The 55,572-nt window shown below is 67.9% G+C and carries 58 protein-coding genes and 1 pseudogene (2 of these 59 running past the window's edge); 21 read left to right on the top strand and 38 right to left on the bottom strand.

Annotated features, from left to right (window positions below):
• Together mscL and AC50YC_RS07745 are read left to right on the top strand one after the other, a co-directional pair.
• Window positions 1-152: the end of a large conductance mechanosensitive channel protein MscL gene (mscL, locus tag AC50YC_RS07750; RefSeq protein WP_494952966.1), read on the top strand. 346 nt of this gene lie to the left of the window's left edge; only the last 152 of its 498 coding nucleotides appear in the window; its start codon lies beyond the left edge, outside the window; it ends in the stop codon at window positions 150-152.
• A gap of 63 nt (window positions 153-215) precedes the next feature.
• Window positions 216-1,106 (top strand): amino acid-binding protein, encoded by an 891-nt coding sequence (locus AC50YC_RS07745; protein ID WP_494952965.1) that lies wholly within the window; start codon window positions 216-218, stop codon window positions 1,104-1,106.
• On the opposite strand, the gene AC50YC_RS07740 is transcribed toward AC50YC_RS07745, so the two are convergent.
• From AC50YC_RS07740 to AC50YC_RS07685, 12 genes are all read right to left on the bottom strand, one after another.
• The gene (locus AC50YC_RS07740) at window positions 1,103-1,948 is read right to left on the bottom strand and encodes a YveK family protein (RefSeq protein WP_494952964.1); all 846 of its coding nucleotides are present in this window, start codon (window positions 1,946-1,948) and stop codon (window positions 1,103-1,105) included. The two genes, AC50YC_RS07745 and AC50YC_RS07740, sit on opposite strands and share 4 nt — an antisense overlap.
• A 9-nt stretch (window positions 1,949-1,957) precedes the next feature.
• Complete coding sequence (locus AC50YC_RS07735; RefSeq protein WP_494952963.1) at window positions 1,958-3,328, bottom strand: O-antigen ligase family protein; 1,371 nt, start codon at window positions 3,326-3,328, stop codon at window positions 1,958-1,960.
• A complete protein-coding gene (locus AC50YC_RS07730; protein WP_494952962.1) occupies window positions 3,322-5,943 on the bottom strand; it encodes a WecB/TagA/CpsF family glycosyltransferase in 2,622 nt (873 codons plus the stop codon). Before AC50YC_RS07730 ends, AC50YC_RS07735 begins: the two co-directional genes overlap by 7 nt.
• 8 nt (window positions 5,944-5,951) lie before the next feature.
• A complete protein-coding gene (locus AC50YC_RS07725) occupies window positions 5,952-6,548 on the bottom strand; it encodes an acyltransferase (protein WP_494952961.1) in 597 nt (198 codons plus the stop codon).
• On the bottom strand, window positions 6,545-7,759 hold the full coding sequence (locus AC50YC_RS07720; RefSeq protein ID WP_494952960.1) for a glycosyltransferase: 1,215 nt from the start codon (window positions 7,757-7,759) through the stop codon (window positions 6,545-6,547). Before AC50YC_RS07720 ends, AC50YC_RS07725 begins: the two co-directional genes overlap by 4 nt.
• A complete protein-coding gene (locus AC50YC_RS07715; protein WP_494952959.1) occupies window positions 7,756-8,904 on the bottom strand; it encodes a DegT/DnrJ/EryC1/StrS family aminotransferase in 1,149 nt (382 codons plus the stop codon). The genes AC50YC_RS07720 and AC50YC_RS07715 overlap by 4 nt, the downstream gene beginning before the upstream one ends.
• A gap of 20 nt (window positions 8,905-8,924) precedes the next feature.
• The gene (locus AC50YC_RS07710) at window positions 8,925-9,584 is read right to left on the bottom strand and encodes an acetyltransferase (protein ID WP_494952958.1); all 660 of its coding nucleotides are present in this window, start codon (window positions 9,582-9,584) and stop codon (window positions 8,925-8,927) included.
• Complete coding sequence (locus AC50YC_RS07705; protein WP_494952957.1) at window positions 9,577-10,749, bottom strand: DegT/DnrJ/EryC1/StrS family aminotransferase; 1,173 nt, start codon at window positions 10,747-10,749, stop codon at window positions 9,577-9,579. The genes AC50YC_RS07710 and AC50YC_RS07705 overlap by 8 nt, the downstream gene beginning before the upstream one ends.
• Window positions 10,746-11,741, bottom strand: coding sequence for an NAD-dependent epimerase/dehydratase family protein (locus tag AC50YC_RS07700; protein WP_494952956.1), 996 nt, complete (start codon window positions 11,739-11,741; stop codon window positions 10,746-10,748). Before AC50YC_RS07700 ends, AC50YC_RS07705 begins: the two co-directional genes overlap by 4 nt.
• Window positions 11,738-12,826 (bottom strand): Gfo/Idh/MocA family protein, encoded by a 1,089-nt coding sequence (locus AC50YC_RS07695; protein ID WP_494952955.1) that lies wholly within the window; start codon window positions 12,824-12,826, stop codon window positions 11,738-11,740. The genes AC50YC_RS07700 and AC50YC_RS07695 overlap by 4 nt, the downstream gene beginning before the upstream one ends.
• 17 nt (window positions 12,827-12,843) lie before the next feature.
• Window positions 12,844-14,511: a sugar transferase gene (locus AC50YC_RS07690; RefSeq protein WP_494952954.1), complete on the bottom strand. Its 1,668-nt coding sequence runs from the start codon at window positions 14,509-14,511 to the stop codon at window positions 12,844-12,846.
• Window positions 14,512-14,837: 326 nt separating this feature from the next.
• Window positions 14,838-15,773, bottom strand: a complete 936-nt coding sequence (locus tag AC50YC_RS07685; protein WP_494952953.1) for a diacylglycerol/lipid kinase family protein — start codon at window positions 15,771-15,773, stop codon at window positions 14,838-14,840.
• A gap of 229 nt (window positions 15,774-16,002) precedes the next feature.
• Here AC50YC_RS07685 and AC50YC_RS07680 point away from each other — a divergent pair, with 229 nt between their 5' ends.
• Window positions 16,003-16,242: a hypothetical protein gene (locus tag AC50YC_RS07680; RefSeq protein ID WP_494952952.1), complete on the top strand. Its 240-nt coding sequence runs from the start codon at window positions 16,003-16,005 to the stop codon at window positions 16,240-16,242.
• A gap of 7 nt (window positions 16,243-16,249) precedes the next feature.
• Here the strand turns inward: AC50YC_RS07680 and AC50YC_RS07675 are convergent, their stop codons facing one another.
• From AC50YC_RS07675 to AC50YC_RS07620, 12 genes are all read right to left on the bottom strand, one after another.
• A complete protein-coding gene (locus tag AC50YC_RS07675) occupies window positions 16,250-17,065 on the bottom strand; it encodes an IclR family transcriptional regulator domain-containing protein (RefSeq protein WP_494952951.1) in 816 nt (271 codons plus the stop codon).
• 47 nt (window positions 17,066-17,112) lie between these two features.
• Window positions 17,113-17,805: a 3-oxoacid CoA-transferase subunit B gene (locus AC50YC_RS07670; RefSeq protein ID WP_494952950.1), complete on the bottom strand. Its 693-nt coding sequence runs from the start codon at window positions 17,803-17,805 to the stop codon at window positions 17,113-17,115.
• Window position 17,806: 1 nt separating this feature from the next.
• On the bottom strand, window positions 17,807-18,466 hold the full coding sequence (locus tag AC50YC_RS07665; protein ID WP_494952949.1) for a 3-oxoacid CoA-transferase subunit A: 660 nt from the start codon (window positions 18,464-18,466) through the stop codon (window positions 17,807-17,809).
• A gap of 4 nt (window positions 18,467-18,470) precedes the next feature.
• Window positions 18,471-19,667, bottom strand: coding sequence for a thiolase family protein (locus tag AC50YC_RS07660; protein WP_494952948.1), 1,197 nt, complete (start codon window positions 19,665-19,667; stop codon window positions 18,471-18,473).
• Entirely contained in the window at window positions 19,664-20,065 is a 402-nt protein-coding gene (pcaC, locus tag AC50YC_RS07655) for a 4-carboxymuconolactone decarboxylase (protein WP_494953070.1), read from the bottom strand. Before pcaC ends, AC50YC_RS07660 begins: the two co-directional genes overlap by 4 nt.
• Before the next feature lie 110 nt (window positions 20,066-20,175).
• The gene (locus AC50YC_RS07650; protein WP_354171330.1) at window positions 20,176-20,994 is read right to left on the bottom strand and encodes an alpha/beta fold hydrolase; all 819 of its coding nucleotides are present in this window, start codon (window positions 20,992-20,994) and stop codon (window positions 20,176-20,178) included.
• Window positions 20,987-22,507, bottom strand: coding sequence for a lyase family protein (locus AC50YC_RS07645; protein ID WP_494952947.1), 1,521 nt, complete (start codon window positions 22,505-22,507; stop codon window positions 20,987-20,989). Before AC50YC_RS07645 ends, AC50YC_RS07650 begins: the two co-directional genes overlap by 8 nt.
• Window positions 22,504-23,070 carry a protocatechuate 3,4-dioxygenase subunit alpha gene (gene pcaG, locus AC50YC_RS07640; RefSeq protein WP_494953069.1) on the bottom strand — a complete coding sequence of 189 codons (567 nt, stop codon included), beginning with the start codon at window positions 23,068-23,070 and terminating at the stop codon, window positions 22,504-22,506. Before pcaG ends, AC50YC_RS07645 begins: the two co-directional genes overlap by 4 nt.
• A 7-nt stretch (window positions 23,071-23,077) precedes the next feature.
• Entirely contained in the window at window positions 23,078-23,974 is an 897-nt protein-coding gene (gene pcaH, locus AC50YC_RS07635; RefSeq protein WP_494952946.1) for a protocatechuate 3,4-dioxygenase subunit beta, read from the bottom strand.
• A 48-nt stretch (window positions 23,975-24,022) separates the two neighbouring features.
• The gene (locus AC50YC_RS07630; RefSeq protein WP_494952945.1) at window positions 24,023-25,981 is read right to left on the bottom strand and encodes a bifunctional sugar phosphate isomerase/epimerase/4-hydroxyphenylpyruvate dioxygenase family protein; all 1,959 of its coding nucleotides are present in this window, start codon (window positions 25,979-25,981) and stop codon (window positions 24,023-24,025) included.
• Window positions 25,981-26,862 carry a shikimate dehydrogenase gene (locus tag AC50YC_RS07625; RefSeq protein ID WP_494952944.1) on the bottom strand — a complete coding sequence of 294 codons (882 nt, stop codon included), beginning with the start codon at window positions 26,860-26,862 and terminating at the stop codon, window positions 25,981-25,983. The genes AC50YC_RS07630 and AC50YC_RS07625 overlap by 1 nt, the downstream gene beginning before the upstream one ends.
• Window positions 26,863-27,025: 163 nt before the next feature.
• A complete protein-coding gene (locus tag AC50YC_RS07620; RefSeq protein ID WP_494953068.1) occupies window positions 27,026-27,766 on the bottom strand; it encodes an IclR family transcriptional regulator in 741 nt (246 codons plus the stop codon).
• Between the two features lie 352 nt (window positions 27,767-28,118).
• Here AC50YC_RS07620 and AC50YC_RS07615 point away from each other — a divergent pair, with 352 nt between their 5' ends.
• Window positions 28,119-29,438: an MFS transporter gene (locus AC50YC_RS07615; protein ID WP_494952943.1), complete on the top strand. Its 1,320-nt coding sequence runs from the start codon at window positions 28,119-28,121 to the stop codon at window positions 29,436-29,438.
• 160 nt (window positions 29,439-29,598) lie between these two features.
• On the opposite strand, the gene AC50YC_RS07610 is transcribed toward AC50YC_RS07615, so the two are convergent.
• On the bottom strand, window positions 29,599-30,675 hold the full coding sequence (locus AC50YC_RS07610) for an ATP-dependent DNA ligase (RefSeq protein ID WP_494952942.1): 1,077 nt from the start codon (window positions 30,673-30,675) through the stop codon (window positions 29,599-29,601).
• Window positions 30,676-30,783: 108 nt separating this feature from the next.
• Between AC50YC_RS07610 and AC50YC_RS07605 the strand changes: the two genes are divergently transcribed.
• The 3 genes from AC50YC_RS07605 to AC50YC_RS07595 all read left to right on the top strand — a co-directional run bounded on the left by AC50YC_RS07605 (window position 30,784) and on the right by AC50YC_RS07595 (window position 33,861).
• On the top strand, window positions 30,784-31,779 hold the full coding sequence (locus tag AC50YC_RS07605; RefSeq protein WP_494952941.1) for a TIGR03885 family FMN-dependent LLM class oxidoreductase: 996 nt from the start codon (window positions 30,784-30,786) through the stop codon (window positions 31,777-31,779).
• Window positions 31,776-33,470, top strand: coding sequence for an alpha-amylase family protein (locus AC50YC_RS07600; protein ID WP_494952940.1), 1,695 nt, complete (start codon window positions 31,776-31,778; stop codon window positions 33,468-33,470). Before AC50YC_RS07605 ends, AC50YC_RS07600 begins: the two co-directional genes overlap by 4 nt.
• Window positions 33,471-33,624: 154 nt before the next feature.
• On the top strand, window positions 33,625-33,861 hold the full coding sequence (locus AC50YC_RS07595; RefSeq protein WP_354171346.1) for a hypothetical protein: 237 nt from the start codon (window positions 33,625-33,627) through the stop codon (window positions 33,859-33,861).
• Between the two features lie 5 nt (window positions 33,862-33,866).
• Here AC50YC_RS07595 and AC50YC_RS07590 read toward each other — a convergent pair whose 3' ends face one another.
• From AC50YC_RS07590 to AC50YC_RS07575, 4 genes are all read right to left on the bottom strand, one after another.
• Window positions 33,867-34,154 carry a MoaD/ThiS family protein gene (locus AC50YC_RS07590; protein WP_463900452.1) on the bottom strand — a complete coding sequence of 96 codons (288 nt, stop codon included), beginning with the start codon at window positions 34,152-34,154 and terminating at the stop codon, window positions 33,867-33,869.
• A 5-nt stretch (window positions 34,155-34,159) separates the two neighbouring features.
• Window positions 34,160-35,299, bottom strand: a complete 1,140-nt coding sequence (locus AC50YC_RS07585; protein ID WP_494952939.1) for a WD40/YVTN/BNR-like repeat-containing protein — start codon at window positions 35,297-35,299, stop codon at window positions 34,160-34,162.
• 116 nt (window positions 35,300-35,415) lie between these two features.
• Entirely contained in the window at window positions 35,416-35,616 is a 201-nt protein-coding gene (locus tag AC50YC_RS07580; protein ID WP_494952938.1) for a hypothetical protein, read from the bottom strand.
• Between the two features lie 77 nt (window positions 35,617-35,693).
• Complete coding sequence (locus AC50YC_RS07575; RefSeq protein WP_494952937.1) at window positions 35,694-36,044, bottom strand: ArsR/SmtB family transcription factor; 351 nt, start codon at window positions 36,042-36,044, stop codon at window positions 35,694-35,696.
• A gap of 92 nt (window positions 36,045-36,136) precedes the next feature.
• On the opposite strand from AC50YC_RS07575, the gene AC50YC_RS07570 reads away from it, so the two are divergent.
• From AC50YC_RS07570 to AC50YC_RS07535, 8 genes are all read left to right on the top strand, one after another.
• Window positions 36,137-37,522, top strand: a complete 1,386-nt coding sequence (locus AC50YC_RS07570; protein ID WP_494952936.1) for an NAD(P)-binding domain-containing protein — start codon at window positions 36,137-36,139, stop codon at window positions 37,520-37,522.
• 43 nt (window positions 37,523-37,565) lie between these two features.
• Window positions 37,566-38,276 (top strand): arsenate-mycothiol transferase ArsC, encoded by a 711-nt coding sequence (locus AC50YC_RS07565; protein WP_494952935.1) that lies wholly within the window; start codon window positions 37,566-37,568, stop codon window positions 38,274-38,276.
• Window positions 38,277-38,280: 4 nt separating this feature from the next.
• Entirely contained in the window at window positions 38,281-39,552 is a 1,272-nt protein-coding gene (locus AC50YC_RS07560; RefSeq protein WP_494952934.1) for an MFS transporter, read from the top strand.
• Window positions 39,553-39,591: 39 nt separating this feature from the next.
• Window positions 39,592-40,104, top strand: a complete 513-nt coding sequence (locus AC50YC_RS07555; protein WP_494952933.1) for a universal stress protein — start codon at window positions 39,592-39,594, stop codon at window positions 40,102-40,104.
• 24 nt (window positions 40,105-40,128) lie between these two features.
• Window positions 40,129-40,674 carry a DinB family protein gene (locus AC50YC_RS07550; protein ID WP_494952932.1) on the top strand — a complete coding sequence of 182 codons (546 nt, stop codon included), beginning with the start codon at window positions 40,129-40,131 and terminating at the stop codon, window positions 40,672-40,674.
• Window positions 40,675-40,913: 239 nt separating this feature from the next.
• On the top strand, window positions 40,914-41,261 hold the full coding sequence (locus tag AC50YC_RS07545) for a metal-sensitive transcriptional regulator (RefSeq protein ID WP_494952931.1): 348 nt from the start codon (window positions 40,914-40,916) through the stop codon (window positions 41,259-41,261).
• Between the two features lie 67 nt (window positions 41,262-41,328).
• Window positions 41,329-41,559 carry a heavy-metal-associated domain-containing protein gene (locus tag AC50YC_RS07540; protein ID WP_494952930.1) on the top strand — a complete coding sequence of 77 codons (231 nt, stop codon included), beginning with the start codon at window positions 41,329-41,331 and terminating at the stop codon, window positions 41,557-41,559.
• A 116-nt stretch (window positions 41,560-41,675) separates the two neighbouring features.
• Window positions 41,676-44,027 carry a heavy metal translocating P-type ATPase gene (locus AC50YC_RS07535; protein ID WP_494953067.1) on the top strand — a complete coding sequence of 784 codons (2,352 nt, stop codon included), beginning with the start codon at window positions 41,676-41,678 and terminating at the stop codon, window positions 44,025-44,027.
• A 37-nt stretch (window positions 44,028-44,064) separates the two neighbouring features.
• On the opposite strand, the gene AC50YC_RS07530 is transcribed toward AC50YC_RS07535, so the two are convergent.
• Window positions 44,065-44,337 carry a DUF2277 domain-containing protein gene (locus AC50YC_RS07530; protein WP_494952929.1) on the bottom strand — a complete coding sequence of 91 codons (273 nt, stop codon included), beginning with the start codon at window positions 44,335-44,337 and terminating at the stop codon, window positions 44,065-44,067.
• Window positions 44,338-44,513: 176 nt separating this feature from the next.
• On the opposite strand from AC50YC_RS07530, the gene AC50YC_RS07525 reads away from it, so the two are divergent.
• Complete coding sequence (locus tag AC50YC_RS07525) at window positions 44,514-44,777, top strand: hypothetical protein (protein WP_226775617.1); 264 nt, start codon at window positions 44,514-44,516, stop codon at window positions 44,775-44,777.
• A gap of 67 nt (window positions 44,778-44,844) precedes the next feature.
• Here AC50YC_RS07525 and AC50YC_RS07520 read toward each other — a convergent pair whose 3' ends face one another.
• Window positions 44,845-45,798: an EamA family transporter gene (locus AC50YC_RS07520; RefSeq protein WP_494953066.1), complete on the bottom strand. Its 954-nt coding sequence runs from the start codon at window positions 45,796-45,798 to the stop codon at window positions 44,845-44,847.
• 177 nt (window positions 45,799-45,975) lie between these two features.
• Between AC50YC_RS07520 and AC50YC_RS07515 the strand changes: the two genes are divergently transcribed.
• Window positions 45,976-46,518, top strand: a complete 543-nt coding sequence (locus AC50YC_RS07515) for a CGNR zinc finger domain-containing protein (protein WP_494952928.1) — start codon at window positions 45,976-45,978, stop codon at window positions 46,516-46,518.
• Window positions 46,519-46,540: 22 nt separating this feature from the next.
• On the opposite strand, the gene AC50YC_RS07510 is transcribed toward AC50YC_RS07515, so the two are convergent.
• The 3 genes from AC50YC_RS07510 to AC50YC_RS07500 all read right to left on the bottom strand — a co-directional run bounded on the left by AC50YC_RS07510 (window position 46,541) and on the right by AC50YC_RS07500 (window position 49,031).
• A complete protein-coding gene (locus AC50YC_RS07510) occupies window positions 46,541-46,906 on the bottom strand; it encodes a hypothetical protein (protein ID WP_494952927.1) in 366 nt (121 codons plus the stop codon).
• Between the two features lie 84 nt (window positions 46,907-46,990).
• Window positions 46,991-47,584 (bottom strand): hypothetical protein, encoded by a 594-nt coding sequence (locus tag AC50YC_RS07505; protein ID WP_494952926.1) that lies wholly within the window; start codon window positions 47,582-47,584, stop codon window positions 46,991-46,993.
• Window positions 47,585-47,675: 91 nt separating this feature from the next.
• Window positions 47,676-49,031, bottom strand: coding sequence for an MATE family efflux transporter (locus tag AC50YC_RS07500; protein WP_494952925.1), 1,356 nt, complete (start codon window positions 49,029-49,031; stop codon window positions 47,676-47,678).
• A 146-nt stretch (window positions 49,032-49,177) separates the two neighbouring features.
• Between AC50YC_RS07500 and AC50YC_RS07495 the strand changes: the two genes are divergently transcribed.
• Complete coding sequence (locus tag AC50YC_RS07495; protein ID WP_494952924.1) at window positions 49,178-49,612, top strand: DoxX family protein; 435 nt, start codon at window positions 49,178-49,180, stop codon at window positions 49,610-49,612.
• 142 nt (window positions 49,613-49,754) lie between these two features.
• Complete coding sequence (locus AC50YC_RS07490) at window positions 49,755-50,729, top strand: acyl-CoA thioesterase (protein ID WP_494952923.1); 975 nt, start codon at window positions 49,755-49,757, stop codon at window positions 50,727-50,729.
• A gap of 3 nt (window positions 50,730-50,732) precedes the next feature.
• On the opposite strand, the gene dnaB is transcribed toward AC50YC_RS07490, so the two are convergent.
• Entirely contained in the window at window positions 50,733-52,115 is a 1,383-nt protein-coding gene (dnaB, locus tag AC50YC_RS07485) for a replicative DNA helicase (RefSeq protein ID WP_024367946.1), read from the bottom strand.
• 626 nt (window positions 52,116-52,741) lie between these two features.
• Between dnaB and AC50YC_RS07480 the strand changes: the two genes are divergently transcribed.
• Window positions 52,742-53,209: a hypothetical protein gene (locus AC50YC_RS07480; protein ID WP_494952922.1), complete on the top strand. Its 468-nt coding sequence runs from the start codon at window positions 52,742-52,744 to the stop codon at window positions 53,207-53,209.
• A gap of 4 nt (window positions 53,210-53,213) precedes the next feature.
• Window positions 53,214-53,786 carry a hypothetical protein gene (locus AC50YC_RS07475; RefSeq protein WP_494952921.1) on the top strand — a complete coding sequence of 191 codons (573 nt, stop codon included), beginning with the start codon at window positions 53,214-53,216 and terminating at the stop codon, window positions 53,784-53,786.
• 17 nt (window positions 53,787-53,803) lie between these two features.
• On the opposite strand, the gene AC50YC_RS07470 is transcribed toward AC50YC_RS07475, so the two are convergent.
• The 3 genes and pseudogenes from AC50YC_RS07470 to AC50YC_RS07460 form a co-directional block, all read right to left on the bottom strand.
• The gene (locus AC50YC_RS07470) at window positions 53,804-54,163 is read right to left on the bottom strand and encodes a TFIIB-type zinc ribbon-containing protein (protein WP_494952920.1); all 360 of its coding nucleotides are present in this window, start codon (window positions 54,161-54,163) and stop codon (window positions 53,804-53,806) included.
• A gap of 65 nt (window positions 54,164-54,228) precedes the next feature.
• The gene (locus AC50YC_RS07465; RefSeq protein ID WP_494952919.1) at window positions 54,229-54,852 is read right to left on the bottom strand and encodes an FMN reductase; all 624 of its coding nucleotides are present in this window, start codon (window positions 54,850-54,852) and stop codon (window positions 54,229-54,231) included.
• A 200-nt stretch (window positions 54,853-55,052) separates the two neighbouring features.
• Window positions 55,053-55,572 (bottom strand): annotated as a pseudogene (locus AC50YC_RS07460) (PhzF family phenazine biosynthesis protein); it runs 339 nt beyond the window's last position.

The following is a 55,572-nucleotide window of genomic DNA, read 5'->3' as shown; positions in this document are numbered from 1 at the left end:
CGGCGGACACGGCGCTGCTGGCAGAAATCCGTGACCTGCTGGCCCAGCTCGCCGGTGCCGAAGACGGGCGGACGTCCGGCCTGACCCTGGCGCGGGACGGCGGGCCGGCCGGGGAGCGCATCGTCGAGGCGGCCGGCCGGCGCAGCCGCTAGTCTGAGCGGAATCGTCACCGGCTGGCAATAGGCCCGTAACAGCCGCCGGACATCATGGGACCCATGAAGCCCTCAGCCCGTGGCAGAAAACACGGCGGAACACAGGTCCCGGCCGCCTCCGAACTGAGCTGCGAAGTCTGCGGCCTGATGCCCGAACCGACCAAAACCCGGCTGACCCTGGCCAACGTCGCCGTGATGCTGCCGATCGAGCTGGTGGTCCATGCGGCGGTGGTGGGGACGCAACTGTCCTATCTGGCGAAGGTCCTGGTCCTCACGCTGACCGCCACCATCCTGGTCATCTGGGTGGCGGAACCGTCAGCGACGCGGATGCTGCGGCGCTGGCTGCACGCTCCTGCCCTGCGGCACCGCCGCCGGCTCGGCGCGGCACCGGCCCTGTGGCGCGCCCGCACGGTCGTGAAGGACCGGCCCGGTTCACTGCAGAAACTCACGCAGTCGCTGGCCAGGCTGGACACTAACATCCTGAGCATCCATGTCCATCCGGTCGACGGCGGTGTGCTCGATGAGTTTGTGCTGTCCGCGCCCGGCGAGCTGGCCGAAGCGGAGCTGCTGAAGGCCCTGCGCGACGGCGGCGGCCTTGACCCGCATGTCTGGCCCACCACGGCGCTGGCCATGGCCGACGGGCAGACCGGGGCGCTGAGCCTCGCGGCCAGGATCGCGGCCAACCCGGCGGAGCTGCCGCTGGCGGTGGCTGAACTGCTGCGCGCCCGGATCGAGGCCAGGCCGGACTCGGGCACCGTTATTCCGGCTGCCAAAGCGGGCACAGTCCCGGCCCCTGACGGAACCGTCCTGAGGATCCCGACCGCCTGGCACGGTCCCATCACCTTTGTCCGTCCCGGCGAGCCGTTCACCCCGGCGGAATCCGCCCGGGCGCACCGGCTGGCCGAGCTCGCCGAGATCCTCGCGCACAGCCCGGCCGCTGGCCCCCGGGCCTAGCTCCTGCGGGGTCGGCTGTCCCGATCAGGCACCGTCACCAGGGAAGTCTCCTGATCATCTTCGACGCCGGCCTGTTCCACGTTCTTTACGCTGCGGGCCTGTCGGACCGGACCCTGTCCCTGGCCGGCCCGGCTGGCGGCCGGCCCCGTGGTTCTGTCGGCCTCCCTGTCCACGTGTTTTGCCGGTTTTTCGACGACGGGCCGCCACGCCCTGGCCAACTCCACGGACCGCGCCACGGACACTGACACGAAGAGCAACAGAGCTCCGGCGACGGCCACGATGATGAGGGTGCGCAGCCGGCTGGAGAAAATCTCACTCGCTTGGCCGGGACCATCGATGGTCAGGGCGGAATAGAGATAGCTGTCGTCCGCACCGTTGATGGTCTGCACTTCGTGCAGGGTCGTATCCAGGCGCTTGCCGAGTGCCGTCGCGGTGTCCACCGCCTGGGCTGGCGAATTCCCCGAAGCCGAAATCTCCAGCAACATACCGGATCCAGAGCTCAGAGATTGCCCAACGGTGTACTCGGCCCCTAATCCCAGACTCCTCAACTGCTCCGCGGTCTCCTGAGCTCCGAGCTTGGTTATCAGCACCTGCGCCAACAGGGCGCGGTCGCCGCTGCGCAGGTACGGATTGTCGCCGTTAATCGCGGCCAGCTCCGGCTGAGCCCGCAATTCCGCCTCGGTGGGCGTCTTGGGGCTCAGCAGGGCATAGGTCATGGTTGCTTCGTAGCTGCGCTGGCCAATGAACATTACGTAGACACACGCAAAGATCGTCAGCAGGGCCACGGGCAGGGCCGCCCATTTGTGCCGCCACAGCGTTTTTAGTACCGAAATCGGATCCATAGTCTCTTCCTATCCCCCGGGTTGTCGGACTGGCGGCATCCTCAGGGGAGCCGCCAGGCCAAGTGCAGTTTGATTCTTGACCATCAGCCAGGACGCTCCTGACAGACCTATAAAAAACGGATACAGCAGGGCAAACACCGGGAACGACATCGAGTCGAAAGTGCCGGATGCCACGGTTGTGATGAGACCGGCAGCGGCGGCTGACGCTGCCAGCAGTTTCAGGTCTGCCCCCTCAGCAGTCCTGGCAGCCGCCAGTGCGGCGAGAGCGGGAACCACCAGATAGGCCATCAGCCCCACCAGCCCGACGACGCCCATGGTCACGGCCGTGAGCAGATACTCATTGTCGAAAATATCGAGCGCGTTCGTCGGGATCCACGTTCCCGGACCGGTGCCGAACCATGGCCGGTCGGCGACCAGCCGTAGCGCCAGAGGGTAGTCTTCCGTCCGGTACGTGATGGACGGATCCGAACTTCCGGCCGTGGCTGCGTTGAACAGGGTGGAAATCAGGCCCGGCACGGCGATGAAGAGCCCTGCGGCACCCAGCGGCACGATGACCGTGGCCCACTGCCTTGCGAGCCTGGGCAGGAAGGGAACGGTGACGGCCAGGGCGATGACCAAGGCAAGCAGAGCGGACCGCGAGACAGTCAGTGCGTTCGCGAGCACAAACAGCCCGACAAAGGCCCAGTGGACCAGCTTCCTGCCCTGTCTGTCATAGAGGGCGCGCCAGATGGCAATGGGCAGCAGCATCGCACTGACCACGCCAAGTTCGATGGGGTGCAGCGTTGTGCCCGCCACGCGCATAAGTGAACCGCGGGCCTGGAAGGCGTTGAAGTCTCCATTCTCCACGAATCCCACCATGAGGGCGCTGATCCATTCGACGGGATTCGTGTGGGTGGTGAACTGGAGGAGCGCCGCGATACTGCATACGACGCCGCCGGCGATAACCCACCTGACGACTGCCATGGCGTCTTTGACGGTCCGCACGCAATCGGTGGTGACAAAAGCTATTCCGGCCGCGGCAAACATCAGCAGCATCCAGCGGTCCGCGGCTGCCCGCCCGTCGATGGTGCTGGCCCCGCTCAGCCCGGCAAAGAGATTGCCGTAGCTGAGGCACGAAGCCAAGAGAAGGGCGAGGACGGCAGCCCGGCCCGGGTGCCGGAACGCAACCGGATCGTGCAGCCCCAACAATGAGGAGAGGGCCCAGAGGCCGAATAGGCCCAGGGCGAGCATTTGTGGCAGGCTGCTGCTGGCCCCGATCGGCTCCAGCACCATGTAGGGCGGAAATGCCAGGATTGAGAACAGTGTTGCCTTGAGCAGCCAAGGGGGACCTGCGGGCTTTCGAGGGGTGAGCAACACCCGTTCCGGTGACTTCTTCAGCACGGTTCGCCGCCGTCGATGGGCTGCCGGGTGCTGGCATCGCGCTCCCACGCGCCCGGCCGCGCGTTCCCACGGCGGCCGGCAAGGGCGAATCCCACGTAAACCAAGGCGTGGCCGGCGGACAACGGCCCGCGAACAGTTCGGACGACCTCGGACAGCGTGTGGCCGGCGCTGCCCTGCCCGCCGCGCTGTTCGGCGTTTCCGCGATAGACGCGATGCAGCACCGCCACTTGGTCCTTGGGCGTGCGCGGCGGGCAGACCACCGCCGGGGCTACGTCCAGGACGGCCTTTTCCCGCGGCTCGAAGAGACGGTCCACGAACAGATCATCGGCGATGAGATCGGGAAACTGCTGGAAACGCTGCCGCCCTTCTTGGGACAGGCCGTACACGCCACCGCCCCATAGGCCGCTGCTGGCCATTGGAAGCTGCAGACGGGTCCGGTAATACGAGTGGATCAGCGGGTGGGCGTCCTGAAGGTCAAAGCGCACCGCCGGACGGGCAGCCAATACTTGTCCGGAGACCAGTGCATTGAGGACGTCGGCCACCGTTCCTGGGCTGATCTGAACATCAGCGTCAAGGTACAACCGGGGCCAGGACGTGGCGACGGCGTCTCCCGCATTGAGAGCGGCAGTCTTGGACGGCTGCGGCATTTCCAGAACGGTCACGCCCTCGAACCGCCGCGCGATCGCGGCGGTGTCATCCGTACAGCCGTTGCAGGCCACAATGACCTCTAATTGCCCTGCCGCAGCCAGTGGGGCGAGCGGCGCCAGCGTCCGGGCAATCACGGAGGCCTCGTTGTGGGCCGGAATAATCACCGAGCCGTGGGGGATCCCGCCATCGTCCACGACGTTCGCCATCTCCGTACTCGGACCGGGCAGTGCAGCCCAGCGTCGCTCGTCGAGCACCGTCTGCAGCACACCTCTGCGGCCCGGTTTCCAGCACCGCAACACCTCAGAGAACGCCACGACCCCGTGGAACACTGCCGAGTAGGCCGCGGAATGGTACTTGCGAATGTAGCGGACCCGATTGACCGCCAAAAGGGCATTCAACTGGGGTGAACTGCCGGAGGCACCGCCGGCATGACTCATCACCGCCCCGGGTTCGTACCAGACGGTTTCCCCCATGGTGCGCAGGCTTCGGAAGAAGTCGGTCTCTTCGCCATAGAGGAAATAGGACTCGTCCCAGGTCAGTGAGTCGGCCACGGGACGCCGGACCATGAGCGCGGCACCCGTTGCCCAATCCACAGTGTGGGGATGGGCGTAGCTCTCGGGGCTGAGGTCGGTGCCGGAAAGCCAGTCGGGCCGGTTGGGCGCCCGCCGGCCCAGAAGCGCATCACCTACAGCGGTGGAGATCGTGGGTTCCCGATACAGTGACCGGCTTGTGTGACCGCTGGCATTGAGCAGGCGCGGAACCACCGCCCCCGCCTGTGATGCGAGCAGCCGTTGCATCATCGTCGTCAAAGAACCGGGTTCCACGGTGAGGTCGGGGTTCAGCACCACAACCGCCGCAGCATCGCCGGCCCTTCGCATGGCCGCATTGATGCCACCGGAGTAACCCAGGTTTCCCCCGGTGGCGAACGCGAGCACGTCGGGGTGCTCGCCGCGAATGAACTCCAGCGTCCCGTCGCTTGAGGAGTTGTCCGCCACCACCACCCGCAAAGTCAGGTCGATGGTTTCGGCCCTCAGGCTCTCGATCAAAGCCCCCACGCAGTCTGCGCTGTTGTACGTCACCACAATCGCAACGGCGTCCGCGGCGCCGTCGGGCCCTGTGAAGTGGCCGGGCGTCCGGGGGGCCGGGTCTGACTTCGTCAAGCTGTCCGGCCGGGCCGGCGGTACACAGCAGGACGTCGTTCGGAGTTTCAGGTAGGCCGGCGGCCCATCAACGAGATAGCGTCCAGCCAGCCGCCGGGGCTCCAACGCCAGCCTGTACCCCCACTCCAGGCCGTGCTCGCAAAACCACTGCGGTGCCCGCTGGACCCGGCCGGCCAGGAAGTCCACCGCCGCACCGAAGGCCAGCAGCACTGCCGCCCCCGTGAGCCCCGCGTACCGGTCAATCCAGAGTTCCTGGCGTGGTTTGCCGAGGCCCACGTAGAGGATCTGCACGCCCGCCTGCGAAATCTCCGCGGCTATCCGTTCGGATTCCGTGGTGGAGGCCAGCTCCTCGCGACCCGGAGACCACATTCCCACGAGCTGAAGACCGGGGTGCTCAGTCGCGATCTTCTGAGCGAGGAGCTGCTGGTTGGCAACAGATCCGCCCAGGAATCCCACCCGCAGCCCGAGTTTCTCGGCCTGCGCCAGGAGGGGCGAGGCAAGATCGCTGCCGGCCAGCCGCGGCCACCGGTGACCGGTGAGGCGCTGTGACTGGGCAACCAAGGGTGCGCCATCCAGCAGGTAGAGCCACTCCACGGTGCTGGCGGGGTCCGCGTGCAGTGTGCCTGCCCAGCGGCCGCCGGTGCCAAAATGGTGCAGGTGGTCGAGGTTGACGGAGGCCACTCCGAGCGGCCGCAGTCCCGGACCGCCGGCTGCCCTTGCGAGGATCCGCTCCAGCGCCGGCTCGGGATCCATCAGGTCTACGGGTGTGCCGCCCAGGATAACCTTGTTGCTGTCCAGCATGTCCATGCCGCCCCTCAGCCCATTTCCGCAGGCAGCAGTTGCCCGTCGATTTCCACGTAGCGCGAGCCCGTCTCCGGGCACAGCCAACTGCCGCCGGCGTCCTGCTTGAGCCGGTGCCCGGCCTTGCCAATCCAGCCCGTCTGCCTGGCCGGGACCCCGGCCACGACAGCGTAGGCGGTGACGTCGCGGGTGACGACGGCGCCGGCGGCAACCGTGGCCCATTCGCCAATCCGGACCGGGGCGACACAGACGGCGCCGGCCCCGATCGAGGCACCCGCTCCGACGGTGACGCCGACAGCTACCCAATCACTGGCGCTTTTGAGTGTCCCCTCCGGGGTGACGGCCCTCGGGTGAAGGTCATTGGTCAGCACGGCCGCCGGGCCGATGAAGACCCCGTCGCCCAGGCGGGCCGGTTCATAGACCAGGGCGTAGTTTTGCAGCTTGCAGTTATCGCCGAGCACGACTTCCGGGCCGATATAGGCGCCGCGGCCAATGGTGCAGTTGCTGCCCACCGTGGCTCCCTCCCTGATCTGCGCCAGGTGCCAAACCCGGGTCCCGTCGCCGATTCGTGCGGTGTCTGCCACGTCTGATGTTTCGGAGATGGTTATCATGACGATCCTCCCGGAAGCGGTCCTCGTGCCGGGGCCACCGGCGTTGTCATTCGTGGGCGGCCTGCCGCGGCAATGAGGTGCTGAAACTCCAAGCCACGTGCGTCCCAGGTGTGGCCCGCCGCAAACTCTTTCCTGAGGCGTTCCTGATCCCCGTCATTGCGCCCGGCCAGGGCTGCCTTCACCGCCAGCGCGAATTCGTGCGGCTCCGACCGAAGCGAGATCAGGCTGGTGTTCAGCCACCGCGCCGAAGGCATGTCCGTGGAGACCACCCCCAGCCCTGCCGCCAGGTACTCGAGGGTTTTCAGCGGAAAGCTTGCCCTGTTGAAGGCGGACTCCGCGTAAGGTGTTATTCCGACCCCGTGAACCCTGAGTTGCTGCTGCAGCTCGTCGGCGCCGAGCCGTCCGATCCAGCGGACGTTGTCTTTTTCAAGGAGCGCGTCCAGCCGGCGGCGGAATGCCGGGGTTCGATCGGTCCGCGGCCCGATGATGACCATTTCCACGCCGGATGCCTGCACGGCTTCCAGCAGATCGAGGTCCAGCCGCTCGTTGAGCTGCCCGACGAGGCACGCGGTGGACTCGCGGCCCATGGACGGCGCTGCCGGCGCGGGCTCGGGGCAGCCGTTCGGGACCACGGCGAAGACCTTTCCTGACACGGACCTGCTGAGGGGCCCGACCTGATTCAGCACGGCCTCCGATACCGCCGCCACGCAGTCGGCCTGGGCCACGTTGGAGTCCAGCACCCGCCGGATGACCGGGCGCGACAAGCCCATGAGGCGCGATCCTTCGAGCCAGTCGTCAGTCAGGTACAGGATTTTGCTTCCCGGCGTCCTTTTCGGGAAGCGGGCCAGCGGCATGGCGACGACGACCGCCTCGGGCTCCCAGCCGGTCCGGGAAAGGGCGGACGTGATTGCCCGGTCCAGCAACAGTGCCGTCAGCCTTCGAACCCCGGGCCGCGTCACTCCCGGCAGCACTGTCACTCGGAGGCGCAGAATCGAATCGGATACCCGTTCCAACCCCGCGCGATTGTCCGTGCTCCGGGGACCCGGGCGGGCCCACAGCTGTCCCGCCGTTTTCAGCGTTGCGCGCGCGGGCGGGTCGACCCACAGCACGGCGCGGACCCTGGCCAGCGATTCGACAATGCGCTTGTCGGTTCCAGCGACGCCGTCCCAGTTCGTGCCGGCAATCCAGACTATTGGGCCATGGTTGCTCATGCCTCGCCCCCCGCCCGAAGCGGATGAGGGGACGACGTGCCCGCGCCCAAGGCTGCCTGCAACTGGTCCGCCACATACTGCTGCTGCGCCTCGCTGATGTGCGGGAAGAGCGGCAGCGACAGCATCCCCTGGGCAGCCCGCTCCGTGACCGGGAAGGATCCGGGACCGAGGCCCAGGTCCCGGTAGGCGCGGCTGAGGTGCACCGGAACCGGGTAGTGGATGCCGGCGCCGATACCCGCATCGCTCAAGGCGGCAAGCACGCGGTCCCGTTCCGGCACCCGAATGACGTACAGATGCCAGACGTCGTGGTTGCCCGGGGCCGTGCGGGGAAGCTCGACTCCGGGCAGGTCCGCCAGCAGTTCCTGGTAGCGTGCCGCGGCCTGCCGCCGTCTTTCGTTCCACACCGCCAACCTGCGCAGCTTGGCGTTGAGCACCACTGCCTGGATGGTGTCGAGGCGCGAGTTCATGCCGACCGCTTCGTGCTGGTACTTCCGTTCGCTGCCGTGGGCGCCAAGCATGCGGACCCGGGCTGCGACGTCGTCGTCGTCCGTCACCACAGCTCCGGCATCCCCGGCGGCACCGAGGTTCTTGCCTGGGTAAAAGCTCGTGCCCGCGGCCAGTCCCAGCGTGCCGGCGAAGCGGCCATAGCGGGAAGCGCCCTGGGATTGCGCGGCGTCTTCGACAATCACCGCGCCGCAGGCGGCCGCAACCGGGGTCAGGCGCTCCACGAAGGCCGTTTGCCCGAACAAATGGACGGGCATTATGGCCCGGGTCCGGGGTGTCACGGCGTCCGCAACCCGCTCCGGATCGATCAGCAGGTAGTCGGGGTCGACGTCGACGAGCACCGGCACGGCACCGATCCGGCTTACCGCCTCGGCGGTCGCGATGAAGGTGTTCGCGGGGAGGATGACCTCCGCTCCGGCCATGACCCCGGAAGCGCGGAGTGCCAGTTCCAGGGCGTCCGTGCCGTTGGCCACCCCGACGCAATTCCGGGTACCGAGGAACCGGGCGTAGGCCTGCTCAAATTCGGCCACGGCCGGGCCTCCGATGAAGGAGGTCCGTTTGAATACGTCCTTCAGCCCGAGCTCGACTTCAGCGGCTATCTCGTCCTGCTGGGCGCCCAAGTCGACGAAGGGGACGGACATGCTGACGGTCCTGGCCCGGGTCATCGCGCACCACCCGCTGCCGCCGCTGAGGGTTCGAGCACCCGCGCCGGGACCCCGGCCCAGGTTTCTCCGTCGGGAACGTCGCCCAGCACGGCGGCACCCATGCCGACCCGGGTTCCTGCCCCCACCCTGGTGCGTTCCCGCACACAGGAGTTCATGCCCAGGTAGGCCGCGCGACCGATCCTGACACCGCCGCCCAGTGACACGCCGGCAGCCAGGGTGGCGAAGTCCTCCACAACATCGTCGTGGGTCAGCGTCACCCCGGGCATCATCACGACGTGGCTCCCGACCGTGATGCCGGCGGTCAGCGTGACGTTGCCCATCAGGATGCTCCCGGGACCGATCTCGCAGCAGTACGGAATCCGCACTGATGGGTCGACCACCGTCGCGAAGCGGTGGCTCGGGAAGCCCAGCCCGGCGAGTCTGGCGACAATCCGCTCGCGAGCCTTCCCTGCACCGATGCAGACGACCACCCGCGCCTCCGGGTAGCGGAGGGCGTGGCTGGCGGGTCCCATGACGGGTGCACCGTCCACGGCTGACCCGACCTTGGATTCGTCATCGTCGAGGATTCCGACCACGTCGAACTGGCCGTTCTCGCGGACGCAGGCCAGCACCTCGCGGGCAAGGCCGCTGGCGCCAATCAGCAGTAACTCAGTCATCAGAATTCCCCGCAGCCTTCAGGATCGAGTCGATGACCCGGGACTGCTCGTCCGGGGTCAGCTGGTGGTAGACGGGCAGAATCACGGTGTGGTCCGTGAGCCGTTCCGTCACGGACAGGTCCGCCCTCCCGGTGTTCAGACCGGCGTAGGCGGGCTGACGGTGCGCGGCCATGATGCCCCGCCGGGCGGATATGCCGTCGTTGGCCAGCCGCTCGAGCAGGTCCTCGCGCCCGAGGGCGAAATCCGGCAGGAGTTCGAACCAGAAGGACTGGAAATTGCTGGTGCCGTACGGGGGGTCCTGGCTGAATCGAAGCCCCGCTACCCCGGAGAGTGCCTCCCGGTAGGTGGCGACGATGGCCCGGCGCCGTGCCACCGCCTCGTCCAGCCGGCCCAACTGAACGAGCCCGACGGCGGCCTGCATGTCCGTCATCCGGTAGTTGAACCCGATTTCGCCGTACTCCTCCGCCGGCGCCAGGACCGCGGAGTGCCGGTCGTTCGCGGAGACGCTCATGGCGTGTTCGCGGAGCTTCCGGGCGCGGTCCGCCCAGGCCGCGTTCTGGGTGGTCAGCATCCCGCCTTCCCCGGTGGTGAGGATTTTGCGCGGGTGGAAAGACCAGGCGGCGAGCTCGGCACCTGCTCCCACCGGCCGGCCCCGGTAGGTGGAGCCCGCCGCGCAGGCCGCGTCCTCGACGACGGTGATGCCCAGGCCGTCGCAGAGGGCCCGGATCGGAAGCAGATCGACCGGCATGCCGCCCTGGTCGACCACGATCACCGCGCGGGTGGCCGGGGTCAGGGCCGCGGCGAGGGTCCGCGCTGACACGTTCCCGGTGTCCGGCTCGACGTCGGCAAAGACCGGCCTGGCGCCCACGTACGTGACCGCGTTGGCCGTGGCGATGAAGGACAGGGAAGGCACCACAACGTCGTCGCGCGGTCCGATGCCGGCCACTTTCAGGGCCAGGTGCAGGGCGGTGGTGCAGTTGGAGACGGCGACGGCGTAGCTGGCCTGCTGCGTGCCGGCGAACGCTTCCTCGAAGCGCGCCACGCGGGGCCCCTGTGCCACCCAGCCGGAGGCGATCACCTCGGCCACGGCGTCGGCTTCCTCGGTCCCGAGCCAGGGCTTCATCACGTTGATCCGGCTCAGGGCCCGGTCCTGGCTGACCGTCACCGCGCACCTCCGACCCTGGCGTCCGCAATCTCAACGCGGAGCGGCCGCCACCAGTCCACCAGTTCCCGCAGCCCGTCCTCGAGTCCGGTTTCGGCACTGAACCCAAGGTCGCGCCTAGCCGCCGCGGTGTCCGCCTGGCGCCGGACGACGCCGTTGACGGCCCGCTCGGGGCCGTGCTCCACGTGCAGTTCCGAATCCATGGCCCGCAACAGCGCCTCGGCAAGTTCCAGCAGGCTGGTCTCGGCACCGCTGGCGACGTTGTAGACCCCCTCATCCACCCCGCTGCCCGCGGCGAGGATGTTGGCCCGGGCCACGTCCCGGGTGTGCACGAAATCCATGGTCTGCTGTCCGTCGCCGAAGATCAGCGGCGGCAGCCCGTCCTCGATGCGCTCCATCCAGCGGACCAGCACCTCGGTGTAGAGGCCATGGACGTCCATCCGGGGCCCGTACACGTTGAAGTAGCGCAACAGCACGTAGTCCAGGCCGGACATCGCACGGAAGCTGCGGGCCATGGACTCGTTGAAGGACTTTGCTGCGCCGTAGAACGTGTCGTTGTTGTGGTGGTGATGGCGTTCCGATGTCGGGAAGGTTTCCGCCATGCCGTAGACCGAGGCGCTGGAGGCCGCTACGAGCTTGCCGACCCGCTGTGCGGATGCGGCTTCGAGCACGTTGAAGGTCCCGTCGACCAGCACCTCGAGGGCCAGCCGGGGTTCGTCCGCGCACTGGGTGATCCGGATGGCGGCCTGGTGGAAGACAATATCCTTGCCCCGGCTCAGGTCGTGGACCAGGTCGCGGTCGCGGAGGTCCCCCTCGATGAGGCGGACCCGGCCGCTGGCGGTCGCCGGATCGAGGTTGGCCCGGCGGCCACGGACCAGGTTGTCCAGCACGTCGATCCTGCCGGCCCCGGCGTCGAGCAAATGGTCCACCACGGTGGAACCGATGGTCCCCGCTCCGCCGGTGACCAGGACCTGGGCACCCTGCAGCGTGCTCATTTGCTGATCTCCAGCTTCGCTTCATTGCCGACGACGATGCTGGCTTTCCCGTCCGCGCTGAGGCTGTCGCTGACAGCCTCCAGTACGGACAGCACCCGCAGGCCGGAAGCACCGCTGGTCCGGGCCGGGCGCTGTTGCCGGATGCTGTTGGCGAATTCGGCCACCATCTGGCCCAGCGCCTCGTGTTCGGGCAGTGCCGGTGACCAGGTGTCACCCAGCCGGTAGGAGATGGCCGAGGCCTTCCGGTCGGCCGCGGACCGTGTCTGGCGGTCCAGGCTGACTCCGCGGTCGTAAACGCTGAGCCGCTGCTGGGGATTCAAGTCATCCCAGACGAGGGTGCGCCGGGAACCGCCGACCACCAGCTGGCGGATCTTGGTCGGGCTCAGCCAGTTGACATGAACGTGGGCCATGGCGTCGTTGGGCAACGCGAACGTCAGATGCCCGATGCAGGCATGGCCGGTACCCAGGGGATCCGCGCCGTGCGCCGCGACCTCCACCGGCCGCAGCCCCTCAGGCAGGATGAAGTCGAGGATGGACAGATCGTGCGGGGCCAGGTCCCAGAAAACGTCGACGTCCGGCTGCACCAGTCCCAGGTTGATCCGGACCGAATCTATGAACAGGATGTCGCCGAGCGACCCGTCAGCGATCAGTTCCCGGATTTTCAAGACGGCCGGGGTGTAGCAGTAGGTGTGGTCCGCCATCAGGACCAGCCCCCGTTCCTCCGCTTCCTCGACCATCTCCAGCCCCTTCATCCGGCTGTCGGCGAGGGGCTTCTCGACGAGCACATGCTTGCCCGCCTTCAGCGCTGTCAGGGCGATGCCGTGGTGGGTGTGGGCCGGCGTCGCAATCGCAACGGCGTCGACGTCGGCGGTGTCAAGCAACTCGTCAATGGACCGGAAGACGGGAACCCCGCCCTGGGCCGCGGCGAGCTTGGCGGCCCGGGCCTGGTCCAGGTCGACGATTCCGGCCAGCTCCCAGTCGGGACTGGCGCTGAAGTTCCGCGCCAGATTGGGCCCCCAATAGCCCGCACCGATGACCGCTGCCCGCATCAGGCCGCGGGAGTACCCCGAACGTGTTTCATCCATTGTGTTTCCTCACTCAGTCAGTACGCGCCAGCAGGCGCGCACATAGCCCTGAAGGTGCGCCATATGATGATGACGTCGCCCATGATCGACCAGTTTTCGACGTAGTAGAGATCCAGCCTCACGGCCTCATCCCACGGCAGGTCCGAACGGCCGTTGACCTGCCAAAGCCCGGTAATCCCCGGCTTGATCAGCAGCCGGCGGTGCGTGTGCCGCTCGTAGCCGCCCACCTCACGCTGCAAGGGCGGGCGGGGCCCGACCAGGCTCATTTCGCCGCGGAGGACGTTCCAGAACTGCGGCAGTTCGTCCAGCGAGTAACGGCGCATCCAGCGTCCGCAGCGGGTGACCCGGGGATCATGGCGCATTTTAAAGAGAACGCCGGCGCCGTCGTTCTGCGCCCCGAGACCAGCCAGCGCGGCTTCCGCGTCTGTGATCATGGACCGGAACTTGAGCATCCGGAAAGGTTGTCCGGCCTTGCCCACCCGCTCTTGCCGGAACAGGACCGGTCCCGGGCTGTCGCGCTTGACGATGATCGCCAGGACGAGGAAGACGGGCGACAGCAGGACCAGGGCGGCGGCGGCCACCGCAATGTCCAGCAGCCGCTTGAAAGCATGCTTGGCGCCGCTGTACCGGGGCACATCCACGTGCATCAACGGCAGCCCTTCCACCGGACGCCAGTGGATCCGGGGCCCGGCTACGTTGGTCAGGGACGAGGCCAGCACAAGTTCCGCCTGGTGTTCTTCCAAACCCCAGCCCAGTTCGCGGATGTACTGGTTGCCGCCGGGTACCGGGCCGGCCACGATGACCGCTTCCGCCCCGCAGAGGCCAACCGTCCGGACCACATCATCAGTGGAGGAGAGGACCGAAACCCGCCGGCCGTCGGCGTCGAACGAGGTCCCCCGCCGCCCGCCGGGCAACGATACGCCGAGGATCTCGTAGACGGCGCCGGACTTCCGGGCGATCCGCTTGAGTACATAGCGCACGTCCTCGGCCTGGCCGATGACAATCGCCCGGACAAGGTACTGTCCCTGGGACTGCCGCGAGTTGTACCAGCGCCGGGCCGCCCAGCGGCTGACCGGCAGGAGGGTGAGTCCCAGCGGGAGGGAGACCAGGTAGAACGCCGACGCCGGCTGGATGCGGAACGCCACCAGACCGACGGCAAGCAGCCCGAAGACCGCGCCGCTCGCGGCAGCGACTCGTTTGTACTCACTGGTTCCGGCTCCCAGAATCTTCGTGTCCCTGGTGCGGTAGAGTCCCAGGGCCGCAACCCACATCACGCCGAGGACCCCTCCGATGAGGGCCGCATTCAGGTCAGCGAGGCTTCCCGTAAAGGGCTGGCCGCCCTCGAACGGGACGAGGAATCCAGCGGCGACGCAAACGATGACCAGCACGGCGTCTGTGCCGCGCAGCAGCCGCCGCAGGAACCGCGCCCACTGCCGGCCGGAGAGCTTTGCCGGGGTCGTCGTGGGGGCGGTCGCACCGGCGTGTGGCCCCGCCGCGTACACGGCGGGGGGAACGGAGGGCCGGAGTGGTACGAAGCTTGCGGGAGCACCGAGGCTGCCATGGGACGTGTGCAGGGCGTGGGGCGCGTACGCGAGGTCGGCCACCGTCCCCCCGGGGCGATCAGCGGTGTATCCGGGAAGGTTGAGGGCCAGGCCGTGCGGCATGCCCTCGGACCGCGGTGTCACCGGCACCCGCCCCGGCCGGTGGTCGGCGGGCCGGGGGACGCCTCGTCCGCACAAATTAAGGATGTCCGGTCATTCGGCCGAACATCCTGGGCGACAACGAACCAGCGTGCCATTGCGGCTCCCTCCAAAGGCAATTGGCTGCATCGTTTGATGCCTGAGCCAATCAAAGTTGGTGGGAATACCCCGGTCACGAGTGGTTGCTACCTGCCTTTGCGAACCACGACGCGGCGGCCATGTCCGGGTAGTACTCACTACCCGGACATGACCGCCCGCGCTGGCACCGGAATCCGAGAGGCAAGTAGCGCCAAACGCCGGCGGAAGGTGTTTTAGGCGGTCATCAGGATCTTCAGGGCATCACGCTCAACGGCCACGGCGAGATGCGTTCCGGTGCCGAGGTGGTCACCGTCCAGCTGGAATTCCTGCTCGTGCTCCAGGGTGATCTCTGCGGATTTACCCTGGAAGTACTCCACGGATTCGGTCTCGCTCTTGTTCTTGCCAAAGATCCCGGCAACAACCCCCAGCCAGCCAAGCCGGCCCCGCGGGGCCAGGACCAGCAGGTCCAGCACGCCGTCGTCGACCTTGGCGTCCGGAAAGATCTCGACTCCGCCCATGATCCGGCCGCAGTTGCCGATCATGACGCTGCGGATCCTGCGCCGGACGGGTTCCCCGCCGTCGACGCTGATCCGCGCCTTGACCGGTTTGCCGGGGAGTTTGCGGATGCCGGCCTCCACGTACGCAAGCCAACCCATGCGGTCCTTCAGCACGTCGACGGTGTCGGCCATGATGGCGGCGTCGTAGCCGAGTCCGGCCATCACCAGGAACACCTGCTCCTCGTCCGAGTGGTTCAGCCGGGCCTTGACGACATCGATGGCCTGTTCGCTGCCGGTGAGCACGTCGTAGCAGGCGGAGACCGGGTCGGTGATGTCCACGCCGAGGTTGCGGGCCAGGAGGTTTCCGGTTCCCAGCGGCACCAGCCCCATGGGCGTTCCGGTGCCGGCGAGCACCTCGGCGACGCAGCGCACGGTGCCGTCGCCGCCGGCGGCGATGACGACGTCGACCCCGGCCTCCAGGGCCTCGCGCGCCTGGCCGGCGCCCGGGTCCTCGACCGTGGTTTCGAGCCAGAGCGGCTCGGCCCAGCCCTGTGTTTCGCACAGCCGGAGGATGGCGCCCCGGAGCGCCGGACCAACTGATTTTGCGGGGTTGATGACCACGGCGGCGCGCCTGGTGGGTGGTGTGCTGTCGAGCGCAGGATTCTCTGTCATGGCGTCCTTCGAGGGCAAGGGGAACGTGGAGTGTTCCGGATTGAAATCCTAACGGGATTCCGCGCGTAACCTCCGCAGCCGCGGCGCTAACCGTGGACGTCCGCGCGCCGGAGTCACTAGACTGGCCATGCTCAAGTACTGGAGCCTGCCGTCCCGAGCCTGGTTCGGGCCGGCTGCCTGTCCGGATCAGCCTGGCAGGCCGCACTCCAAGGGCGGGAAGCGGGAGCATATGTCCGAACCACAGGAGAACTACTCGGCTGAGGCCGAAGCATCCAGCACGGATCCCCACGACTGGGGCCGCGCCATGTCGCGGGCGGTCACACGGCTGGCGGAGCAGCTGGCCCCAGCGGACAGCGAGGACATCCACGCCTCGCTTGTGGGCAAGGACCTGCACCTCAAGATCCGTGACGACGCGGCAGGGGTCACCATCACGGTCTCCACCGCACCGGCAGAGGATTCTTCCAGCTGAGTTCCCCCTAGCGCCCGGAGGACAGGTCCGCGGAGATGACTTCGGCGGTGGCCACTGTTGCCGCCCGCACCGAGTCCAGGTAGGCCGCCGGGTCCGGCTGGCTCGCGACCGACTGGGCCTGCAATGACACGTTGATCGCGGCAACCACCTTGGGGCCGTCGTGGACCGGGGCGGCGATGGACATCAGGCCGAGTTCGAGTTCCTGGTTCAGCAGGCACCAGCCCTGTTTTCTGACGATGGCCAGTTCGGCGAGCAGTCCCTCGCGCGTCCCGATGGACAGCGGGGTCAGGGGCCGGATTTCTGTGTTGGCCAGGTACTCCTGCAGCTGGGCGGGCGGCAGCGCCGCCAGCAACACCCGGCCCATCGAAGTGGCATACGCCGGAAAGCGGGTGCCGACGGTGATGCCGACGGTCATGATCCGGCGCGTCGCCACCCGGGCGATGTAGGCGATGTCCGTGCCTTCCAGCACGGCGGCCGACGTCGACTCCCCCAGCTGGAGGGACAGCTCCTCGAGGTGGGGCTGGGCGAGCTGCGGCAGCGAGAGTCCGGACAGGTAGGCGTACCCGAGCTGGAGCACCTTGGCGGTCAGGGCGAAGATCTTGCCGTCGGTGCGGACATAGCCCAACTCCACGAGCGTGTAGAGGAACCGCCGCGCCGTGGCCCGGGTGAGGTCCGTCCGTGCCGCCACCTCGGTCAGCGTCATCTTCGGATGGTCCGTGTCGAAGGCACGGATCACCGCCAGCCCGCGCGCCAGCGACTGCACGTACTGGTCACTGGCCGGCGGCGCGCCGGCGGCCTTGGCGCCCTTTGCTGCGTCAATCATTTCCATGCCTCTCGGTCCCGCACCACTTTATCCGTGCGAGCGGATGCTCAGCCTCCGACGGCGGCGGCGGCCTTGAGCGGCACCGGAACCATGTCCTGCAGTTCCTCAAGGGTGCAGCCGAACGTTTCCCGGACCTCGACACCGTCGGGGCCGGTCAGGAAGACGGCCTTGTCCGTGTACACGCGGGTTACACAGCCGATGCCGGTGAGCGGGTAGCTGCAGGTCTCGACGAGTTTGGAGATCCCTTCGCGGGTCAGGAGGGTCATCATCACGAACACATCCTTGGCGCCGGTGGCGAGGTCCATGGCTCCGCCGACGGCCGGGATCGCGTCCGGCGCGCCGGTGTGCCAGTTGGCGAGGTCGCCGGTCGCGGAGACCTGGAAGGCCCCGAGCACGCAGATGTCCAGATGCCCGCCGCGCATGATCGCGAAGGAGTCGGCATGGTGGAAGTAGGACGCCCCGGGGAGTTCGGTCACCGGGATCTTGCCGGCGTTGATGAGGTCGCCGTCGATCTGGTCCCCGGTGGCTTCGGGGCCCATGCCCAGCATGCCGTTTTCGGTGTGGAGCGTGATGTTCTGCTCCGGTTCGAGGTAGTTGGAGACCAGGGTGGGCTGGCCGATGCCCAGGTTCACGAAGGAGCCGGGCTTGATGTCGCGCGCCACCAGGCGGGCCAGGTCATCGCGGCCGAGCGGCTTCTCGGAGGTCTGTATGCCTGCCTGGCTGTTGGTCTGGCTACTCATCTCAGGCCACCTTCACAATGCTGTTGACGTAGATTCCGGGGGTCACGACGATCTCCGGGTCGAGGCCGCCCGTGGGGACGATTTCGGAGACCTGGACCACGGTGTGTTTGGCCGCGGCGGCCATGATCGGGCCGAAGTTCCGGGCCGTCTTGCGGTAGACGAGGTTGCCCTTGCCGTCGGCCTTGAGGGCCTTGATTAGCGCGACGTCGGCGTGGATGGGGGTCTCGAAGACCTGGCCGCGGCCGTCGAGGATGCGGGTTTCCTTGCCTTCGGCCAGCATGGTGCCGTAGCCGGTGGGGGTGAAGAAGCCGCCGATCCCGGCGCCGGCGGCGCGGATCCGCTCGGCGAGGTTGCCCTGGGGCACAAGTTCCAGTTCGATCTCGCCGGCGCGGAACTTCGCGTCGAAGTGCCAGGAGTCGGACTGCCTCGGGAAGGAGCAGATCATTTTCTTCACCCGGCCTTCTTTGATCAGCAGCGCGAGGCCCTGGTCGCCCTGGCCGGCGTTGTTGTTGACGACGGTGAGGCCGGTGGCGCCGCAGTCCATCAGCGCGTCGATGAGTTCGAACGGCTGGCCGGCGTTGCCGAAGCCGCCGATCATGACGGTGGAGCCGTCCTTGATGCCGGCGACAGCCTCGCCGACGCTGTCTACAAAGTTCAACATTCGCTTACGCCTTTCCGGCAGTGACGTTTTCGAGGACGATGGCGAGGCCCTGGCCGACGCCGATGCAGATCGCGGCGACGCCCCAGCGTTCACCGGAGGCCTGCAGGGACCGGGCCAGGGTGCCCAGGATGCGGCCGCCGGACGCGCCCAGGGGGTGGCCCATGGCGATCGCGCCGCCGTGCCGGTTCACGATCGAGGCATCGATGCCCCAGGCGTTGATGCAGGCCAGGGACTGCGCGGCGAAGGCCTCGTTGAGTTCGACGGCGCCGACTTGGTCCCAGCCGATCCCGGCCTTGGTGAGGGCCTTGTTCGCGGCCTCGACCGGGGCGTAGCCGAAGTACTGCGGGTCGTTGGCGTGCGCGCCGCGGCCCGCGATCCGGGCCAGGGGTTCCAGGCCCAGGATGCCGGCGGCGTTCTCGGAGCCGAGCCAGGCCGCGGACGCGCCGTCCGAGAGCGGGGAGGCGTTCCCGGCGGTGACGGTGCCGTCCCCGGTCCGGAACACGGTCTTGAGCCCGGCGAGTTTCTCCGCCGAGGACCCGGCGCGGATGCTTTCGTCCCGGGTGAGGTCCGTGCCCGGGACCACGGTGACGAGCCGGTCGTAGAAGCCCTCGTCCCAGGCCGCGGCGGCGAGGTTGTGGGAGTTGGCGGAGAATTCGTCCTGCGCGGCCCGGGTGATCCCGTACTTCTCCCGGAGCCGCTCGGTGGCCTCGCCCAGGGACACGGTCCAGTCCGGGCGCATGGCCTGGTTCACCAGCCGCCAGCCCAGCGTGGTGGAGACCAGGGTCATGTCCCCGGCCGGGTAGGGCTTCTCCGTTTTGGGCAGCACCCACGGGGCGCGGGACATCGATTCGGCGCCGCCGACCAGCATCAGCTCCGCGTCGCCGGTGTTGATCTGGCGCGAGGCGATGATCGCCGCGTCCAGCGAGGAACCGCAAAGCCGGTTCACCGTGGTCCCGGGGATCGAGACCGGCAGTCCCGCCAGCAGGGTACCCATCCGGGCGATGTTGCGGTTTTCCTCGCCCGCGCCGTTGGCGTTGCCGAACACCACCTCATCGATCCGCTCGACGTCGAGCTTCGGCGCACGCTTCACCGCCTCAGCGATCACATGGGCCGCGAGATCATCCGGGCGGACACCGGCGAGCCCGCCACCAAACTTCCCGAACGGGGTCCGCACGGCGTCGTAGAGGTAGGCCTGGTTCATGAGGTTTTGTCCATTCCAGTGTTGTCCATTCCGGCGTTATCCATGGAATGGAATACTTGCTGCGCTGTCTTGAAGGCGGTGTTGGCGGAGGGAACCCCGCAGTAGATGGCGGTCTGCAGCAGGATTTCCTTGATCTCGTCCCGGCTCAGGCCGTTGGTGACGGCGGCGCGGAGGTGCATGGCCAGTTCTTCCCAATGGCCGTGGGCCACCATCGCGGTGATGGTCACCGCGGAGCGCATCTGCCGGGTCAGGCCTGGCCGGGTCCAGATACCGCCCCAGGCGATCCGGGTGATCATGTCCTGGAAGTCCTCGGTGAAGGAATCCTTGCCGGCGTTGGCGCGGTCCACATGCGCGGCACCGAGCACCTCGCGCCGGACCACCATTCCGCCGTCGTAGATTTCCTGGCTGGTGGCGTCCGGCTGGACGACGCCGTTGCGCGCTGCGCCGCTGGGGTCCGCGCCGGGGAGCTGGGGGCGGTTTTGCTGGGGGCGGTTTTTCTGGGGCTCGGTCACTTGGCTGCTCCACTGGATTCGGTCCACGTGATGAGGCTCCGCAGCAGCTCGGCGACGTGGCCGGGTGCCTCAAACGGCGCCAGGTGCGCCACCCCTTCGAGGGTGATGGCACTGGCTGTGCCGCCGCCGGCGGTGATCCCTTCGACGATCGCCTCGGCGAAGGACGGCGGGGCAACGCTGTCCTGGGCGCCTGCGACAGCCTGGGTGGGGACGCTGATGCTGCCGAGCTCGTCCCGGACGTCGAAGCCGGCGAGGGCCTCGCAGCAGAAGGCGTAGCTGAACCGGTCGGCGTCGCGCAGGCTGTGCAGCAGCCGGCCGCTGAGTTCGGGCTGGTGTTCCATGAAGCCGGGGCCGAACCAGCGCTGGGCCGATCCCTGGATCATCACGGGCGTGCCCTGGGTGCGGACGGTTTCCGCGCGTTCCAGCCATCCCTCGGGTGTGCCGAGCTTCGCTCCGGTGCACTGCACGGACAGGCTCTTGAGGCGTTCGCCGTGCTTGATGCCCAGCTGCAGGCCGGTGGCACCGCCCAGCGACACGCCGGCGTAGTGGAATCTCGCTCCGGGGGCGATCGAATCCACCAGCTCGACGACGGCGTCGGCCAGTTCGGCGACGGTGAACGTCTCCTTCGCGGCCGGCGAGATGCCGTGGCCCGGCAGGTCCCAGGCGACGACGTCGACGTCGTCCCCGAGCAGGGCGCCGGCCTGGGTCCACAGCAACGTGGACGTGCCCAGGGACGGGCCCACCACGAGGAGGGGCTTGTCGCCCAGCGGGCGCTGGGGCGACAGCAGTACTGCCTTGACTGTTGGTCTAGCCACGGGAGGCTCCGTTCAGCTCGGGGGTCGGTGATGGGGTGTGGGATCCGGCGTGCGGGACGCCGTATTCCGGGTAGGCGGCGAGGATGCGCCGGGAGATTTCGGCGGCCTGGCCGAGGTAATTGGCCGGATCGAGCAGCTCCTCCAGCCGGGCGTCGGAGAGCAGTTCCGTGGGGACGGCCGCGCGGAGCAGCCGCCGGTAGGTGGACGCCTGGTCCGCGGCCGGAACCTGGAGGGTCTGGTCCACCACGGACTGCAGCCGCTGCTTGCCGTCCGCACTGTTCTTACCCGGGACGCTGCCGGACAGGAGCGGTGCGACGGCGGCCGTGACGGCCTCGCTGAGCAGCAGCGGCCCTGAAAGCTCCAGGTTGCGCCGCATGGCATCGGGGAAGACCTGCAGGCCCTCGGAGAGTTCGCGGAGCTGCACGGCGGCGCCGAGGCCGAGGCGGAGGAGCTGGCGCAGCGCCGGCCATTCGCTGTGCCAGGCACCGTCAGGGCGTTCATCGTTGAAGTTGGCGGCGGCCAGGTGCAGCTGCGCGGCCTGGCCGGGCGCCTGCAGGGCTGCGCTGCGGACCAGCACGGACAGCACGGGATTCTGCTTCTGCGGCATGGCCGAGGACCCGCCCCGGCCGGAGGCGCGGGGCTCGGCGAGCTCGGCGACTTCCGGGCGGCTGAGGAACAGCACGTCGGCGGCGATCTTGCCCGCAGCGTCGGTCACGGCGGCCAGGGCGTCGCCGAGGGAGGTGACGGCCAGCCGGTTCGTGTGCCAGGGCGCCGGGACCGCGGCGAGGCCGAGTTCTGCGGCCAGCAGGTCGGAGAGATCCAGGGGGCTCAGGCCCGAGCCCGCCGCCATTACGGTGCCGGCGGCCAGGGTTCCGGCCGCCCCCCCGGTCTGCACGGGAAAATCGAGGGCCTCAAGCCGGCGGGCGGCCGCGGCAAGGCCGTGGAACCATTGGGCCGCCTTGAGCCCGAAGCTGAACGGCAGGGAGTGCTGGGTGAGGCTGCGGCCCACGCACAGGGTGTCCGCATGCTCTTCGGCGATGGCGGCCAGTGCCGCCGTCGTTGCCTTGACCTCGGTGAGCAGTCCGCGGACCGCCTCCCTGCAAAGCAGCATGAGGGCACTGTCAAGCACGTCCTGGCTGGTCAGCGAGGTGTGGACGGCTTTCCCGGCACCGATTCCCGCCGCGTCAAGGGCATTGACCTGCCTGCGGAGGTCCGCCAGCAGGGGGATCACCGGATTGGCGCCGCCCTGGGCGCGCACGGCAAGGTCCGCGACGTCATAGCGGCCCGCCTCGGCGGCCGTGGCGACCACCGCGGCGGATCCGGCCGGGGCGAGGGCGGCCTGTTCCAGGACCGCGGCCCAGGCGGCCTCGACCCGGAGAATGGCCGCCAGCACGGCCCGGTCCCCGGTCAGCGACGCCACAAGGGGCGACGCCGACACGGGACTCAGCAGGCCAAAATCACCCTGCAGGCCGGCGTCTCCGTCGGTGGCTCCGCTGGTTTCACGAGGAATCACTTCGAGGCACCCTCGAAGTCGAGGAACACCGTCTCGCCCGCCCCCTGAAGCCGGATATCCCAGGTCAGGCCGCCGTCGGCGTCGCGGCGTGCGATCAGCGTCTTGCGGCGTTCCGGATCCAGCGAGGACAGCAGCGGATCCGCGGCCAGGGCCTCCTCGTTCTCCGGCAGGTAGATCCGGGTGAAGAGCCGGTTCATGAGGCCGCGGGCGAAGACCGCTACGGAGATGAACGGCGCTGCGCCTGCCTCGGTGGGGCCGGGGTTAACCGTGGTGAAGGTGAAGACGCCGGTGTTGCCCACGGCGCTGCGGCCGAAGCCGGTGAAGGTGTAGCCGTCGCGCACGAGCGAACCCGTGTGGTGCGGGACCTTGCCCTCGGCGTCCGCCTGCCAGATTTCCAGGATCGCGTCCGGGATCGGGTGCCCGGCGCCGTCGTAGACGGTGCCCTGGAGCCGGATGGAGCCCGGGGAGCCGGGGGCCAGCAGCTCGCGGTCCTTGATGTAGGGCAGCGCGTAGCCGTAAAAGGGGCCCACGGTCTGGCCTGGTGTCGGGGTGAGTTTACTCATGCTGGCCTCATTCATGGTCATCTCCTTCTGCTCCCAGGGCCTCGTTCTCTGTCCAGGTCCGCTGCGACCCGGTCAGGACGATGTCCCAGTTGTACGCCAGGGCCCACTCGGGCTTGGTCTGCTCGTGGTTGTAGGTGGCCACAAGCCGGTCCCGGGCGTCCTGGTCCACAATCGACTGGTAGATCGGGTCCAGCGGGAAGAGCTGGTCGCCGGGGAAGTACATCTGGGTGACGATCCGCTGGGTGAACTCCTGCCCGAACAGGGAGAAGTGGATGTGGGCCGGGCGCCACGCGTTGAGGTGGTTCTTCCACGGGTAGGCGCCGGGCTTGATCGTGGTGAAGCGGTAGGAGCCGTCGGCGCCCGTGATGCAACGGCCGACGCCGGTGAAGTTGGGGTCCAGCGGGGCCGGGTGCTGGTCCCGTTTGTGGATGTAGCGGCCGGCGGAATTCGCCTGCCAGATCTCCACCAGCTGGCCGGCGACGGGACGGCCGTCGCCGTCGAGCACGCGGCCGGAGACGACGATGCGTTCGCCGAGCGGTTCGCCGTTGTGCTGGATGGTCAGGTCCGCTTCCAGCGCATGGACGTCCATGTGTCCGAAGGCCGGAGAGTACAGCTCGATGGTTTCCGGGTCCGCGTGGTGCAGGTCCTTGGTGGGGTGGCGAAGGACGCTGCTGCGGTACGGTGCATAGTCCAGCCGGGGCTGGATCTCTGCCGGGGCGCCGTTCTTGAGCGCCTGCGCGTAGGCCTCGCCGATGGCCTTCATCTCGGCACTGAGGTCCGCCTGCGACTCCGCGGCGGCGTCCAAGGGCGCATACGTCTTCGGTGCGGCCTCCGTGGCTTCGTCGGATACGTCTTCGGTGAGCGGATCCGCGTTGTAGGTCTCGAGGTTGAGTTCTTCAGGCACAGCAGCCTCCTTTCGTTGGGTGTTGATGTTTGTTTGTGCTTTGGCCGGTCAGGAAATGGGGTTCAGCTGGTGCAGGTGGTCGTACTGGACGGCGTGCCGCACCGGGGCGTTGGGCGCCCCGTAGCCGTCGTAGGATCCGCGGCGCTCCACCATTTCGAAGAACACGCTGCCGACGGTGGCGGTGTAGAAGTGCAGGAACTCGCCGTCGGCGTCGCGGTCGTAGAGCAGGTTGAGCTCCCGGAGGGTGGCCAGGAAGGACGGGTCCAGGTCGAACCGCGCGTCGAGGTCCTCGTAGTAGTTTTCCGGGATCTGCAGGAAATCAAGGCCCCGGGCCTTCGCGGCGCGGGCCGTGGCCACCAGGTCATCCACGGCGAAGGCGATGTGTTCCTGGTATGTCCGGCGCGGTCCGGTGCCGGCTGCCACATCCGGGCCGGGGCCGGCACCGTCGCGCTGGATCAGCGGGGCAAGGTTCAGCACCAGGCGGACGCCGCGGTCGCGGGTGAGCATCACCTGGGACCGGACCAGGCCGGTGGGGCTGGCGACTTCCGCGTACGGCTGCGGTTCCAGGGCCAGGGCGCTCGTATAGAAGAGGACGGCTTCGTCGAAGTGCTGCCAGGGCTGCGCCAGGTTCACGTGGTCGATAACGGCACTCCGCCCCGCCGCCCGGCCGGCAGCGGGGGCGTCCAGTTCCTCGCCGAATTCGCGGGTCCACACGGCAGTGCCGTCGGGGCTGCCCTGGCACAGGAATATCTCGGTGGAGTCCGGGGCGGCGAAACCCTGGAAGACTTCCTCGTCGGCCTGGCTTTTGCGCGGCACGGCCGGGGCCTTGAGCTGCTGGGCCCGGGCCGCGGCGATCACGGGGGAAGCGACGTCGAAGCCCAAGGCAGAAATGGCGGGCGCGCCGGCTGCCTGGGGGTCCTCGGCAGACTCCTCATTGATGATCAAGCGGGCGTGGCCCATGGTCCACAATTGCACATTCTTGGTCCGGTGGCGCCCGTTGAACGCAAATCCCAACTGGCCCAGCAGGGACTCCAGTCCGGCGGTGTCCGCGGCCCTGACCTCGGCGAAGTTGAAGCCGGCCGGTTCGGCCACCTGCGGCAGCGTGGCCAGTTCCATTGGGTAACGGCGGCGGGCCGTCGCAGCGTTGTCGGCACGGGTACGGGCGCCGTTTCCGGCAGCCGGAGCCGCGTCCAGCCACTTGGCGCTCTGCTCCTCGAGCCAGATCAGCGACCGCATGGCATCCACGGCGGTGCGTTCGACGTCGGACTGGCGGAAGACGTCGTTGAAGACCTCCAGGGAGACCGGGCCGGTGTAGCCGGCCCGGACCACGTGGCCGAGGAATTTGGCGAGTTCGAACTGCCCTTCGCCCGGGAACACCCGGTAGTGCCGGCTCCAGGACAGCACGTCCATGGACAGCTTGGGCGCATCGGCCACCTGGACGAAGAAGATTTTCTCCGGGTTGAAGGATTCGATCGGGGCCGTGTCCCAGTCGCGGGAGAGGATGTGGAACGAGTCAAGGCAGGTGCCCAGGTTCGGGTGGTCCACCGCATCGACCAGCCGGTGGGCGTGCTCGTAGTCGTTGACGTACTTTCCCCAGGCCAGCGCCTCGTAGGCCACCTTGACGCCATGGTCCTGGGCGAGGGCGGCGAGGGCTGCGAGCTGTTCGGCCCGGAGTCCGTCGTCATCGATGCTGGCGGTGGCCACGTTGGAGCAGACCAGGATGGTGTCCATGCCGAGCCGGGACATCAGGCGGAACTTCGCTTCCGCCCTGCGCAGGTTGGCGGCGAGCAGTTCCTCCGGCACACTGTCGAAGTCGCGGAACGGCTGGTAGAGGTCCAGGGTCAGGCCGAGGTCGGCGGCCACCTTCCGGACCTCCTCCGGGCTCAGCGGGGAGGTGACGAGGTCCTGTTCGAAGATTTCGATCCCGTCGAAACCCGCGATGGCGCAGGCCTGCATCTTTTCCCGCAGGGTGCCCGAGAGGCAGACGGTGGCGATTCCGGTGCGCATCAGGCGGCCACCTCTTCGGCGGCGACGAGTTCCAGGAAGTGGGTGCGCATCCGCTCCGCATCGGCCTCGAGGCCGGTGAAGATGCGGAAGGCGTCGGCGGCCTGTCCCACGGCCATCCGGCCGCCGTCGAGCACGTCGCAGCCCCTGGCGCGGGCCTCGCGGACAAGTTCGGTCTCGATTGGCCGGTACACAATATCCGCGACCCAGTGCCGCGCTGTCACGAGGGACATGTCCAGCGGGACGCCGGGGTGGGCGGCCATGCCCACCGGGGTGCAGTGCACCAAACCGTCGGCCAGCGGCATCAGCCGCGGCAGCTCCGCCGTCGTCCGTGCGGTGACCAGCTGGTCCGGGAAGAAGCCGGCCAGTTCGGCCGCGCGTCCCGCGCAGCGGGCCGAATCGGTGTCCACCAGGTCCAGTTCGTGGACCCCGGCGGTGAGCAGGGCGTAGGCGACGGCGGAGCCGGCGCCTCCGGCGCCCAGCTGCACCACGCGGTTCAGTTTGGCTCCCGGCAGGCCCGTGGCGAGGGCGGCCGCGAACCCGGAGAAGTCAGTGTTGTGGCCGATGAAGCGGCCGTCCCGTATGGTCACCGTGTTCACCGCACCGAGGCGCCGGGCATCCGAAGTGACCTCATCCAGGTGTTCCAGGACCAGCTGCTTGCAGGGGTGGGTGATGTTCAGTCCGTTGAAGCCCAGCCGGTAGGCGCCGGTCAGGAGCTCGCCGACGCTCTGGCCGGGAAGTCCCAGCTCGGTGAGGTCGATGGGGCGGTAGAGGTACCGGAGGCCCTGCACGTCGCCTTCGCGTTCATGCATGGGGGGCGTGAGGGACGGCGTAACGCCATCGCCTATCAGGCCCACAAGAAAGGACTCTGCTCGATTGCTCATCCGTATAGCTCCTTTGACAACGGCACTCGGCGGGCGGGGGCGCACGGGGCGCCGGCCGCGGGCCGGGTGTTGGGGATTACAGTACCGCAGTTGTTCACATGTTGCACCGTTGTTCTACTAGCGAACAAATTGGACCGGCGTCCGGCCGGTCGGGCCGCGGAAATCACTGCTGGGGCAGCCGTGCGGACAGCTCTGCCGCCGCCGACTGGAGCAGCGGGACCAGAGCCACGAGGGCCTCCACACTCATCCGGAAAACCGGGACCGCGGTGGCCAGTGCGGCGAAAGCGTGGCCCTGGGAGTTGAAGACGGGGACGGCGACGGCGCGCATGCCCAGCTCGTTTTCCTCATCCATGAGGGCGTAGCCGCGCTTGCGGACCAGCTCGATCTCGGCCTGGAAGGCCTCCCGGTCGGTGATCGAAAATTCGGTCAGCGGCTCCAGCTCGAGTTCTTCGACGAGCTGGCTGCGGGTGGCGTCGTCGGCGAAGGCCACGAGCGCCTTGCCCACCGAGGTGGTGTGCAGGGCACCCAGGTGCCCGGGGTCACTCGTAACGCGGAACGTCTGGGGGCCGTCCACTTTATTGACGGTCAGATGGTGGTTTCCGTCGCGCACCGAGAGGATGGTCGCCTCGCCGGTCTCCTCCGTGACGCGCCGCAGGATGGGCAGGGCCGTCCCGGCGAATCCGTGATGGTTGGACACTCGCTGGCCGAGCTGGAAGATGCGCAGCCCCAGGTGGTACCGGCGGCCGTCCGGCTCGTAGTCCACAAAGCCGTCGCGGGTCAGCGAACCCAGCAGGCGGTAGGTGGTGCTGAAGGGAAGTTCCGCCCGGCGGGAGAGCTCGGCGGCACTCGCCCCCCGCGGCTCGTCGCCAAGCAGGACCAGCAGCCCCAGGGCCTTCCCGACCATGTCCGTGCGGGAGTCCTCCTTGGCACCCTTGGGGCCAGCTTTCCCGCCGGCTGTGGAGTCGATGCCCGCAGGGGCTGGATGGGGGGCGGCGGCCGCGTCCGCTTCTGTGTCTTGATTCACACTCATAACCCAATGCTCTCACATGGTGAGAGCTATTTCTAGATGGTGATTATTTTTGTTGACAAGTGACCACCCTCACAGTCATGATTGCTACATCGCACAAGTAGCTCCCACAATGTGGCTACTCGTCCGGGTCTTTCCACGAACCTCCTGCTGCCGCACACTTAAAAGCCAGCGGCGGCCGAGACCTTCCTGATCCATCCGCGACAATGTCGTCACACAAAGGAACACCATGAGCCAGACACTCCCGTCTACGACGCCGGGCACTGACACACCGGCCGGGACGCCGAAGAAGGCAGCCCTCGCCAGTTTCCTGGGCAGCGCCGTCGAGTACTACGACTTTTTCATCTTCGGATCCGCCGCCGCACTGATCTTCCCCACAGTCTTCTTCCCCGACGCCGGCGCCAACGCGGCGATCATGTCCTTCGCGACGTTCGGCTTCGCCTACATTGCCCGGCCGGTCGGCGCCGTCATCCTGGGCCACTTCGGTGACCGGGTGGGCCGCCGCAAGGTCCTCATGTTCACGCTCCTGCTGATGGGCGCCTCCACCTTCCTGATCGGCTGCCTGCCGGACTTCAACACGATCGGCTGGTGGGCTCCGGCCCTGCTGGTGCTGGCGCGTCTCTGCCAGGGCCTCTCCGCTGCCGGCGAGCAGGCCGGCGCCTCCTCGATGACACTGGAGCACGCCCCGGACAACCGCCGTGCCTTCTTCACCTCCTGGACGCTCACCGGCACCCAGGGCGGCCAGATCCTCGCGGCCCTCGTCTTCATCCCCGTACTGGCGCTGCCGGATGAGATCAAGTACGGCATCGGCTGGCGCATCCCGTTCTGGCTCAGCGCCGTCGTGGTGATTGTTGCGTTCTTCATCCGCCGCACCCTGCACGAGCCCCCGGCCTTTGAGGAAGCCCAGAAAACTGCGCAGATCTCCAAGCTCCCCGTCGCAGACCTGCTCAAGCACCACTGGCGTGACGTCCTCCGCGTCGTGGCCTGCGCGTTCATCGCTGCCGTCTCCACCGTGTTCGGCACCCTGGCCATCGCCTACGCCAAAACCGTCGCCGGTGTGGACGGCACCACCACCCTCTGGCTCGTCGTCGGCGCCAACGTGGTCGCCCTCGGCACCCAGCCGCTCTTCGGCAAGCTCGCGGACCGGATCGGCCGGAAGCCGGTCTTCATCTACGGCGCCCTGGCCAGTGCTGTCCTCACTCCGCTGTTCCTGCTCAGCCTCGAGTCCGGCAGCGTCCCGCTGATGTTCCTGGCTGCAATCGGCTTCTTCTCCTTCGGCTACGCAGCCTCCAACGCTGTCTGGCCCGCCTTCTACGCCGAAATGTTCAGCACCAAGGTCCGTTTCTCCGGCCTGGCCATCGGCACCCAGCTCGGCTTCCTGATGGCAGGCTTCGCCCCGGCAATCGTCGCGGCGATGGGCGGCATCAAGCCCGGGGGCTGGGTCCAGATCAGCATCTTCACCGCCGTCATCTGCGTCATCTCGGCCGTCTCGGCCCTGACCGCCAAGGAATCCTTCAAGATTCCCACCAAGGAGCTCGGCCTCAAGTAACCCGGCCGCAGCGTTCCGGCCCGGTGTCCCCGGGCCGCAGCACCGGAAGCCCGGCGTGTCCACAGGACACGTCGGGCTTTTCCATGTCCCACGGGGGGCAGGGCAAGGAGCAACTGGGCGGCAGCGCCGGAGTCGCGACGGCCGGTGCGTAAAGTCGGGGTCAGCCCCTGCCCGTCCCCAGCACTGCGGCCAGATGGTAGCTGACCGGCTCCTCGAGCTGTTCGTAGGTGCAGGAACGCGGATCCCGGTCCGGGCGCCAGCGGACAAACTGCGCGGTGTGGCGGAACCGCTCGCCTTCCATGTGGTCGTATTTCACTTCCAGCACACGGTCCGGCCGGAGCGGGGTGAAGGAGAGGTCCTTGCCTCCGCTCCACCGGCTGCCCTCGGCATTGCGCGGGGTGCGGTTCCCTTCCTCCTGCCGGGCCCAGTGCCAGGGGTGCTCCTCGAAGCTGGTTACAAGCGGCTGGAGCTCCTCGAAAAGTTCCTTGCGGCGCTGCATCGGGAAGGCCCCGACCACGCCCACGTTCGCGAGTCCGCCGGCGTCGTCATAGAGCCCCAGCAACAGCGAACCGATCCGGTCCGGCCCGGAGGTGTGCACCCGATACCCGGCCAGTACGCAGTCTGCGGTGCGTGCGTGCTTGACCTTGAACATGGAGCGCTTGTCCGGCAGGTACGGCCCCTCCAGCGGCTTGGCTACGATCCCGTCGAGCCCGGCCCCCTCGAACTGGTGGAACCATTCCTCGGCCGTTCCCTTGTCCTGCGTCGCGGCGGTGAGGTGGATCGGAGCCGCACTCCCGGCGAGTACGCGTTCCAACGCCGCGCGCCGCTCGGCGAAGGGACGCGCGGTGAGGTCCTCGTCGTCGAGCGCCAGCAGATCGAACGCGACAAAACTCGCGGGCGTCTGTTCGGCCAGCAGCCGGACCCGGCTCGCCGCTGGAAGGATCCGCTGTTGCAGGGAATCGAAGTCGAGCCGGTCGCCGGAGGCGCCGACCATGATGATCTCGCCGTCGAGCACGCAGCGCGGCGGGAGGTTTGCCTTCAACGCCTCGACCAGTTCCGGGAAGTAGCGGGTCAGGGGCTTGCCGTTGCGGCTGCCGATCTCCACGTCTCCGCCGTCGCGGAAGATGATGGCCCGGAACCCGTCCCACTTCGGCTCGAACATCAGCGCGCCGTCGGGCAGGGACGTCACGGCTTTCGCCAGCATGGGCGCGATCGGGGGCATCAGCGGCAGTAGCATAGGCCTATTGTGGCCGCGCACCGCGCCGCCCGCCAGAGGCAGGCCGGGCAGGGACCGGCCGGGCAGGCTTTCCTCGACAACCGGCCGGGCCGACGGTAGACATTAACGATGGCTATCCTCGGTTTCCACGCATCGCACGAACAGATCAGTCCCGGCCAGCTCCTCAAGGACGTTCAGCTGGCGGAGCAGGCAGGCTTCGACGCCGCCATGTGCTCGGACCACATCGAGCCCTGGTCCGCGCGGCAGGGGCATTCCGGTTTCGCCTGGTCCTGGCTCGGGGCCGCGCTGGCAACCACCAAACTGCGCCTCGGCGTGGTGACGGCGCCGGGCCAGCGGTACCACCCCGCCATCATCGCGCACGCGTCGGCCACCCTGGCGGACATGTTCCCCGGCCGGTTCTGGCTGGCGCCGGGCAGCGGCGAGTACATGAACGAGCACGTCACCGGGGACGCCTGGCCGGACAAGGCGACGCGGCAGCAGCGCCTTGAGGAAGCCGTGCAGATCATCCGCGACCTCCACGACGGCAAGGAAGTGACCCGGAACGGCCTGGTCACCGTCCAGCAGGCCAGGATCTGGGACGTGCCGGAGATCAAGCCGCCGCTGATCGCGCCTGCTGTCAGTGTGGAAACAGCGCGCCGGGGGGCAGCCTGGGCGGACGGGCTGGTCACGGTCAACCAGCCGCACGCGAAGCTGAAGGACATGCTCGCCGCCTACCGCGATGCCGGCGGCCGGGGCAAGGCCGTGCTGCAGGTGCACCTGTCCTGGGCGCCGACGGAGCACGAAGCCGTTGCGGTTGCCCTGGACCAGTGGCGCAGCAACGTGTTCGCCCCGCCGATCCCCTGGGATCTCCCGACGGCGGCCCACTTCGACGGCGTCAGCGCCGACGTCGGTGAGGAACAGGTCCGGACCGTCGTGAACATCTCCGCGGACCCCGGGCAGCACGCGCAGTGGCTGGCCGAATATGTCGAACTCGGCTTCGACGAGCTGTACCTGCACTTCGTTGGGCAGGAGCAGGCACCGTTCATCCATACTTTCGCGGAGCAGGTCCTCCCGCAGCTTCGTGGGTCCGGGAACCCGCGGCAGGACCGGGAGGTGCTGCTGTGAGGATCGCCGAGACCTCGGACCTTTGGTGGAAGAACGCCGTTATCTACTGCCTGGATCCGGAGACGTTCTTCGACGGCGACGGCGACGGCACCGGTGATTTCGGCGGCCTGATCCAGCGCGTGGACTATCTCGCGGCCCTGGGAGTGACGTGCATCTGGCTGATGCCCTTCTACCCCACTCCGGACAAGGACGACGGCTACGACGTGACGGACCTGTACGGCGTGGACCGGCGGCTGGGCAACCTGGGCGACGTCGTCGAGTTCATCCGGACCGCGAAGGACCGGGGAATGCGGGTGATCGCGGACTTCGTCCTCAACCACACCTCGGACAAGCACCCCTGGTTCGTGGAGTCCCGCAAGTCGGTGGACAACCCGTTCCGCGATTACTACGTGTGGCGCAAGGACACCCCGCCGGATACCTCCGAGCAGGTGGTGTTCCCCGGTGAGGAGACGTCCATCTGGACCCAGGACAAGGCCACCGGTGAGTGGTACCTGCACATGTTCGCCAAGCACCAACCGGACCTGAACGTGGCCAATCCCAAGGTCCGGGACGAGATCGCCAAGTCCATGGGGTTCTGGCTGCAGCTGGGACTGGACGGCTTCCGGCTGGACGCGGTCCCGTTCTTCCTGGAGCTGCAGGGCACGTCCAAGGAAGGCTCGGCGCAGGTCGATCCGCACGACTACCTCAGCGCGCTCCGCAGCTTCCTCAACCGCCGCAACGGCAGTGGCGTGCTTCTGGGCGAAGTCAACGTGCCCTACAAGGACCAGGTGAAGTACTTCGGCGGCGCGGCAGGAAACGAGCTGAACATGCAGTTCGACTTCCTGTCCATGCAAAACCTGTACTTGGCCCTCGCCCGGGAGGACGCCCGGCCGTTGGCCAAGTCGCTCAGCTCCCGCCCGAAGATCCACCCGGACAACCAGTGGGCCATGTTCGTCCGCAACCACGACGAGCTGACCCTGGACAAACTCAGCGACGCCGAACGCGAGGAGGTCTTTGCCGCGTTCGGACCGGACGAGGACATGCAGATGTACGGCCGCGGCCTGCGCCGCCGGCTGCCCACCATGCTCAACGGCGACCCCGCCCGGATCCGCATGGTCTACTCGCTGATGTTCGCGCTGCCCGGAACCCCGGTGTTGTTCTACGGCGAGGAGATCGGCATGGGCGAGGACCTGACGGCGAAGGGCCGCTCGGCCGTGCGGTCCCCCATGCAATGGAATGACACCGAAAACGGCGGATTCTCGACTGCGCCAGCAAAGGATCTGGTGGCACAGGTGGTGGAGGGCTACTTCGCGCCGAAGAACATCAACGCCGCCGCCGCGAAGAGGGATCCCGACTCACTGTGGAACTTCATGGCCACGCTGATCCAGCGCTACCGGGAAAGCCCCGAACTGGGGTGGGGCGACTTCGAACTCATCAAGCAACCCGCTGAGAAGGTGCTTCTGCACCGATGCACCTGGGCCGGCTCGACCGTCGTCCTGGCCCACAATTTCGGGGCGGAGCCAGCCTCCGTGGCCGCGAACCTGACCTCCGCCGGGGACCCGGAGCCGGGTTTCGAGGGCGCCTATCTGCGGGATCTGCTGGACGGGGAGGACGTCGAGCTGGCGCACGACGGCGGTTTCGAGCTGGAACTGGACCGTTACGGCTACCGGTGGTTCCGGATCCAGCGCCCGGGGGAACGCTATATCCCATGAGGTACCGCCAGCCGGGCCGACGACGCCGGTAACTCCCCCGGCGTCGAACGCTTACCCACGTCTTACCGGGCCGAAACGCGGCGGCAACATTGGCGCAGGACACTGAAGGTGCCGGCAAGAGCAGGCACCACTCTCCAGTCCAGGAGGCCCCGCCATGTTGAAGGAAGCCAAAGCCCATGTAACCCGCATCCGTGCCCTGGATCAGCTGCACCGCGGAGACGAGATCGAGGCGCGCCTCAGGGTCGGCCCGAATTACGACGACGTCGTGATCCGCCGCGGCAGCGTCCAGGAAACCGCACCCGGAATCGGCGTGGTCTGGATCATGGACCGGCAGTCCGGAACCCGGAAGGCCATCAACACGGACGAGTGCAGTCTCTGGCGGGTCGCCTGAGACGGCTAGCCCCCCGCGACGGACTGGATGATCAGGACCTCCTGGCCCGGGGAAACCTCGGTGGCCAGGCCCTGCAGGCGGCGAATCTCATTCCCGTTGACGTATATATTCACGTAGCGTCGGATCGCCCCGGTCTCATCCCGCAACCGCCTCGACAGCGCCGGGTACTCCCCGGTCACCACGTCCAGCACACCCTCCACGGTCACCGCGGTGTCTGCGGGCGCAGTCAGGAAGGACTGCCCGCCGGCCAGCGGCTGGAGCACACTGGGCAGCACCACACTGATGCCGGCCACGGTTCTCAGGCGCTCACGGCGGCGCCGGACCCCGCGGAACCGGAGAGGACGGCCGGGGCGACGGCCGTGGCCCGGACGCACAGCACGTCCGGCAGGTGCGATGCCACCTCGGCGAAGTGTTCCCCCTCGTCGGCGCTGGCATAGACGCTGCCGCCGCGCGTGCCGAAGTACACGCCGGCCGGTTCCGCCGCGTCGACGCAGGCGGCATCACGGAGCACGGAGTTGAAGTCCGCTGCCGGGAGTCCGTCGTCAAGCCGCTTCCAGCTCGCACCCGCGTCGTCGGTCCGGTGGACCGCCAGTTTGCCCTCCGGCGGGATCCTCTCGCCGTCGGCCTTCAGCGGGATTACCCAGGCGGTGCCGGCCCGGTGGGGATGCGTGAGCATCACGAAGCCGAAGTCCGCCGGCAGTCCTTCCGCGATCGACTCCCAGCTCTCGGCGTCGTCGTCGCTGCGATAGACGCCGTGGTGGTTCTGCGCATAAAGGCGGCCGTCGACGGCGGCATCGGCCGCGATCTTGTGCACGCACTGGCCAAATTCCGGGTTGGGGTCGGGCATGAAATAGGCCGAGATGCCCTTGTTGCGCGGCTCCCACGAGCTGCCGCCGTCGAGCGAGCGGTAGACGCCGCCGGTGCTCATCGCGACGTGCACCTTCTCGCCGGTGTGGTCGACGACGATTGAGTGTGCCGCGGCGCCGCCGTAGCCTGCTCCCCAGTCAGCGCGGTGCGGGTGGTCCCAGAGGCCGCGGTTGAGCTCGAAGTGTTCGCCGCCGTCGGTGGATTTCCAGACTGAAATCGGCTCGCAGCCGGCCCAGACGACCCCGGGGCGGGATTCGGCGTCGGGGTGGATCTGCCAGACGCGTTCCAAGGCAGCGTCCGTGCCTTCGGGGAAGCGGATGGCGCCTTCCTCGGGCTCGTTCCACGTTTCGCCCAGGTCGTCGGAGTGGAACACGGTGGGTCCCCAGTGTTCCGAACGCACGCCGACCAGAATGCGGGTCCGGCCGTCTCGCGTATCGATGCCGATGCTCGGGACTTCACTCATCAGGAAGTGCGGGCCGGAAAGGGACCAGTCTTTGCGGTCCGGGCTCGTCGCGAGCCAGAGACCTTTCTTGGTGCCGATTGCCAGGACATAACTCTCTGCGGTAGCCATGCCCCTTATGGAACCACCACCGAAAGATGCCCGCAATGGTTTTTCCGCTCGGGTTTGTCCCCGCCCGGGCTGCCCCTCGGAGCTGCCTGTCTTTATTGTGTTCGGGACGGGGCGTGTCAGTCGACGAATTCGGACTGCGTCTCGATGAAGTCCCAGTCGGCGTCGGTGAGCACCCCGGAAACGTCATCGGGGTGGGGACCACCGGCTTCGGCAATGCCTTGCAGCACGGCAAGCGGCAGCTCGGTGGCCCGCAGGTTCCCCCGCAGCCACTCCTTGCTCGCCAGATCCAGATCCAGCCACCACATGAAGATTTCCATGGCGGTCACCCTTTCCTGAGGTCTTCCACGTTAGGCCCCGCACCGGAGGTGTTCAAGTGCCGCATGGCTCTGGCGGCTTACAGGGCCGAGAGCACGTCCGCTGTCCGCTCCAGTGCGCCGGGGACCAGCGAGTAATAGGCCCAGGTGCCCCGCTTTTCGCGGTGCAGCAGACCGGCGTCAACGAGGATTTTGAGGTGATGGGACACCGTGGGCTGGCCGAGGTCCAGCGGCTCGGTAAGGTCGCAGACGCAGGCTTCGCCGCCGTCGGACGCCTTCACGATGGACAACAGCCGCAGACGGTTCGGATCGGCAAGGGCCTTGAAGAGCAGGGCCTTGCCCTGCGCCTCTTCCGCGCCGAGCACCGGCATCCCGGAGACGGTGCAGCAGGCTTCCGCCGACGTGGACTCAACAATCTGCTGTGTTGTCATGCTTCCATTATGCACTCATATTGACAGGCGTCGATATAGAGGGACATACTCACCATATCGATCATTATCAATCTTTCCGGATAGAGGTCACCATGGTTGAAACCACCAATCTTCCCGTTGCCGTCATCGGAGCGGGCCCGGTCGGCCTCGCCGCGGCCGCCCACCTCCTGGAGCGCGGTCTTGAGCCGCTGATTTTTGAGGTCGGCCCAACCGCGGGCGCCGCCATCGAGCAGTGGCGCCACATCCGGCTGTTCTCCCCGTGGCAGTTCAACACTGACGCCGCGGCCGTTCGCCTGCTCGCCGGGACCGGCTGGGAGGCGCCGGAGGCCACGGAGCTGCCGTTCGGCGGCGAACTCATCGACCAGTACCTCACGCCCCTGGCTGCACTTCCCGCGATCTCGCCCCGACTGCACACCGGCGCCCGCGTCGTGGCCGTGACGCGACAGGGCATGGACAAAACCCACAGCCGCAACCGCAACAGCGCAGCCTTTGTGGTCCGGGTCGAACACACCGACGGCGAAGTCCGCGACTACCGGGCCGCCGGCGTCATCGACGCGTCCGGCACCTGGTCCACCCGCAACCCGCTGGGAACCTCCGGCCTGCCCGCCCTTGGCGAAGCCGCCGCAGCTGACAGGATTTCCTCACCACTGCCGGATGTCCTGGACCGTGACCGTGACCGCTTCGAGGGCCGCACCGTGCTCGTGGTTGGCGCCGGCCACTCCGCCGCCAACACCCTGATCAACCTCTCCCAACTCGCGAGCCAGTCACCGGAGACCAGGATCCTCTGGGCTATCCGCGGCACCTCCGCCGCCAAGGTCTACGGCGGCGGCGACGACGACGGCCTCGCCGCCCGCGGCCAGCTCGGCAGCCGGCTCCGTCACCTCGTCGAGTCCGGCGCAGTGGAACTGCACACCGGCTTCGGGATCGCCGCCCTCGCAGCGTCCGGCGGCGCCGTCACTGTGACCTCCACGGACAGCCGCACCCTCGAGGCCGACGTCGTGGTTCCAGCCACCGGCTTCCGCCCCGATCTGGACATCCTCCGGGAACTCCGGCTGGAACTGGACCCGGGCGTCGAAGCCCCGCGTGAGCTCGGCCCGCTAATCGACCCGGAATTTCACTCCTGCGGCACCGTGGAGCCGCACGGCGCCAAAATGCTGGCCCACCCGGAACAGGACTTCTACATCGTCGGCATGAAGTCCTACGGGCGGGCACCGACCTTCCTGCTCGCCACCGGCTACGAGCAGGTCCGTTCCGTCGCCGCGGCCCTGGCCGGAGACCAGGAAGCTGCCGACACCGTCCAGCTCGAACTTCCCGAAACCGGCGTCTGCTCCTCCGACATCGGCACCAGCTGCGACGTCCCCGCCTCGGTACCGGCAGGGTTTGTCTCCGAAACCCCGGGCGCCTGCTGCGGAGCGCCCGAGCCCGTCCTCGTCGGGTTCCCGACCGGGCTGGCCCACGGCCGCTCCGGCGAGAACTGACCTGCCCCTTGCATTCGTCCACTAATCACACTGGAGTAATGCCATGACCGACCACCCTGATCACAGCCTGGGGCTGCAGGACAATACCGAACTGCTGCACCGGATCAGTGCACGCCTGGCTGAGAAATTCGCGGGCGTCTTCGCGCGCGAGACCGTCGAGCGCTACGTCTTCGAGTCCTACACCGCCTTGGCCCGGACCGCAAAGATCAGCACGTACCTGCCGGCCACCACCGAGCACTTCGCCAACGACCGGCTCGCCGCCCTGGCGAAGTCAAAGAATGCCGTGGTCAGCGAAGTTCCCGAGGTGCTTTTTGTCTGCGTCCAGAACGCCGGCCGCTCCCAGATGGCTGCGGCCCTGCTCAACGTGGAGGCCAAAGGCAGGATCCGTGTGCGCTCGGCGGGCTCGATGCCGGCGTCGGCACTGGACCCTGCCGTGGTGACCGCCATGGAGGAAATGGGGCTGGACCTGTCCCGGGAGTACCCCAAGCCGCTGACCGACGACGTCGTCCGCGCCTCCGACGTCGTGATCACTATGGGCTGCGGCGACTCCTGCCCCATCTACCCGGGCAAACGCTACGAGGACTGGGACCTCACGGATCCTTTCGGGCAGCCGGTAGAGACCGTCCGGGCGATCCGCGACCAGATTCACGACCGGGTCAGGGGCCTCGTTTCGTCCCTGCTGGAAACGCGTGGCCGCGGCACGGGCGCGCCGGACTCTTCCCGCAGCAGCTCCCACGGCAGCGCTGCGGACTGAGCCCATGGCCGCTCCCGAGATGCCACCGCAGCCTGCCGCTGCCGGCGCTCCCCGGGGCGGCCTGGTCTCGCTGTGCATCACCCAGACGACGGGATGGGGCCTGCTCTACTACTCCCTTCCCGCCGCTGTGCGGCCGATCAGCGAGGACACCGGCTGGGACCCTGCCCTGGTGACGGCGTCCTTCTCCGCCGGGCTGCTGGTGTCAGCCCTCGCCGGCATCCACGTGGGCCGGGTGCTCGACCGCACCGGGCCGCGGACCCTGATGGTCTGTGGCTCACTGGTTGGCGTCCTGGCGCTGGTGCTGGTCAGCCTGGCCCCGAACCTGCCGCTGTTTGCGGCCGCATGGCTGCTGGCAGGAACCGCCCAGGCCGCCATCCTCTACCAGCCGGCGTTCACCGTGATCAGCCGCTGGTACGGCCGCGACAGGGTCCGTCCGCTCACCACGCTGACGCTCCTGGCAGGCTTTGCCTCCACGATTTTCGTCCCGCTTACCGCAGGCCTCACCGCCGCCGTCGGCTGGCGCAGCACCTTCCTGGTCCTCGCCGCGCTGCTGGGGCTGGTGACGGTCCCGCTGCACGCACGCTTCCTCAACCGCACCTGGCCGGCCGCGGCGCACCCCGCCCGGTCCGCCGGGGATCGCCTACGGGTTCGGACCATCGCCCGGAGCCCGGAGTTTCTGGGCCTGCAGGCGCTCATGGTGCTGCTGTGCCTAGGGCTTTACACGGTGACGCTGAACATCATTCCGCTGCTGATGGAAAAAGGGGCCAGCTACGCCGCCGCTGCGCTGGGCCTCGGCCTGGTGGGGGCGGGGCAGGTCGGCGGGCGGCTCCTGTTCGCCGGGATTCCTGCCCGTGCCCGTGTGGCCACCATCGCCGGGGCTGCCGCCGCAGCGGTCCTCTCACTCGCCGTCCTCCCGGGGCCGCCGGGGTTGCTGATCGCGGCGGGAGTGTTCGCCGGGGCGGTCCGCGGCTGCCAGACGCTGCTGCAGGCCACGATCGTGGCCGAGCGGTGGGGCATGTCCAATCTGGGCGCCCTGCAGGGGCGCTTTGCCGTCCCGCTGACCGCGGTGACGGCGCTGGCGCCCGCTGCCGGCCCGGCGCTGGCCGGCTGGCTGGGCAGCTACACCGGGATGACATACGCCATGGCCGGCGCCGCCGGCCTTGCCGCCCTGGCTGCCGGAGCGTTGCTCACCGTCGGAGCGGCACCCCGCAAGGGGCCACCCGGCACGGACCGGACGGATTCCGCACCGCTGGCCCGCGGAAAGTCCGGGGAGTAAGTCCCTGTTCCCGGCGCAGGGCGGGAGACACAATTGAGTATGTCCGCTGAACGCACGAGTGGTCCGCCGCCCCTCGTGGTCGGCGTGCTCCCGGGGCAGAGCCCCGAAGTGCTGCAGACTGCCGCCTCACTTGCCTCGAAACTCGCCGCGCCGCTGATCTGCGCCCATGTCGATGAGGCGAGCTATCTCGTGGAGTGGGATCCGGCGCGGTCCGCGCACCGGCTCTCCCTGCATCCGGACACTGACAACGCTGAAATCCGGGCCGTGACCCAGGAGTTGCGGAACAACATCGGCTCAGCCTGCGACGCCCTTGGCATCCATTGGACCCTGCGGACGCTGGCCGGAGACCCGGCCCGGGCGCTGGGCAGACTGGCAGCCGAGGTCGGGGCCGCGATGATCATCGTGGGCACACCGGAGCCGGGGCTGGGTCACCGGATTTCCGCAGCCCTCAACGGATCGGTGGCCGCATGGCTTAGCCACCATCAGGACCATCCGATCCTCATCGTTCCGGTCCGGGCCGCCGTCCACCACCGAACAAGAAACAGCTCCTGACATGTTGTCCGATTGTGGGCCGGCGTGACCGTACCGCTGGACCGGGAAGCCGTCATTGCCGCGTACCGGCGCAACTGCGCAGGGCTCGAAGCGACCCTGGCAGCCGCCTCGCCCGAAACGCTCCGCCGCCGCAGTGCGGGCACCCGCTGGACCAACGAGGAGCTGCTGTACCACATGGTGTTCGGCTATGTTGTGGTGCTGGCCCTGCTTCCGTTGGTGCGGATCTTCGGACGGCTGCCTGTTCCCGTTAACCACGGTTTCGCGTGGCTGCTGAACGCCGGGACCGCCCCGTTCGACGCCGTCAACTACTGGGGCTCCAAGGGAGGCGCGCGAATTTTCAACCGCCGACGAATGGCCGCCAAGCTGCGCCGGGTGACCTCGGCACTGGAACGGCGGCTGCGGCGGGAGACGGAACCTGGCCTGGCCCGCCGGATGTACTTCCCGACGCGCTGGGACCCCTTCTTCAAAGAGGCCATGACCCTGGCCGACGTCTACGCGTACCCCGTGGCGCATTTCGATTTCCACGCGGCCCAGTTGTCATTGGACGCGGCTCCGGGGGAGCAACAGTGATCCCGGAAATAAAATGAATGTTGTTATTCGGGGTGCTGGCTTTCTCCACCTGCGGCCACGTAAGCTTGAATCCGTAGGCGGGAAAACGACCGCCGACCCAAAGACAGCTCCGGAGTGCGTATCCCCCAATAACGCACTCCGGAGCTCTTTTGTGTCCGGAACGTTCTGCCCTGTGACCGGCAAAGGGATACCCCCGCAGGGTACTTGCGCTATACCCCTTGGGGGTATATGTTTGGTTCATGAACGAGCCCGAAACCCCCGCCGTGGAACCAGCGGACGCCCAGCAGCATCAACAGCATGGTTACTCCTCCAATAAGGACGCCTATCTGCTGCGGCTGAAACGAATCGAGGGTCAGGTGCGCGGCATCGCCCGGATGGTCGATGAGGACAAGTACTGCATCGACATCCTCACGCAGGTCGCCGCCGTCACCAAAGCCCTGCACGCCGTCAGCCTCGGACTGGTGGAGGAGCACATCGGCCACTGCGTCGTCGGCGCCGCCTCCGAACCGGACGCGGCGCTGCGGGCCGAGGCCATCGACTTCAAGGTCAAAGAGGCCACCGATGCCATCGGCCGCCTGCTGCGGTAGCGGCGACACCACCCACCACCCAACGGGGCTGGCGAACCACCAGCAGCCCACCCACAAGGAGCAAGCCATGAGCACCGTTTCCACCACCGTCAACGTTTCCGGCATGACCTGCGGCCACTGCGTATCCTCCGTCAGCGAAGAGCTTGAGTCACTGGCCGGCGTCGAGACAATCGACGTGGACCTCAACTCCGGCGGCATTTCCACCGTCACCATCACCTCCACCGGGGCCCTGACAGCCTCCGAAATCGGCGAGGCCGTTGCCGAGGCGGGATACCTGGTCGTGTCCAACGAATCCTGAGCACCACCGGCCCGGCACACCACGCAGCGCACACCAGGAGGACAGGGAACATCGTGAGTAGAGAGCAACTGCTGGACCAGCCCGGAAGCCGGGTGATCGAGCTCGACATCGAGGGGATGACCTGCGCCTCCTGCGTCGGCCGGGTCGAACGCAAGCTCGGCAAGCTCGACGGCGTCACCGCCACCGTCAACCTGCCCCTGGAATCAGCCCAAGTCACAGTCCCCGCTGCCGTCACCGACGCCCAGATCACCGCCACCGTAGCGGCAGCAGGCTACAAGGCCACCGTCCGCACTCCCCAATACCCAGCCACGACGATCGAATCCGGCGCCGTTGGTGCGCGGGATGAAACCGCCGGTGAGCTGCCCACGCGCGCCGACGGTGCCGGCATGCGGCAGCATGCGTCTAAGCGAGGCACGAGCGAGCATGCCGAGCATGGCGGACCGGCGGCGCGCGGAGGCGACCACGCTGCGACCCACCCGGCGGCCAAGCTCCGCCCGCGCCTGATCGTAGCGGCCATCTTCACCATCCCGGTGTTCCTGATTTCCATGTTCCCGGCCTTCCAGTTCGCCAACTGGGGCTGGGTCGCAGGAGCCCTGGCCCTGCCGGTGGTCACCTGGGCCGCCTGGCCGTTCCACCGGGCCGCCGCCATCAACGCCCGGCACCTCGCCTCCACCATGGATACGCTCGTCTCCATCGGCGTGACCGCGGCCTACGTCTTCTCGGCCTGGCAACTCCTCGTGGACCCGCAAATGACCGACCACCCGCAGGGTATGGAGGGGATGGGCACCGGCGGGCTCTACTTCGAGGTCGCCGCGGTCGTCACCACCTTCCTGCTCCTGGGCCGGTACCTGGAGGCCAATGCCAAACAGAAGGCCGGAGACGCCCTCAAGGCGCTGCTGAACCTGGGCGCCAAGGATGCCACTGTCCTCCGCGACGGCCAGGAGCAGCAGATCCCGGCCGATCAGCTGGGGGCGGGCGACCTCATTGTGGTCCGCCCCGGCGAGAAGATTGCGACCGACGGCGTCGTCGTCGAGGGGTCCTCCGCGGTCGACGCCTCGCTGGTAACAGGCGAGTCAGTGCCGGTGGAAGTCGGCCCCGACAGTCCGGTCACGGGCGCCACCATCAACACTTCCGGCCGGCTGCTGGTCCGCGCCACGCGCGTCGGCGCCGAAACCACACTGGCCCAGATGGGCCGGTTGGTTTCCCAGGCCCAAACCGGCAAGGCACCGATCGCGCGCCTCGCGGACCGGATCAGCTCGGTGTTCGTGCCGGTGGTCCTGGCCATCGCCACGGTCACCTTCATCGCCTGGCTACTGGCAGCCACGCCCGACATCAGCGACGCCGAACTGCGCGCCGCGTTCACGGCCGCCGTCGCCGTGCTGGTCATCGCCTGCCCGTGCGCCCTGGGCCTGGCCACCCCTGTGGGGCTGCTCACCGGGACCGGCCGAGGGGCGCAGCTGGGCATCCTGATCAAAGGGCCGCAGGTCCTTGAGGACACCCGGACCGTTGACACCATCCTGCTGGACAAGACCGGCACCGTGACCAGCGGGCATCTGGCCGTCGACGGCACCGAGGTGTTCGGAACCTTCAGCCCGGCTGAGGTTCTCCGCCTGGCCGGCGCGGTCGAGGCCGCATCAGAACACCCGATTGCCCGCGCGGTCGCCGCTGCCGCACTCTCGGCGGAGCGCCGCGACAACGACGCCGGCGTCCTTCCCGCCGTCGCCAGCTTCCGCTCCGCGCCCGGCGGCGGGGTCCAGGGCACCGTCGGGGGCCGGCTCGTGACGGCCGGCCGCACGGGCTGGCTGCAGGAGAACGGCATCGCCCCCACCGCGGCGCAACTGGAGGCCCTGGCCAATGCCGAGGGCTCCGGTGCCACCGCGGTCTGGCTTGCCGTGGACGGGGAGCCGGCCGGAATCATCAGCCTGCGTGACACGCTCAAGCCGGGCTCCGCCGCCGCGATCCAGCGGCTCCGGGGGCTCGGGCTCCGGCCGATCCTCCTGACCGGGGACAACGCCGCCGTCGCCGCACAGGTGGCAGCCGCCGTCGGCATCGCTCCGGAGGACGTGTACGCCGGAGTGCTGCCGGAGGGCAAGGTCGAGGCCGTGCGGAAACTGCAGGCCGGCGGCGCCACCGTGGCCATGGCCGGCGACGGCGTGAACGACGCTGCGGCACTGGCCCAGGCGGACCTCGGCATCGCCATGGGCTCCGGGACTGACGTCGCCATCGAGGCCGCGGACCTGACGGTCATGGGCAACGAACTCGGGCAGGTCGTCCAGGCCATTGAGCTGTCCCGCCGGACCCTGGCCACCATCAAGACCAACCTCTTCTGGGCCTTCTTCTACAACGCCGTCGGGATCCCGGTGGCGGCCCTGGGCCTGCTCAACCCGATGATCGCCGGCGCCGCGATGGCCGCCAGCTCCGTGCTGGTCGTGGCGAACTCGCTGCGGCTGCGCAGCTTCGGCAAGTAGGCCGCCGCTGGCCGGGCGCCGCCCGTCTATCCGCCCGTCAGGCCGCGCCGAAGCGGACGGCAGCCCTGGCCTTCGCCTTGGCCTCTTCCTCCCCGCGGTCCTTTGCCGGGGCGTGGGTCACCAGGGAGTCGAGCAGGTGCTGGGTGGCGTGGGCAATCTCGTGCACCGCCCGGTTGAAGGCCTCCTCGTTGGCCTTGGACGGCTTGGTGCTGCCACTGATCTTGCGCACGTATTGCAGCGCAGCGGCTTCCACCTCGGCGGTGGTAGCGTGCGGTTCGAAATTGTGGAGGGTCCGGATATTTCGGCACATACCTCCATGCTAGGTGCCAAGGCGCTTGGGATCGAGGGCATGGGGAGGGCTGCCCATCGACACTTTTTCGGCAGGCAGGATAGTTTGGGGGCATTGGATCTTCCGGAGCAGCCGGGATCCGCCGGGGGGCGCCTACAGGGCCCGGGTCCGGTTCTACCACTGAGGAGATTTTTCGAATGGCTATTTGGGGTGCAGACATTGCTCAGCTCAAGACTCTTGGGACTAAGCTGCAGGCAGGTTCGTCGGAGATCGACAAGCAGAAATCGATGCTGACCAAGGTGCTTGAGGGCACCGACTGGAAGGGTCCGGACGCCGACAAGTTCCGCAGCGAATGGAACGGCCAGCACGTTGCCGCCCTGGCGAAGGTCTCCCAGGCTCTGCAGGAGGCCGGCAAGCAGGCCAGCCGCAACGCCACGGAGCAGGAAAGCGCTTCCCGCTAGGCAGAAGCCCACAGAATCCAACCGGCCCGGACGCTACAGCGTCCGGGCCGGTTTTGTCGGACCCTACCTACGGCACGGGTTCGACGTCGTTCGCGTGGTCGAGCGCCGCCGGGCCGGCCCCGGCGGGGGTCCGCAACTCGTCCAGCCGTACCAGCACGACGCCGCCAACAATCAGCAGCCCGCCCATGAGTTGGATGGGGCCCGGCAGTTCACCCAGCAGCAACCACGCCCAGACGACGGCGAACAGGACCTCGGTCAGCGAGACAAAGGACGCCACTTTGGAGCCGAGTGCCCGCGCCGCCACAATGCCGGATACGTAGGCGAGCACGGTGGCCAGCACGACGAGTCCACCCAGGGCCACCCACCAGGGGGTAACCCAGGGGCCCAGCCGGGTGTCGGCCGTGCTGAACGCCATCGGCAGCAGGCCGGTTGCCGCGGCGAGCCACATAATGACGGCGCCGACCATGAGTCCCCCGGAGGCGAGGACGATCGGTGGGAGTGTGTCGTTTTCCTTGGCCGTGATGAAGAAGTAGATGGCCAGGCAAACCGCGGCCGCGATCCCCCACAGCACGCCGATGAGGTCGATCTTGACAGCCCCGGTGAGGTCCAGGACCAGGACCAGCCCGCCCAGGGACAGCAGAGTTCCGGCAATCGTCAAAGGCCGCGGGCGTTTGCGGCTGGCGGCCCAGAGCCACAGCACGATAATCACGGGTGCCAGGTATTCCAGCAGCAGGGCGACCCCTACCGACAGGCGCGCCACCGCGTTGAAATAGAACAGCTGGCAGGCGGCGACCCCGATGAGGCCGAAGAGCAACACCGTGAGCCAGTTGTCCCTGAGCTGGTGCCAGCGCCCACGCAGCGCCGGAATGGCGGGAACGGCCAGGATGACGGCCGCCCCGGTGAGGCGCGCGGTGACGGCTGCCCCGGGGGTCCAGCCGGTCTCCAGCAGCGCCTTGGCAAAGGAACCGGAGAGACCAAACACGGCCGAGGAAAACAAGGCAACCCCCAGGCCCGACGCCATGAAAGCTGATGCCGCGCCGGGCTTGCCGGCCCCGGGCGTCCCGGGGGCGCGCCGTCCGGCGTCGATCGTGGCCGGAGCTTCGGCGGTGCGGCGTGCGGCAGACACGGGCTGCCTCCTGTCAGGAGTAAAGTAGGGTTATGCTCATGACAGTACGCCACGCCGACGTAAGGAGTCAAGATGCTTTTTGCCCCTGACACAGAAGTGGCCCTGCGGTCTGTGGTCAACCTGATCAACTCGGCGGCCAACGGGGATGAGCACCTGTCCACGGCCGAAGATCTGGATCGGTTTCTGGAAGCCGAGGGATTCACCGGTTCGCGGACCCGGGACGCGGCGGAACTTGCCAGCGTGCACCGCCTCCGCGGCGAGCTCGCCGCCCTTTGGCTCGCGGACGAATCCACCGCCGTGGACACCGTGAACCGGCTGCTGCGGGAGGCGCACGCGCTCCCCCGGCTCGTGAAGCACGATGAATGGGACTGGCACCTGCACGCCACCACCCCGGAGGCTCCGCTGGCGGATCGGATGAGCACAGAGGCCGCCATGGCCCTGGTCGATGTCATCCGCGGCAAGGAAATGGACCGCATGCTGGTGTGCGCCGCCGAGGACTGCGACGCCGTCGTGCTGGACCTCAGCAGGAACCGTTCCAAGCGCTACTGCGACACCGGCAACTGCGCGAACCGGGCGCACGTGGCGGCTTATCGCGCCCGGAAGGCGGCGTCCTGAGCCGGTCGTACGGCGCGCGGTCCTAGCGGACGTCGTCGCCGGAACTGTGGGGCCCGGCGTCCGGGGCGCCGGCATCCGACCCGGGTTGCGCCGGGTGGCCGCCGTGCCCGGAGTTCCGGGAACTCAGGTTGACGCCGGACCCCTTGCCGAGCTGCTCGTCGTTGGGCTTGTGGCCCATCGAAAGCATGGCGAGCACCACCAGAATCACAATGAAGGCGATGCCGGCGGCAGTGAAGGCCAGGTCAAAGCGCGGGGTCTTGGCGCTGCCGCCGGAGGCGAAAATGAGCGTGGCAACGAAGGCCAGCACAGCCCAGAACGCGGAGAACATAAGCGGTCCCTTGACCGAGGTGCGCAGCTTGCGCGGTTCTCCAGATTTCTGCTGTGCCAAGGTGCTTTCCTCCTGCAGCCGACGCCGCCAGGCGTGGCAGTTGTGATGCCGCAATCGTTCTACGCAAGGTAGAACCTGTCGGTACTAGTTTACGGCCTCCGCGGAATCAGCCCGTGCATCGTGCCGCAAGGTCAGCCCGGCCAGCATCCAGAGCACCCCGCTGATGATGGCACCGCCGCCGGCGACGCCGAGCAGTGCGTGTGGTCCAAGGTCAATGAAGAACGGGAGCAGGCATGCGGTGCCCACCCCAACCACACCGGAGGCGATCCAGTCTCGGGCCAGCACGGACCGGCCGCGGTTGGTGATACCGAGGTGGAGCTCTGCGGCGCCGGCCAGGCCAAGTCCCAGGGCGGCCAGGATACCGAAGACCAGGTCGCCGGACATGAGCCCGACTGTGGCGCCGGTTCCGGTCAGAACGGCGCCGGCGGCTGACAGGGCCTTGCTGGACGCGGACCCGGCGCGGAGCCCGGTCTTGTTCACGCTCCAGAGCAGCACCACACCCGTGGCCAGCAGATAGAGCCCGCCAGCCCAGCCCATTCCCTCCGTGGATGGCACAGCCCAGAACACGGTCACGGCACCGAATGCCAGCGCGAGGGCGGCCCGGACCAGCACGGGTTTCCAGAGATCCGCCGCGGCGGGCAGGGCGGTGGAGGCGTCAGGGTCTGCGGGGAGAGTCACCCGACCAGTTTAGTGCCAAGCCGCACCCTCACCCGCGCGGGACGGGACGCGGCGGGGCCGGGGCGAGGACGCGGCGGGAAAGCCGGGCGGCTCAGTGTGAGCCGAGCACCATCCACCGGTCCGTCCGCGCGCGGAGGCCGAGCGTCACAGCTCTGGCGGCCATGTAGCCCACCGAGAACGCCGCCCACAGCCAGAGCAGGCCCGCACCGCCGTCGGCCCCGGACTGCCGGACCGCCAGCAGCAGCGGCAGATACACGGCGAGATTCACGACGCCGGCCAGCGCCAGGTACTTCGCATCCCCCGCGCCGATCAGCACGCCGTCGAGGACAAAAACATAGCCGGCGAGCGGCTGCCCGGCAGCGAGTACCCACAGCGCCAGCGTGAGCGCGGCCCGGACGTCCGCGTCGGACGTGAAGAGCAGCCCCGCCCACGGTGCCGCGGCCGCCAGCAGGACCCCGGCCAGTACCCCGAACCCGAGGCCCCAGCGGACCATGGTTCCAGTGAGCTCGCGCGCCGCAGCCGGGCGGGAGGCGCCGAGTTCCTTGCCGATCAGGGCCTGCGCGGCGATGGCGAGGGCGTCGAGGGCGAACGCCAGGAAGGTAAAGATGGTCATCGCGAGCTGGTGGGCGGCCAGGTTGACCTCCCCCTGGGCCGTGACCACCACCACCGTGGCGAGGATCGCGATGCGCAGGCTGAGAGTCCGCAGCATCAGCCACGAGCCCACTCTGGTCAGGGCCCGGATGCCGCGCCAGTCGGGCAGGAGGGACACGCCGTGGTTGCGGGCATTGCGCTGGACCATGACCACGTAGACCAGGGCCATGGCCCATTGGGCGATGCTTGTGCCAATTGCCGAGCCGGTAACGGACCACTGCAGCCCGTAGACCAGGAAGAGGTTGAGCACAACGTTCAGCGTGAAACCGGCGGCCGCGACGAACAGCGGCGTGCGGGTGTCCTGCAGGCCACGCAGCACGCCGGTGCCGGCGAAAATGAGCAGCATGGCGACTAGCCCGGGCATCGACCAGCGCAGGTAGTCCACGGCGAAGGCCCGCACTTCACCGCGGGCGCCCATCAGGTCCAGGAGCGGTTCGGCGGCGAGGAACCCGGCGGCGGCCAGGACGAGTCCAAGCAGCAGGGCGAGCCAGACACCGTCCCGCCCGGCGGCCAGGGCCCTGGTCAGCTGCCCGTTGCCAATCGCCCGCGCCACGGCCGGAGTGGTGGAGTAGGCAAGGAACACCATGAGCCCCACCACGGTATGCAGCACCGCGGACGCCAGTCCGACGCCGGCGAGCTGCGCCACTCCGAGGTGACCAACGATTGCCGCATCCGCGAGGAGGAACAGCGGTTCGGCGATCAGCGCCCCGAACGCCGGGACTGCCAGGCGCGGAATTTCCCGCCGGCGGCCCGCCGCGGACGGGACGGCTGCGGGAGGCGGGGCGGAGGCTGGCACGGAACCACCCTAGCGGCACGGCCAGCGTCGTACAGCTTCGCATTAGTTGACATTTCAACTATATGCAGGAAAACTATAAGTTGAAACTTCAACTAAATCCTCGGCGGACTGCCCCGCTGGGGTCCCTACCTCAGAACGGCATCCCCATGAACCAGCCCACACTCACCACCACGGCCCGCACCATCCTGCGCATCGTCACCGGATTCCTCTTCGCCGCCCACGGCTGGCAGAAATTCAACGAGTTCACCATCGCAGGGACGCAGGCCGCTTTTGCTCAGATGGGCGTCCCGGCGGCCAACCTCGTAGCGCCGGTCGTCGCCACGCTGGAACTTGTCGGCGGCATCGCACTGATCCTGGGTGTGCTCACCCGCGTATTCGCCGCCCTGCTCGCGGTCAATATGCTTGGCGCCCTGTTCCTGGTCCATGCCCCGGCAGGAATCTTTGCTGCCACCGGCGGCTACGAGCTGGTACTCATCCTGGCCGCCGCCGCCCTGGCCGTGGCCCTTGTCGGCGCCGGCAAGGTCTCCGTGGACAAGGCCCTCTTCGGCCGCACCGGCTCCAGGCTCAACGTCCTGGCCTAAGGAATTTCCAGCGCCAGGCGGTGCGTGCCGGCGGGCGGTCACCAACAGGCGGCCGCCCGCCGTCTTATCTTGTGTGGCGTCCCGGACCGCGTTTGTGTCCCCGCCCGCGACGCTTCCGCGGCCCGTCAGTAAACTCACTTCCATGAGTGAGACTGCTGCCAATGCCGTAACCCTGCGCTTCCTCGCCGCGCCCACCGACGTCGGCCACAGCGGTTCGGTCGACGCCGGCACCGTGCTCGAGTGGGTGGACAAGGCGGCCTATGCCGCGGCGGTCGGCTGGTCCAAGTCCTACTGCGTGACGGCCTACGTGGGGAACATCCACTTCGCGGACCCGGTCAACAGCGGGGACATGGTTGAGGTCACGGCCACGATCGTCTATACGGGCCGGTCCTCCATGCATATCCGCACCGTGGTGTCCTCGGGCGATCCGAAGGGTGGCCCGGCCACGATGCGCAGCCAGTGCATGGTGATCTTTGTGGCTGTCGGCGCTGATGGCAAGCCCATCCCGGTGGCGCAGTTTGAGCCTAGGACGCCGGAAGAAATCGAACAGCGCGACCATGCGCTGGCGCGGATCAAGGTCCGCGAGGACATCGTCCAGGCGATGAGCGGACAGGAATATACCGACGCCGGAACGGCCGAGAACGTTGTCCTCCGCTTCGTGGCTGCCCCCACGGATGTGAACTGGGGCGGCAAAGTGCACGGCGGCATAGTCATGAAATGGATCGACGAAGCAGCCTACGTCTGCGCCTCGCGGTACTGCGGGATGGATACGGTGGCCGTCTTCTCCGGTGGCGTGCGGTTCTACCGCCCGCTGCTCATCGGCCACGTGGTGGAGGTGGAGGCCCGACTCGTCTACACCGGAACCAAGGGCATGCACATTGCGGTGCATGTCCGGTCGGGAAATCCCAAAGGACGCGAGCTGGAGCTCACGACGTACTGCCTGACCGTGATGGTGGCACGGGACGAGCACGGCACATCCGTCCCGATCCCGCAGTGGGTGCCGGTGTCCGAGGAGGACAAGCGGCTGCACGCCCACGCCCGCGAACTGTTGGAGATCCGTGGCCGGGCACCGGGGAACCGGCTGCCCAACCACCTGCTCCGGGCCGGCGGCGAGTAGCCGTTAGAAGCCGCCGCCCCCGGCGTCGGCCGCCATGTTGGCGAACCGCGAGTAGTGGCCCTGGAAGGCGACCACGATGTCCTTGGTGGGCCCGTTACGGTGCTTGGCAATGAGGATGTCCGCCTCGCCGGCACGCGGCGATTCCTTGTCATAGACGTCTTCACGGTGCAGCAGGATGACCATGTCGGCATCCTGCTCAATGGAACCCGATTCACGCAGGTCCGAGACCATCGGCCGCTTGTCCTGGCGCTGCTCGGAGCCACGGTTCAGCTGCGACAGGGCAATAACGGGGACCTGGAGCTCCTTGGCCAGCAGCTTCAGCGCACGGGAGAACTCGGAGACCTCCTGCTGGCGGGACTCCACTTTCTTACCGGAGCTCATCAGCTGGAGGTAGTCAAGGATGACGAGTTTGAGATCATGCTGCTGCTTCAGGCGCCGGCACTTGGCCCGGATTTCCATCAGCGACATGTTGGGGCTGTCGTCGATGAAGAGCGGGGCGTCATTCATCCGGCCCATCGTGGTGGCGATCTTGGACCACTGCTCGTCCTTGATGGTGCCCTTGCGCAGGTCCTGAAGGCCGATCGTGGCCTCCGCGGACAGCAGACGCATCGCGATCTCGTTCCGGCCCATTTCCAGGGAGAACATCACGGTGGCGAGGTTGTTCTTGATGGCCGCGGAGCGGGCGAAGTCCAGAGCGAAGGTGGACTTGCCGACGGCGGGGCGGGCAGCGATGACGATCATCTGGCCGGGGTGCAGGCCGTGCGTGAGCTCATCGAGTTCGTAGAAGCCGGTGGGAACGCCCGTCATTCCCTCCTCGCGGTGACCGGACGCTTCGATCTCGTCCACGGTGGACTCCATCACGTCCTTGAGGACAACGTAGTCCTCTGCGGTGCGGCGCTCTGCCACGGCGTAGATCTCCGCCTGCGCCTGGTTCACCAGGTCTTCGACCTCGCCGTCCTGGCCGTAGCCGAGCTGGACGATCTTGGTGCCGGCGTTGACCAGGCGGCGCAGGACCGCGCGTTCGCCCACGATTTCGGCGTAGTACCCGGCATTGGCGGCGGTGGGAACGGTCTGGATGAGCTCGTGGAGGTAGGCGGGGCCGCCGATCCGGTTGATCTCGCCCCGTTTGGTCAGTTCATCCGAGACGGTGACGGCGTCGGCAGGTTCGCCGCGGCCGTAGAGGTCGATGATGGCCTCGTAAATCGTCTCGTGCGCAGGGCGGTAGAAGTCCACGCCGCGCAGGATTTCGACGACGTCGGCGATGGCGTCCTTGGACAGCATCATGCCGCCCAGCACGGATTGCTCGGCGGGAATGTCCTGGGGCGGCTTGCGGCTGCCTTCGGCTCCCCGAGTCCCCTCGACTGAGTCCAGATGCGTAACTGACAAAACTGCCGTCCTCCATTGTGTGCCTCGGCGGATGTCCGTACGCCGGCGACGCGTGTGCCATGGGCCTTGGTGCCCGCTGGCGCCAACCCCGGCGCAAGCCTGACGGGTTAAGTTCTATCAGCGGGCCCCGACACTTTGGCTGCCTCCCGGAACTGCCGATTTTCCACAGCCCGGTCCAGGCCCAGGGGCCGGGATTGAGAAGGAAGCCTGCATCGGATTCGGTATCCACGGCTCGATATCCAGCAACGTTATCCCCCGCCGGAGCAGGCACCAACCCGACCGGCCGCCCCACCTGTGGATAACCTGTGCACTACTGCCTCCTGCTTGTGCACAGCCTGTGGGAACAGCTGTGGATAGAAATTTTCTTCTACCAGCAATCAGCCTCTGACGTGGGGAAACGCCAGAATCACCGTGTGGACACAAAAGAATTTTCGGTCAACATTCATCCACAGCTTGCGGGTAGCGGCTGGGGATAGCCAGCGGCAGAAGAGGGCACACAACGCCGGAAATATGCACATTTGGTGATGGTCATCACGAGATAGCCCGGCATTGACGCCACGGCGACGCACGGTATGCCTACTGCGGAATGTGCTGTGGATAACTGCGATCTGACATAAGCTCTTCCCATGGGCGATGTACTGCTAGTCATACTGCCTGCCCTCATCCTGGCGGCAGTGCTTTGGGCCTTTGCCACGGCCCTCAGGCCCCGCGATACCGGGGTGTCTGACGCGGAGCGCTACCAGCAGGAACTGGCCGTCCGCTCCCAGGCCCACTATGCGGCCCAGATCCAAGCCGCCACCGCCGCCCGGGCCCGCGTGGACGCCGTCACCCGCCCCAGCCAGAATGAACAGCAGCAGTCACAGCAGGCCGATCATGCGCGCAGCGCGTTGCGTGCCCAGACGGGATTGGCACCCGCCGCCGGGCAGCCGGGCTACCAGGGGCATGTGCTGCCCGGCGGCCAGCTGAACCCACAGTTCGCCCTGCAACTCCAGTCGATGGCAAGGAGCGGCAAGAAGCTGCAGGCCATCAAGTTGCTGCGGCAGGCGACCCATTCAGATCTTTTGACCGCCAAGAAATATGTAGATCGGCTGTAGTTTCATGGAATCCCTGCTTATCCCCCTGCTAATTCTGGTGCTCGTTGTAGCCGGTGTCCTGCTGGGCGCCCGCGCCCTCGGCCGCCGCGGCACGCGGTCACGGCCGGAAGCTGCCCCACCGGCGGGACGGGATCCGGTTGAACTCGCACGTGCCGCCGCCGCCAAACTCAGCCAGGAGCAGCACCGCCGGCTTTACGCGTTGATCGCCCAGGGCCAGGCCATGGCCGCCATCAAGCTGTACTTCGAGGCCACAGGAGACGGCCTGCGGGCCTCGCGCGATGCTGTGGGGGCCCTGGCTGCCCACCCGCAGCCCTTCCGGCCTGAGGCACCCGAGCAGGCGCCCAGCGAGGACGACGACGACGCCCCGCAGCGTTTTGCCTACCGGTACCGGGCGATTGCCAGCAAGGGCGATGTCACCCGCGAGGTCAGCAGCAACATGCTCAACGACGAGATCTACGGCAGGATCCGCACCATGGCCAGGAGCGGCGACACCGAGGCCGCCGCGGAGGCCCTCACCCGCCACTCGGACATCTCCATCAAGCAGGCGCGCGAATTCATCGCCCTCCTCGAGGACTGACTTTCCGGCCCTGGGAACTAGAAGTCGAACAGCTCGCCGAGCCAGCCTTCCTTCTTCTTGGGACGGCGGCGGTCGTCATACCGGGGCTGGTCATAGCGCGGCCGGTCACGGCGGTCGTCATAGCGGCGGTCATCCGGACGCCGGTCGTCCCGTCGCGGGTCGTCGCGGCGCGGGTCCATGTTGTAGAGCGGCGGCGGGATATGGCCGGGCGTCACCGGCGGCAGCGGCGGCGCCGAGACGGACGGCCCCATGGTCTCGGCGGCGCGGTCCAGGATCTTGTCCAGCTCCCCCCGGTCCAGCCATACGCCGCGGCACTGGGGGCAGTAGTCGATCTCGACGCCACCGCGTTCGCTCATGATCAGGTCAATTGAATCCACAGGACACTTCATGTCCCGCACAACGAGCCGGGACGCTGAATCGTTCGCTGGCGCAGCCGGAGATGTCAGGGCCGGCCTGAAATACCGGCGAGCAGCTGCTCGAACGGCAGCGATTCCACGGCCGCGGGCGTCCGGCGCGGCTGCGTCCCCTCCAGCAGTCCGACGAACTCCCCCGCCGCCCGGTCGATCCGCGTCGAGAGGGGTGACCCGCCGTCGTCGTTGCCCCAGTCCTGGGGGCCGGCAAAGACGGCAGTACTGGCGATCCGGGTGCGGAGGTAAGTGAACAGGGGCCGCATCGCGAAGTCCAGGACCATCTGGTGCCGATCCGTTCCGGCAGTGGCGCCGAGCAGGACTGCCTTGCCCTCGAGCGATTTTGGGTCAAGGACGTCGATGAACGACTTGAAAAGGCCGCTGTAGGAGGCGCTGAAGACCGGGCTGACGGCGATGATGCCGTCAGAGGCCTCGACTCCGGCAATCACCCCGGCCAGCTTCGGTGCGGCATAGCCGGTCACGAAGTTGTTGGCGATATCCACGGCGAGGTCGCGCAGCTCCAGCACCTGGATATCGACGGCGTAACCGGCCGCGGCAAGGTGCCGTTCCGCGGAGGCGGCCAGCTGGTCCGCCAGCAGGCGGCTCGACGACGGGACGCCGAGTCCGGCGGAGAGTACGGTGATACGGCGGGATTCCACGGGGATGCTCCTCAAGTTGTGTCACGGCCACAAACGCCTATACATGCGTTTGCATCTACCTAGAAAAGCGCGGATCTGTGCGGTTTATTCCCGCCCTCCGTTGCTCTGCCACTTTTGGGCCCTAAAAGGGCGGAATGACAACCACAACTGACAGCACAACGGCGCCGGGAGGCCTGAAGGTTTGGCGACCGGTCGGCGGCTCAGAGCAGAACGAACCCCTCGATACAGCTCACCGAACTCCCGCCGACCCAGATGTCGTCCCCCAGCGCGTCAACGTGGACCCGCCCGGACCGCCCCAGCACTGTTCCCTGCGCCGCAATATAGGACTCCGGGGCCCGGCCGCTGCGGATCAGCCACTGGGCCGCGCCGGCGTTGAAGCTGCCGGTGACGGGGTCTTCCGCCGCGGTGTCGCCCGAGATGAACGTGCGCACCTCAAACCCGACCTCCGATCCGGCGGGATGGGGGCCGATCACACCGACTTTGAGTCCCGCCATGGCCGCATAATCAGGCCTGACGGCGAGCACCTGCTCCGCCGACTCGAGCAGCACACCAATCCACTCCGGGCCGTTGACCAGCCAGGACGCGCCAGCAGCGCCTCCCGCGGCATTCTGAGGCCTGCGGCGATGCGGGCGAGGTCGTCCTCGGCCACCGGCCCCGAGCGGGTCAGCGGCGGGGCCGCGAACGCCAGCCGGCCGCCGTCGCGCTTGACCCTGACCAATC

The sequence above is a fragment of the Pseudarthrobacter sp. MDT1-56 genome, assembly GCF_059383555.1.
This window is presented reverse-complemented; position numbering and strand designations above follow the sequence as displayed.

Coding starts and splice junctions, on each gene's coding strand:
- AC50YC_RS07520 (WP_494953066.1), bottom strand. CDS start 45,798: ATGGCGTCGGGCCTGGGGGTTGCCTTGTTTTCCTCGGCCGTGTTTGGT.
- AC50YC_RS07725 (WP_494952961.1), bottom strand. CDS start 6,548: ATGATAACCATCTCCGAAACATCAGACGTGGCAGACACCGCACGAATC.
- AC50YC_RS07625 (WP_494952944.1), bottom strand. CDS start 26,862: ATGAGCAATCGAGCAGAGTCCTTTCTTGTGGGCCTGATAGGCGATGGC.
- AC50YC_RS07565 (WP_494952935.1), top strand. CDS start 37,566: ATGACCGACCACCCTGATCACAGCCTGGGGCTGCAGGACAATACCGAA.
- AC50YC_RS07675 (WP_494952951.1), bottom strand. CDS start 17,065: ATGATTGACGCAGCAAAGGGCGCCAAGGCCGCCGGCGCGCCGCCGGCC.
- pcaG (WP_494953069.1), bottom strand. CDS start 23,070: ATGAGTAAACTCACCCCGACACCAGGCCAGACCGTGGGCCCCTTTTAC.
- AC50YC_RS07610 (WP_494952942.1), bottom strand. CDS start 30,675: ATGCTACTGCCGCTGATGCCCCCGATCGCGCCCATGCTGGCGAAAGCC.
- AC50YC_RS07525 (WP_226775617.1), top strand. CDS start 44,514: ATGGCTATTTGGGGTGCAGACATTGCTCAGCTCAAGACTCTTGGGACT.
- AC50YC_RS07540 (WP_494952930.1), top strand. CDS start 41,329: ATGAGCACCGTTTCCACCACCGTCAACGTTTCCGGCATGACCTGCGGC.
- AC50YC_RS07620 (WP_494953068.1), bottom strand. CDS start 27,766: ATGGTCGGGAAGGCCCTGGGGCTGCTGGTCCTGCTTGGCGACGAGCCG.
- AC50YC_RS07480 (WP_494952922.1), top strand. CDS start 52,742: ATGGGCGATGTACTGCTAGTCATACTGCCTGCCCTCATCCTGGCGGCA.
- AC50YC_RS07670 (WP_494952950.1), bottom strand. CDS start 17,805: ATGAGTAGCCAGACCAACAGCCAGGCAGGCATACAGACCTCCGAGAAG.
- AC50YC_RS07515 (WP_494952928.1), top strand. CDS start 45,976: ATGCTTTTTGCCCCTGACACAGAAGTGGCCCTGCGGTCTGTGGTCAAC.
- AC50YC_RS07555 (WP_494952933.1), top strand. CDS start 39,592: ATGTCCGCTGAACGCACGAGTGGTCCGCCGCCCCTCGTGGTCGGCGTG.
- AC50YC_RS07545 (WP_494952931.1), top strand. CDS start 40,914: ATGAACGAGCCCGAAACCCCCGCCGTGGAACCAGCGGACGCCCAGCAG.
- AC50YC_RS07580 (WP_494952938.1), bottom strand. CDS start 35,616: ATGGAAATCTTCATGTGGTGGCTGGATCTGGATCTGGCGAGCAAGGAG.
- AC50YC_RS07685 (WP_494952953.1), bottom strand. CDS start 15,773: ATGACAGAGAATCCTGCGCTCGACAGCACACCACCCACCAGGCGCGCC.
- AC50YC_RS07495 (WP_494952924.1), top strand. CDS start 49,178: ATGAACCAGCCCACACTCACCACCACGGCCCGCACCATCCTGCGCATC.
- AC50YC_RS07575 (WP_494952937.1), bottom strand. CDS start 36,044: ATGACAACACAGCAGATTGTTGAGTCCACGTCGGCGGAAGCCTGCTGC.
- AC50YC_RS07660 (WP_494952948.1), bottom strand. CDS start 19,667: ATGAACCAGGCCTACCTCTACGACGCCGTGCGGACCCCGTTCGGGAAG.
- AC50YC_RS07745 (WP_494952965.1), top strand. CDS start 216: ATGAAGCCCTCAGCCCGTGGCAGAAAACACGGCGGAACACAGGTCCCG.
- AC50YC_RS07630 (WP_494952945.1), bottom strand. CDS start 25,981: ATGCGCACCGGAATCGCCACCGTCTGCCTCTCGGGCACCCTGCGGGAA.
- AC50YC_RS07585 (WP_494952939.1), bottom strand. CDS start 35,299: ATGGCTACCGCAGAGAGTTATGTCCTGGCAATCGGCACCAAGAAAGGT.
- AC50YC_RS07715 (WP_494952959.1), bottom strand. CDS start 8,904: ATGTCCGTCCCCTTCGTCGACTTGGGCGCCCAGCAGGACGAGATAGCC.
- AC50YC_RS07475 (WP_494952921.1), top strand. CDS start 53,214: ATGGAATCCCTGCTTATCCCCCTGCTAATTCTGGTGCTCGTTGTAGCC.
- AC50YC_RS07560 (WP_494952934.1), top strand. CDS start 38,281: ATGGCCGCTCCCGAGATGCCACCGCAGCCTGCCGCTGCCGGCGCTCCC.
- AC50YC_RS07695 (WP_494952955.1), bottom strand. CDS start 12,826: ATGGATGAAACACGTTCGGGGTACTCCCGCGGCCTGATGCGGGCAGCG.
- AC50YC_RS07730 (WP_494952962.1), bottom strand. CDS start 5,943: ATGGACATGCTGGACAGCAACAAGGTTATCCTGGGCGGCACACCCGTA.
- AC50YC_RS07530 (WP_494952929.1), bottom strand. CDS start 44,337: ATGTGCCGAAATATCCGGACCCTCCACAATTTCGAACCGCACGCTACC.
- AC50YC_RS07720 (WP_494952960.1), bottom strand. CDS start 7,759: ATGAGCAACCATGGCCCAATAGTCTGGATTGCCGGCACGAACTGGGAC.
- AC50YC_RS07535 (WP_494953067.1), top strand. CDS start 41,676: ATGACCTGCGCCTCCTGCGTCGGCCGGGTCGAACGCAAGCTCGGCAAG.
- AC50YC_RS07615 (WP_494952943.1), top strand. CDS start 28,119: ATGAGCCAGACACTCCCGTCTACGACGCCGGGCACTGACACACCGGCC.
- AC50YC_RS07490 (WP_494952923.1), top strand. CDS start 49,755: ATGAGTGAGACTGCTGCCAATGCCGTAACCCTGCGCTTCCTCGCCGCG.
- AC50YC_RS07605 (WP_494952941.1), top strand. CDS start 30,784: ATGGCTATCCTCGGTTTCCACGCATCGCACGAACAGATCAGTCCCGGC.
- AC50YC_RS07595 (WP_354171346.1), top strand. CDS start 33,625: ATGTTGAAGGAAGCCAAAGCCCATGTAACCCGCATCCGTGCCCTGGAT.
- AC50YC_RS07680 (WP_494952952.1), top strand. CDS start 16,003: ATGTCCGAACCACAGGAGAACTACTCGGCTGAGGCCGAAGCATCCAGC.
- AC50YC_RS07710 (WP_494952958.1), bottom strand. CDS start 9,584: ATGACTGAGTTACTGCTGATTGGCGCCAGCGGCCTTGCCCGCGAGGTG.
- AC50YC_RS07570 (WP_494952936.1), top strand. CDS start 36,137: ATGGTTGAAACCACCAATCTTCCCGTTGCCGTCATCGGAGCGGGCCCG.
- AC50YC_RS07700 (WP_494952956.1), bottom strand. CDS start 11,741: ATGAGCACGCTGCAGGGTGCCCAGGTCCTGGTCACCGGCGGAGCGGGG.
- AC50YC_RS07665 (WP_494952949.1), bottom strand. CDS start 18,466: ATGTTGAACTTTGTAGACAGCGTCGGCGAGGCTGTCGCCGGCATCAAG.
- AC50YC_RS07740 (WP_494952964.1), bottom strand. CDS start 1,948: ATGGATCCGATTTCGGTACTAAAAACGCTGTGGCGGCACAAATGGGCG.